This is a genomic window from Rhodococcus sp. NyZ502 (genome assembly GCF_041464245.1).
GTDB lineage: Bacteria > Actinomycetota > Actinomycetes > Mycobacteriales > Mycobacteriaceae > Rhodococcus_F > Rhodococcus_F qingshengii.
On record NZ_CP167155.1, the window covers coordinates 5,715,288 to 5,772,958 of the forward strand.

48 protein-coding genes (2 of these 48 cut by a window edge) are annotated in these 57,671 nt (G+C 61.9%); 19 read left to right on the top strand and 29 right to left on the bottom strand.

What is annotated here, in order from left to right:
• Window positions 1-14 carry the beginning of a cupredoxin domain-containing protein gene (locus ACBG85_RS26525; RefSeq protein WP_054187525.1) on the bottom strand. Its footprint begins 433 nt before the window's first position, so 14 of the gene's 447 nt are visible here — the first part of the coding sequence; it begins with the start codon at window positions 12-14; its stop codon lies beyond the left edge, outside the window.
• A 272-nt stretch (window positions 15-286) separates the two neighbouring features.
• Here ACBG85_RS26525 and ACBG85_RS26530 point away from each other — a divergent pair, with 272 nt between their 5' ends.
• On the top strand, window positions 287-649 hold the full coding sequence (locus ACBG85_RS26530; protein ID WP_029537164.1) for a hypothetical protein: 363 nt from the start codon (window positions 287-289) through the stop codon (window positions 647-649).
• 7 nt (window positions 650-656) lie between these two features.
• A complete protein-coding gene (locus tag ACBG85_RS26535) occupies window positions 657-1,796 on the top strand; it encodes a cation:proton antiporter (protein WP_372025440.1) in 1,140 nt (379 codons plus the stop codon).
• Here ACBG85_RS26535 and ACBG85_RS26540 read toward each other — a convergent pair.
• Entirely contained in the window at window positions 1,780-2,541 is a 762-nt protein-coding gene (locus ACBG85_RS26540; protein ID WP_003943067.1) for a DUF2127 domain-containing protein, read from the bottom strand. The two genes, ACBG85_RS26535 and ACBG85_RS26540, sit on opposite strands and share 17 nt — an antisense overlap.
• Before the next feature lie 75 nt (window positions 2,542-2,616).
• On the opposite strand from ACBG85_RS26540, the gene ACBG85_RS26545 reads away from it, so the two are divergent.
• From ACBG85_RS26545 to ACBG85_RS26555, 3 genes are all read left to right on the top strand, one after another.
• Window positions 2,617-3,423 (top strand): alpha/beta fold hydrolase, encoded by an 807-nt coding sequence (locus tag ACBG85_RS26545; RefSeq protein ID WP_003942939.1) that lies wholly within the window; start codon window positions 2,617-2,619, stop codon window positions 3,421-3,423.
• Between the two features lie 119 nt (window positions 3,424-3,542).
• Window positions 3,543-4,916 (top strand): 4-aminobutyrate--2-oxoglutarate transaminase, encoded by a 1,374-nt coding sequence (gene gabT, locus ACBG85_RS26550; protein ID WP_165638415.1) that lies wholly within the window; start codon window positions 3,543-3,545, stop codon window positions 4,914-4,916.
• Window positions 4,913-6,349 (top strand): aldehyde dehydrogenase family protein, encoded by a 1,437-nt coding sequence (locus ACBG85_RS26555; protein WP_372025442.1) that lies wholly within the window; start codon window positions 4,913-4,915, stop codon window positions 6,347-6,349. Before gabT ends, ACBG85_RS26555 begins: the two co-directional genes overlap by 4 nt.
• Here the strand turns inward: ACBG85_RS26555 and ACBG85_RS26560 are convergent.
• On the bottom strand, window positions 6,325-7,857 hold the full coding sequence (locus ACBG85_RS26560; protein ID WP_372025443.1) for a PucR family transcriptional regulator: 1,533 nt from the start codon (window positions 7,855-7,857) through the stop codon (window positions 6,325-6,327). The two genes, ACBG85_RS26555 and ACBG85_RS26560, sit on opposite strands and share 25 nt — an antisense overlap.
• Before the next feature lie 178 nt (window positions 7,858-8,035).
• Here ACBG85_RS26560 and ACBG85_RS26565 point away from each other — a divergent pair, with 178 nt between their 5' ends.
• Both ACBG85_RS26565 and ACBG85_RS26570 read left to right on the top strand, forming a co-directional pair.
• A complete protein-coding gene (locus tag ACBG85_RS26565) occupies window positions 8,036-9,475 on the top strand; it encodes an amino acid permease (protein WP_030536080.1) in 1,440 nt (479 codons plus the stop codon).
• A 121-nt stretch (window positions 9,476-9,596) separates the two neighbouring features.
• Window positions 9,597-10,721, top strand: a complete 1,125-nt coding sequence (locus ACBG85_RS26570) for a GGDEF domain-containing protein (protein ID WP_063836244.1) — start codon at window positions 9,597-9,599, stop codon at window positions 10,719-10,721.
• A 1-nt stretch (window position 10,722) separates the two neighbouring features.
• On the opposite strand, the gene ACBG85_RS26575 is transcribed toward ACBG85_RS26570, so the two are convergent.
• From ACBG85_RS26575 to ACBG85_RS26605, 7 genes are all read right to left on the bottom strand, one after another.
• A complete protein-coding gene (locus tag ACBG85_RS26575) occupies window positions 10,723-13,050 on the bottom strand; it encodes a putative bifunctional diguanylate cyclase/phosphodiesterase (protein ID WP_372025446.1) in 2,328 nt (775 codons plus the stop codon).
• Window positions 13,051-13,287: 237 nt separating this feature from the next.
• Window positions 13,288-14,910, bottom strand: a complete 1,623-nt coding sequence (locus ACBG85_RS26580; protein ID WP_007730570.1) for an MFS transporter — start codon at window positions 14,908-14,910, stop codon at window positions 13,288-13,290.
• A 42-nt stretch (window positions 14,911-14,952) separates the two neighbouring features.
• Window positions 14,953-16,116, bottom strand: a complete 1,164-nt coding sequence (locus ACBG85_RS26585) for a VWA domain-containing protein (RefSeq protein ID WP_372025448.1) — start codon at window positions 16,114-16,116, stop codon at window positions 14,953-14,955.
• A complete protein-coding gene (locus ACBG85_RS26590) occupies window positions 16,113-18,299 on the bottom strand; it encodes a DUF5682 family protein (protein ID WP_372025450.1) in 2,187 nt (728 codons plus the stop codon). Before ACBG85_RS26590 ends, ACBG85_RS26585 begins: the two co-directional genes overlap by 4 nt.
• Entirely contained in the window at window positions 18,296-19,366 is a 1,071-nt protein-coding gene (locus ACBG85_RS26595) for an AAA family ATPase (protein ID WP_372027917.1), read from the bottom strand. The genes ACBG85_RS26590 and ACBG85_RS26595 overlap by 4 nt, the downstream gene beginning before the upstream one ends.
• Before the next feature lie 59 nt (window positions 19,367-19,425).
• The gene (locus tag ACBG85_RS26600) at window positions 19,426-20,910 is read right to left on the bottom strand and encodes a DUF5691 domain-containing protein (RefSeq protein ID WP_372025452.1); all 1,485 of its coding nucleotides are present in this window, start codon (window positions 20,908-20,910) and stop codon (window positions 19,426-19,428) included.
• Complete coding sequence (locus ACBG85_RS26605; RefSeq protein WP_030536087.1) at window positions 20,907-22,214, bottom strand: SWIM zinc finger family protein; 1,308 nt, start codon at window positions 22,212-22,214, stop codon at window positions 20,907-20,909. The genes ACBG85_RS26600 and ACBG85_RS26605 overlap by 4 nt, the downstream gene beginning before the upstream one ends.
• Before the next feature lie 116 nt (window positions 22,215-22,330).
• Between ACBG85_RS26605 and ACBG85_RS26610 the strand changes: the two genes are divergently transcribed.
• Window positions 22,331-23,641 (top strand): DUF222 domain-containing protein, encoded by a 1,311-nt coding sequence (locus ACBG85_RS26610; protein ID WP_372025454.1) that lies wholly within the window; start codon window positions 22,331-22,333, stop codon window positions 23,639-23,641.
• 97 nt (window positions 23,642-23,738) lie between these two features.
• On the opposite strand, the gene ACBG85_RS26615 is transcribed toward ACBG85_RS26610, so the two are convergent.
• The 5 genes from ACBG85_RS26615 to ACBG85_RS26635 form a co-directional block, all read right to left on the bottom strand.
• Window positions 23,739-25,028 carry a PucR family transcriptional regulator gene (locus tag ACBG85_RS26615; protein ID WP_372027919.1) on the bottom strand — a complete coding sequence of 430 codons (1,290 nt, stop codon included), beginning with the start codon at window positions 25,026-25,028 and terminating at the stop codon, window positions 23,739-23,741.
• Window positions 25,029-25,063: 35 nt separating this feature from the next.
• Window positions 25,064-26,497 (bottom strand): phytoene desaturase family protein, encoded by a 1,434-nt coding sequence (locus tag ACBG85_RS26620; protein ID WP_372025456.1) that lies wholly within the window; start codon window positions 26,495-26,497, stop codon window positions 25,064-25,066.
• Complete coding sequence (locus ACBG85_RS26625; RefSeq protein ID WP_064075024.1) at window positions 26,494-28,341, bottom strand: DUF3556 domain-containing protein; 1,848 nt, start codon at window positions 28,339-28,341, stop codon at window positions 26,494-26,496. Before ACBG85_RS26625 ends, ACBG85_RS26620 begins: the two co-directional genes overlap by 4 nt.
• Window positions 28,342-28,426: 85 nt before the next feature.
• Window positions 28,427-29,899 carry a class I adenylate-forming enzyme family protein gene (locus ACBG85_RS26630; protein ID WP_054826947.1) on the bottom strand — a complete coding sequence of 491 codons (1,473 nt, stop codon included), beginning with the start codon at window positions 29,897-29,899 and terminating at the stop codon, window positions 28,427-28,429.
• Between the two features lie 148 nt (window positions 29,900-30,047).
• Window positions 30,048-30,941, bottom strand: coding sequence for a LysR family transcriptional regulator ArgP (locus ACBG85_RS26635; protein WP_116057735.1), 894 nt, complete (start codon window positions 30,939-30,941; stop codon window positions 30,048-30,050).
• Between the two features lie 75 nt (window positions 30,942-31,016).
• Here ACBG85_RS26635 and ACBG85_RS26640 point away from each other — a divergent pair, with 75 nt between their 5' ends.
• Together ACBG85_RS26640 and ACBG85_RS26645 are read left to right on the top strand one after the other, a co-directional pair.
• Window positions 31,017-31,637, top strand: coding sequence for a LysE/ArgO family amino acid transporter (locus ACBG85_RS26640; RefSeq protein WP_042451547.1), 621 nt, complete (start codon window positions 31,017-31,019; stop codon window positions 31,635-31,637).
• A 114-nt stretch (window positions 31,638-31,751) separates the two neighbouring features.
• Complete coding sequence (locus ACBG85_RS26645) at window positions 31,752-33,074, top strand: ClC family H(+)/Cl(-) exchange transporter (protein ID WP_030536107.1); 1,323 nt, start codon at window positions 31,752-31,754, stop codon at window positions 33,072-33,074.
• Between the two features lie 44 nt (window positions 33,075-33,118).
• Here the strand turns inward: ACBG85_RS26645 and ACBG85_RS26650 are convergent, their stop codons facing one another.
• The 4 genes from ACBG85_RS26650 to ACBG85_RS26665 all read right to left on the bottom strand — a co-directional run bounded on the left by ACBG85_RS26650 (window position 33,119) and on the right by ACBG85_RS26665 (window position 37,770).
• Window positions 33,119-33,988 carry a TIGR03619 family F420-dependent LLM class oxidoreductase gene (locus ACBG85_RS26650; RefSeq protein ID WP_042451679.1) on the bottom strand — a complete coding sequence of 290 codons (870 nt, stop codon included), beginning with the start codon at window positions 33,986-33,988 and terminating at the stop codon, window positions 33,119-33,121.
• Between the two features lie 323 nt (window positions 33,989-34,311).
• Entirely contained in the window at window positions 34,312-35,502 is a 1,191-nt protein-coding gene (locus tag ACBG85_RS26655) for a 4-hydroxybenzoate 3-monooxygenase (protein WP_007730544.1), read from the bottom strand.
• 98 nt (window positions 35,503-35,600) lie between these two features.
• A complete protein-coding gene (locus ACBG85_RS26660) occupies window positions 35,601-36,353 on the bottom strand; it encodes an IclR family transcriptional regulator (protein ID WP_003943227.1) in 753 nt (250 codons plus the stop codon).
• Window positions 36,354-36,402: 49 nt separating this feature from the next.
• The gene (locus ACBG85_RS26665) at window positions 36,403-37,770 is read right to left on the bottom strand and encodes an NAD(P)/FAD-dependent oxidoreductase (protein ID WP_003942969.1); all 1,368 of its coding nucleotides are present in this window, start codon (window positions 37,768-37,770) and stop codon (window positions 36,403-36,405) included.
• 124 nt (window positions 37,771-37,894) lie between these two features.
• Here ACBG85_RS26665 and ACBG85_RS26670 point away from each other — a divergent pair, with 124 nt between their 5' ends.
• The 3 genes from ACBG85_RS26670 (at window position 37,895) to ACBG85_RS26680 (ending at window position 41,993) form a co-directional block, all read left to right on the top strand.
• Entirely contained in the window at window positions 37,895-38,785 is an 891-nt protein-coding gene (locus tag ACBG85_RS26670; RefSeq protein WP_058038355.1) for a LysR family transcriptional regulator, read from the top strand.
• A 93-nt stretch (window positions 38,786-38,878) separates the two neighbouring features.
• A complete protein-coding gene (locus ACBG85_RS26675) occupies window positions 38,879-40,342 on the top strand; it encodes a benzaldehyde dehydrogenase (RefSeq protein ID WP_058226858.1) in 1,464 nt (487 codons plus the stop codon).
• A gap of 154 nt (window positions 40,343-40,496) precedes the next feature.
• Complete coding sequence (locus ACBG85_RS26680) at window positions 40,497-41,993, top strand: MFS transporter (RefSeq protein ID WP_372025461.1); 1,497 nt, start codon at window positions 40,497-40,499, stop codon at window positions 41,991-41,993.
• A gap of 26 nt (window positions 41,994-42,019) precedes the next feature.
• Here the strand turns inward: ACBG85_RS26680 and ACBG85_RS26685 are convergent, their stop codons facing one another.
• On the bottom strand, window positions 42,020-42,883 hold the full coding sequence (locus ACBG85_RS26685) for an SDR family NAD(P)-dependent oxidoreductase (RefSeq protein WP_007730535.1): 864 nt from the start codon (window positions 42,881-42,883) through the stop codon (window positions 42,020-42,022).
• A gap of 47 nt (window positions 42,884-42,930) precedes the next feature.
• A complete protein-coding gene (locus ACBG85_RS26690) occupies window positions 42,931-43,818 on the bottom strand; it encodes an SDR family NAD(P)-dependent oxidoreductase (protein ID WP_058038475.1) in 888 nt (295 codons plus the stop codon).
• A gap of 241 nt (window positions 43,819-44,059) precedes the next feature.
• On the opposite strand from ACBG85_RS26690, the gene ACBG85_RS26695 reads away from it, so the two are divergent.
• Complete coding sequence (locus ACBG85_RS26695; RefSeq protein ID WP_007730530.1) at window positions 44,060-44,407, top strand: hypothetical protein; 348 nt, start codon at window positions 44,060-44,062, stop codon at window positions 44,405-44,407.
• Window positions 44,400-45,050, top strand: coding sequence for a Dabb family protein (locus tag ACBG85_RS26700; protein WP_372025463.1), 651 nt, complete (start codon window positions 44,400-44,402; stop codon window positions 45,048-45,050). The genes ACBG85_RS26695 and ACBG85_RS26700 overlap by 8 nt, the downstream gene beginning before the upstream one ends.
• 5 nt (window positions 45,051-45,055) lie before the next feature.
• Here the strand turns inward: ACBG85_RS26700 and ACBG85_RS26705 are convergent, their stop codons facing one another.
• On the bottom strand, window positions 45,056-45,982 hold the full coding sequence (locus tag ACBG85_RS26705; RefSeq protein ID WP_372025464.1) for an alpha/beta hydrolase: 927 nt from the start codon (window positions 45,980-45,982) through the stop codon (window positions 45,056-45,058).
• 280 nt (window positions 45,983-46,262) lie between these two features.
• Here ACBG85_RS26705 and ACBG85_RS26710 point away from each other — a divergent pair, with 280 nt between their 5' ends.
• Window positions 46,263-46,985 carry an IclR family transcriptional regulator gene (locus ACBG85_RS26710; RefSeq protein WP_007730520.1) on the top strand — a complete coding sequence of 241 codons (723 nt, stop codon included), beginning with the start codon at window positions 46,263-46,265 and terminating at the stop codon, window positions 46,983-46,985.
• Window positions 46,986-47,119: 134 nt separating this feature from the next.
• Here ACBG85_RS26710 and ACBG85_RS26715 read toward each other — a convergent pair whose 3' ends face one another.
• On the bottom strand, window positions 47,120-47,701 hold the full coding sequence (locus tag ACBG85_RS26715) for a PadR family transcriptional regulator (RefSeq protein ID WP_372027920.1): 582 nt from the start codon (window positions 47,699-47,701) through the stop codon (window positions 47,120-47,122).
• 138 nt (window positions 47,702-47,839) lie between these two features.
• Entirely contained in the window at window positions 47,840-49,105 is a 1,266-nt protein-coding gene (locus ACBG85_RS26720; RefSeq protein WP_064687874.1) for a cytochrome P450, read from the bottom strand.
• A 378-nt stretch (window positions 49,106-49,483) separates the two neighbouring features.
• On the opposite strand from ACBG85_RS26720, the gene ACBG85_RS26725 reads away from it, so the two are divergent.
• On the top strand, window positions 49,484-50,530 hold the full coding sequence (locus ACBG85_RS26725) for an NADP-dependent oxidoreductase (RefSeq protein ID WP_030536117.1): 1,047 nt from the start codon (window positions 49,484-49,486) through the stop codon (window positions 50,528-50,530).
• A gap of 61 nt (window positions 50,531-50,591) precedes the next feature.
• Here the strand turns inward: ACBG85_RS26725 and ACBG85_RS26730 are convergent, their stop codons facing one another.
• Window positions 50,592-51,677, bottom strand: a complete 1,086-nt coding sequence (locus tag ACBG85_RS26730) for a TerC family protein (RefSeq protein WP_372025466.1) — start codon at window positions 51,675-51,677, stop codon at window positions 50,592-50,594.
• Between the two features lie 225 nt (window positions 51,678-51,902).
• Here ACBG85_RS26730 and ACBG85_RS26735 point away from each other — a divergent pair, with 225 nt between their 5' ends.
• Window positions 51,903-52,250 carry a hypothetical protein gene (locus tag ACBG85_RS26735; protein ID WP_030536118.1) on the top strand — a complete coding sequence of 116 codons (348 nt, stop codon included), beginning with the start codon at window positions 51,903-51,905 and terminating at the stop codon, window positions 52,248-52,250.
• Window positions 52,251-52,254: 4 nt separating this feature from the next.
• Here the strand turns inward: ACBG85_RS26735 and ACBG85_RS26740 are convergent, their stop codons facing one another.
• A complete protein-coding gene (locus ACBG85_RS26740; protein ID WP_042451555.1) occupies window positions 52,255-53,487 on the bottom strand; it encodes a CdaR family transcriptional regulator in 1,233 nt (410 codons plus the stop codon).
• Between the two features lie 164 nt (window positions 53,488-53,651).
• On the opposite strand from ACBG85_RS26740, the gene ACBG85_RS26745 reads away from it, so the two are divergent.
• A complete protein-coding gene (locus ACBG85_RS26745; RefSeq protein WP_003942902.1) occupies window positions 53,652-54,479 on the top strand; it encodes an SDR family oxidoreductase in 828 nt (275 codons plus the stop codon).
• Here ACBG85_RS26745 and ACBG85_RS26750 read toward each other — a convergent pair whose 3' ends face one another.
• From ACBG85_RS26750 to ACBG85_RS26760, 3 genes are all read right to left on the bottom strand, one after another.
• Window positions 54,480-55,691, bottom strand: a complete 1,212-nt coding sequence (locus tag ACBG85_RS26750) for a CdaR family transcriptional regulator (protein ID WP_007730515.1) — start codon at window positions 55,689-55,691, stop codon at window positions 54,480-54,482.
• Between the two features lie 37 nt (window positions 55,692-55,728).
• On the bottom strand, window positions 55,729-57,282 hold the full coding sequence (locus tag ACBG85_RS26755; protein ID WP_007730514.1) for an acetyl-CoA hydrolase/transferase family protein: 1,554 nt from the start codon (window positions 57,280-57,282) through the stop codon (window positions 55,729-55,731).
• Window positions 57,283-57,364: 82 nt separating this feature from the next.
• Window positions 57,365-57,671: the 3' portion of an AMP-binding protein gene (locus ACBG85_RS26760; RefSeq protein WP_372025469.1), read on the bottom strand. 1,337 nt of this gene lie beyond the right edge of the window; 307 of the gene's 1,644 nt are visible here — the last part of the coding sequence; its start codon lies beyond the right edge, outside the window; it ends in the stop codon at window positions 57,365-57,367.

Consider the following 57,671-nt stretch of genomic DNA (forward strand, 5'->3'; position numbering starts at 1 on the left):
AGAATCCGCTTCATTGCTTCGCCTCCTGCTCGTTCCCCCGCAGTCTGCTGATTACCCGCCGCCTAGGGGGCCAAACAGCTCCGATGTGGTGCCTGCGGCGCTGATAGTGCACGATTTCTGCACCAGCTCCACTCGCGGACCGACACTGAAGGAAACAGCACAGATGGCCAAGAGCAAAACGTCGAAGGCAGCCAAGACGAAGGCGTCGAAGGCAGCGCAGCCCAAGGCTCCCAAGACAGCAGAGCCGAAGGTAGCCGAGAAGGCTCCCGCCGTTCTCTGGAAGGACCTGCCGGACGAGCACGACTACCCGGCAGCCCGCGATTACCTCCAGTTGGGCGCGACGCCGGTTCAGGTCCAAGCTCTCGTGTACGCCCTCAAGACGGCGACGCTGGTCTCGAAGAAGGCCAAGGACATCCTGCGGGCTGCTGGGCTCCCTCTGCTTCCGGTCGACAACCCACACGTGGCTGCCGACCTGTTGAAGATCCGTAAGGGGATCGCGCTGTCGCCGATCCTGCTGGTGCAGGGAGACTTCCGCGCCGGAGTACCGGCGCAGATCGCCGACGGCTACCACCGTGTGTGTGCGAGCTACCACGTGGACGAGAACACCGGCATCCCTGCAAAGATCGCTCCCTCGACAGTGACGTCGTAGGTCGTCGATGACCTTCGGCATCCTTGCCCTCGTCGCGCTGGCCGGCATTCTCGGCCCGCTGCTCGGCGCTCGCGTCAGTTGGCATGTCCCCGTGGTGGTCGGCGAACTTGCCGCGGGCGTCGTCTTCGGTGTCACAGGTTTCGGGCTGCTGGACTCTTCCGACCGGACTTTCACCTTCCTGGCCGATATCGGGTTCGCGCTCACGATGATGGTGGCCGGCTCGCACGTCCCGGTTCGCGATCCGGCAGTCCGTGCGGCCATCGGCAAGGGTGCCGTTCGCTCGGTTGTCGTCGGACTTCTGTCGGTTGTTGCCGGCTACGGTGCGGCGACGGCATTCGGCACCGGTCACGCCGCGCTGTACGCGGTCCTGATCGCGTCGTCGTCCGCGGCGTTGATTCTCCCCATCGTCGATTCGCTGGGGCTCGGTGGAACCTCGGTTCTGCAGATGACTGCCCAGGTCGCGATCGCGGACACCGTCTGCATTGTTGCGCTGCCTTTGGTGATCGATCCGGACAATGCCCCTCGTGCCGGTGTCGGCGCACTGGCTGTGGCGGCGTGTGCGGTTGCCTTGTTCTTCGTACTGCGAGCCTTCCACCGGTCCGGCCATTGGCGAAGGCTCCACAAATTCTCGGAGAAACGAAAGTTTGCACTCGAACTCCGGATCAATCTGGTGATCCTCTTTTCTCTGGCAGCGCTGGCGTCGAGCACTCACGTGTCGATCATGCTCGCGGGCTTCGCCTTCGGGCTCGTTCTTGCCGCGATCGGTGAACCCCGCCGCCTCGCCAAACAGCTCTTCGCCATCACCGACGGCTTCTTCGCTCCCCTCTTCTTCGTCTGGTTGGGAGCGGCGATCAATCTGCGCGACCTCGTCACCCATCCGTCCGCCATCTGGCTCGGATTGGTCTTGGGCGGAGCAACTCTCGTGGTTCACGCCGCGATACGCGCCCTCGGTCTCCCGCTCCCTCTCGGCGTGCTGTCCGCCGCACAACTGGGAGTACCGGTTGCCGCAGTTACGGTGGGCACTCAATTGGGGGTGATGGGCGACGGTGAACCCGCAGCCATCCTCCTCTCCGCCATGATCACGATCGGTGCAGCAACGCTGGCGGGTGCTGCCGCGTCGAAAGCTGGTCTCACGAAGCCTGCTTGACCGCGGCCCTCTCCACCGTCAGCAAGCTCTCCTCCGAATGTTCGGCGTGATACGCCGCGCCGCCGCCGCGGACACCGAAGAGTCGCTTGCTCCAGATCAGCCATACGACGGCAGCGATGTTCACCAGCAGCAACCCGGCCCTCAACCACGTGATCTTCTCGGTCAATTCGTAGATTTCGAGGGGCAGGAACAAGCTGGTCGCCACCACCGCGAAGTACTCGCCCCAGCGTTCGACCATCCACAGGCCGACTGCCTCGATCACTTGAAGGCCGGCGTAGACCAACAGCCCGACTGCGATCCAGGTGAGCGTCGTAGCGGACAACGAAAACGCCTGCTCGATGTGATGGACCAGTTTGGAATCGTCGATGTTCCAGCCCAATTGACGGGCAAGTGGCCTGATCAACGGCAATTCGTTCTCGAAGGCGTCCTCGGCGCGACCCTTCGACGATCTCAGTTCGAACACACCGATCGCCAGAAGAACCAACCCCAGAGCGCGGAACATTCTCTCGGTGGCAAGAAGTCGCATGATCAACCGGTCGCGAAGCAGCCTCCCCCGCGGAACCTCGGGGGCGGCGTCCGCCGGTCCCGATGCTCGGGGCGCTCCCGGGACGAAGTTGCCGCAACGTAGGCACCGCCACGCCTGACCCACCGCAGTATCCACATGTAGTCGATCCCGCAGCTCAGGTTCGTCCGGAGCGTAGGTCTCGTGACCGTGCCAACTGCACGAGCGCAATGCGAAGTCCACGGGTGAACTCTATGCCGCATATGCCCGGTAGCGTGGATACCCGCTGACCGTGCACTTCGAACGATGAGGATTCCGATGACAACCACCAAGATCGAAACCCGGCATGGCGTCATGGCAGTCGACGACAGTGCCACCGACGGTTTTCCGGTTGTCTTCATCCACGGGAACTCGGCCAGCCGCTCCATCTTCCGTCATCAGGTCGACGCCGACTGGGCCGGCGACTACCGCATGATCACTCTGGACCTACTCGGCCACGGCGACTCCGAGGACGCGAGCGATCCCGAAGCCGCATACACGCAGAACGGTTACGCCGACGCCATCGTCGATGTTCTGACCGAACTCGGCGTCGAAAGAGCCGTTGTCGTCGGCTGGTCGCTCGGCGGACACATCGCTCTCGAGTTGATCGCGAAATTCCCCGGGCTCACCGGAATCGTCATCACCGGTACGCCGCCGGCAAATCCCGAGACGCTCGGCGACGCCTTCAATGCCGGCGACGGATTGTCCATCGGCGGCACCGAGGTCATCACCGCGCAAGAAGCCGAACTCTACGCACGAATGACCGCCGTTCCCTTCGAGCAGGCTGCCCTCGACGCCGCGATACGCACGGACGGACGCGCTCGCAAGATCATGTTCGACGCATTCGGCGCGGGCCGCGAATCGGATCAGAAGGCTCTGGTTGCAACGGCGTCTGTGCCTCTCGCGGTGATCGACGGCGCCGAGGACCCGTTCGTGAACACGTCGTATGTCGCGTCGTTGACCTTCGCGAATCTCTGGGAGGGCACGTATCACGTGATTCCCGGTGTGGGGCATGCAGCGTTCTGGGAAGCCCCTGAGGTGTACAACCCACTGTTGCAACGATTCCTCGGCAGTTTCGCACAGTAACCTGCTGGACAACCTGCTGGACGCGGCGTCCTACTGAGATAGAAGCCACTCGACAATCCGGCCATGTCCGGATCATTCATCGCCGTCCTACAGTTCGGAAAACGACTGGAGGCACTGCGATGACCATTCTCGAGCACGGCACGGAAACGTGCATCGGTGGACCGACCCTTCCCCAGATACGACGCCTCGTCACCGAAGTGCCCGGCCCCAACTCGCGCGCTTTGGCAAAGCGCCGGAGCGCCGCACTGCCGGCCGGGCTGACCAGCGGATCCAGCATTTACGTTGCCGCAGCGGGCGGAGGAGTTGTCGTCGACGTCGACGACAACTCGTTCATCGACTTCGGCAGCGGCATCGCCGTGACCACCGTCGGAAACAGTGCGCCGCGCGTGGTCGAACGCACCACGCGCCAGCTCGGTCAGTTCACCCATACGTGTTTCCTCGCAAACCCCTACGAGGGGTACCTCGAGGTCTGCGAAGCGCTCAACCGCCTGACCCCGGGAGATCACGAGAAGCGAACAGCGCTGTTCAACACCGGCAGCGAAGCGCTCGAGAACGCCGTGAAATACGCACGTGCCGCCACCGGTCGCCCGGCAGTTGTCGTCTTCGACCACGCATTCCACGGTCGCACGTTGATGACCATGACGATGACAGCCAAGAACCAGCCGTACAAGGCCACATTCGGCCCGTTCGCACCAGAGGTCTACCGGGTTCCGATGGCATACCCCTACCGTTGGCCGAGCGGCCCCGAAAACGCGGCCGACGAAGCATTCGCCCAGTTCCGTCTTGCGATCGACACTCAGATCGGCGCCGAATCGGTAGCCGCTGTGGTCGTGGAACCGATTCAGGGTGAGGGCGGTTTCATCGTTCCCGCTCCGGGATTCCTGAAGCGAATCTCGGAATTCTGCTGTGAGCGCGGCATTCTCGTCGTCGCGGACGAGGTCCAGACCGGTATCGCACGAACCGGATCCTGGTTCGCCAGCGAGAGTGAGGACTTCGTCCCCGACATCATCACAACCGCAAAAGGTCTCGCCGGCGGAATGCCACTCGCCGCCGTGACCGGCCGTGCCGACGTCATGGACGCCGCGCATCCCGGTGGTATCGGCGGTACGTACAGCGGCAATCCCGTTGCCTGCGAGGCCGCCCTGGCAGTTTTCGAGACGATCGAGATGGAAGGGCTCCTCGACCGCGCCAAGGACATCGGCGACATCCTGACCACAGGTTTGTCCGAAATCGCTTCGGACACAGACATAATCGGCGACATTCGCGGACGCGGCGCCATGATTGCAATCGAACTCGTCCACGACGAGGACAAGGCTCCGAATCGCGAGGCCGTCGCCCAGATCGTCAGCTACGCCCACACACACGGTCTCCTTCTGCTCACCGCCGGCGCCTATGGAAACGTCGTCCGTTTCCTCCCGCCGCTGAGCATCTCCGACGAGTTGCTGACCGAAGGACTCGGTATTCTTCGCGACGCTGTGGCCGCAGTCCGATGAGCGTCGCAGTGCGCAGCTTGATCGGCGGAGCTTGGGTCACGGGCAGCGACGGCACACTGACGGACACCAACCCGGCCCGTCCCGACGAGGTTGTCGCCACCGGAGGCCGCGCCGGTGCCTCCGAAATGGCGACCGGTGTTCGCGTCGCCCGCATCGCCGCGAACGACTGGGCCCGCCTGCCGATGTCCGCACGCGGCGCATACCTCACTCGCGCAGCGGAAATCATCGAATCCAACGCTGAGGCCTGGGGCGAAGAACTCACCCGCGAAGAAGGGAAAACGCTGGCCGAGGGTATCGGAGAGGTGCGCCGCGCAGCGCAGATTCTGCGTTACTACGGCAACGCCGCCGACCGCGAGACCGGAACGATGTATTCCTCCCCACGTAGCAGCGAGCAGATTCTCGTCACTCGCAAACCTCTCGGAGTGGTAGGCGTCGTCACGCCGTTCAACTTCCCGATCGCGATCCCGGCATGGAAGATTGCGCCTGCCTTGGTGTACGGAAACACCGTCGTCTGGAAACCGGCTGCCGCGGTGCCCCTTCTGGCCTTCCGTCTCGCGCAGGCACTGACCGAAGCGGGCCTACCCGACGGAGTCCTGAACATGATCCTCGCCGACAGCGCGGCCGGTGAAGCGCTGGTCGATCACCCGGACCTCGACGCCGTCACCTTCACCGGTTCCACCGGCGTCGGCCGAAAGATCGCGGGATCTGCTGCGGCGCGCGGAGTTCCGGTACAGGCGGAAATGGGTGGAAAGAACGCAGCCGTCGTACTTGCCGACGCAGATCTCGAGCTTGCGGTCGAGCAGGTCATGCTGGGTGCATTCCGGTCAACCGGCCAGAAATGCACGGCCACTTCACGTCTGGTACTCCATGAATCCATCGCCGAGGAATTCCTGGCCAGGCTGACCGTTGAAGTCAAGCAACTGAGAGTCGGAGATCCACTCGATCCCGACGTCACGACAGGTCCCGTGGTCAGCGCATACGCGCAGCAGTCGATCATCGGGGGGATCAATCGAGCCGTCGGCGGCGGCGCCAGGGTTGTGGCCACCGCCGAAGCGCCGCAGTCGGGCTACTACGTCCAACCGACAGTGCTGGAACTACCGTCGAGCACCGAACTGTGGTTCGAGGAACTCTTCGGCCCGGTACTGGCGGTGCAGCGGGCAGCAACAACTGCAGACGCATTCCGCTTGGCGAACGAGGGCGAATTCGGTTTGTCCGCAGCATTGTTCACGCAAGACCTGACCAGTGCACTTGCCGGTATCGACAATCTGGACGTGGGGATCCTGCACGTCAATTCGGAATCGGCGGGCGCTGATCCCCACGTACCTTTCGGCGGCGCGAAGAGGAGTGGATACGGGCCCAAGGAACAAGGCGACGCGGCGCGAGAGTTCTTCACTCACACCACCACCGTCTATCTCAGGGGCGGCCGAGCGTGATCTGAATTCGATTCCGCCTGCAGCAGTTCACGGGCTTTGAGTGCGATCCACAACTCGGACCGAGTGTGGGCGGAATCGAGATCTCGGCCGATCAACTCGGCAGCCTTGTCCATGCGGTTACGCAGCGTGTGCCGGTGAACACCCAATTGCACTGCAGCGGATTCCCATTGACCATTGTGGTGCAGGAACGCTTCGATCGAGTCCACCAGACGGGAACCGTTCTCGGCGTCGTAGCCTTCCAGCACACCGAGACCACCGGCCGCGATCGACTGCAGAACATCGCTCGACTGCACACTCAACAAGAGACTGAAAGTCCCGAGCTCCGAGAACGGAACAAGCGTGTGTCCTTCGACCTGCCCCACTTTGGCAGCAGAGACGGCCTCGCGCAGACTGGCCGCTACACCGGTCATCGGGCGGACGCCACCGATTCCACCGTTGATACTCCGGCGTGAATTCTCCCGCACTCTCGCGTACACACTGCGTGTGACCTTCTCCGCAACTTCACTTTTCACGACGAACCACACACCGGTTCCGTCAGTCAGCGGGGCCAACAGGTACGGCACCGACTCTTCTTCCAGGGCCGCTGAAGTGATGTCGGTGGCCGCAAGCAAAGGTCCGACATCGGTCAAGGCAGTTGCCACCACCGTGGTTTCGGATTCGAATCCGAAGTACCGCAACAGACTTTCGTCGACGTCACCGCCGGCCTGGCGCACCATCGTCGTAACGGCCAACCTCAGCCGCTGTTCGGCATCGACAACCCGCAACGGCTTGGCAAGCTCGATGGTCAACAGCGACACCGTGTGGCCCACCAACAATCGCTCGGACTGATCCAAGGCGGCGTCGGACGCCACGGCCAGCGTGCCGCTCACAGCAAGGCGGTGAATGGCCAGGTGACCGTCGTCGTCCACCACGATCCGGCTGCGCTCCTTACCTGATCGCTCCCTGATACGTTCGGGCAGAGACGAACTCGCACCTTCCGTCAGAGCCAGCACCGCGCCGTCCCGATCGAGAACACAGACTGCTGCGTGAACGGCTCGACCCAGGGCAGTGATCAGAGCCGGCACCCCGTCGAGCAGAGCACGCGCCAACTTCTCCTGCGCGTCGACCACCGCCTGCACCGTTCGTATCTGGTCGGCGGTCAGTTCGTCGATCACGGCCCGCGAAATGGCGATGAACGGCGTCTCCTTGGCGACGGAAAGCACGGCAAAACCCAGTTCGTCGCCGGCCCTGATGATCGCGTCCGGCACCCTTTCGTGCACGGTGCCGGTGTCGAACGCCAGCGCCACCGCACCGGTCTGCGCGATGCGCTCGACGTACTCGTATTGCTTTGTCGCCGAACGTGGTAGGTGCAGCCCCGTCGTCATGACAAGCTCTCCACCGGCGAGCCAACGAGTCGGATCCTGCAATTCGATTGCGTGCGCCCAGCTGATCGACAGATCCACGTCGTCGTGACCGGCAACGATCGCGAGGCCGAGCGAAGTGGTGGCCGCCAGGCGCCGGACAGTCATCGGCATTACCGGAACCTCCGAAGACATTGAACAGAAAGGCAGTGGATAAATGGGCAGTGGACAGAACTGACAGTTTCCAGTTCAGATTTGTACATCAAGTCCATGTTCTGGATCACACGATGAGCTTAGCGTCTCTCCGAAAGAACTGATCGCGTCATGCAATAGGAGCTGAGCCCAGATGCCCGACAGCAGCACCGAAACAGCCGAAGCCGCCAGCGTTCATTCGACACTCAAAACAGGCTTGAAGAAGCGCCACCTGACCATGCTTTCCATGGGCGGCGTCATCGGCGCCGGTTTCTTCGTCGGTCTGAGCGGAATCATCAACCAGGCCGGCCCCGGCGCAGTCATCACGTGCGCGATCTGCGGCATCATCGTGTTCCTGGTGATGCGCATGCTCGGCGAAATGGCCGTGGCCAAGCCGTGTACGGGATCGTTCACCGAATACGCCCGCATGGCGTTGGGCGACTGGGCGGGTTTCACCACTGGCTGGCTCTACTGGTATTTCTGGGTGATCGTCGTCGGCATCGAATCCGTCGTCGGAGCAACCTTGCTCTCCCGGTGGATCCATGGTGTCCCGCTCTGGCTCATGTCAGCGGTACTCCTGTTGGTGATGACCGGGGTCAATCTTCTCTCCGTCAGCAACTTCGGCGAGGCTGAATACTGGTTTGCGGGTATCAAGGTCGCCGTCATCATCGGCTTCATCGTGCTCGGCAGTCTGTTCGTCTTCGGCATCTGGCCCGGCAGTGAAGTCGATTTCAGCAATCTGACCGGCCACGGAGGATTTCTGCCGAACGGCTTCACCCCCGTACTGGTGGGCGTTGTCGCCGTGATCTTCTCCATGACCGGAGCCGAGCTTGTCACGATCGCCGCAGCGGAATCCGCCGAACCTGCCGGAGCGATCAGGCGGGCCACGAACACGGTCGTCTTCCGCATTCTCGCCTTCTTCGTTGTCGCCACCTTCCTCCTCGTGACGATGCTGCCGTGGGATTCGTTCGTCGTCGGCGATTCTCCGTTCATCTCCGCACTCGACCTGCTCGGAATTCCCGGCGCCGCCGACATTCTCAATCTCGTGGTTCTGGTCGCGGTGCTGTCCTGCCTCAATTCCGGCCTGTACACGGCGTCACGGATGCTCTTCGCACTCTCCGTCTACAACGACGCGCCGGCCTGGATGACACGGACCAACAGCCGCGGCGTGCCGGTGAAGGGCGTACTCGCCTGCACCGTGGCCGGGTACTTCTGTATCGCGGCCGGCTACATCTGGCCGGATACGATTTTCTTGTTCCTCGTGAATTCGTCGGGCGCAATCTGCTTGTTCGTTTACATCCTGATCTGTGTATCCGAACTACGCCTCCGACGCCGATGGGAACGCGAAAGCCCCGAGATTCTGAAATTCCGTGTCTGGTTGTATCCCGGCCTGCCGATAGTGGTCACTGGTCTGATTCTCGTGATCCTGGTGGGAATGGGGCTCAACGAACCCACGCGCGCGGAATTCGTCCAAAGCCTGGTCGCGCTGGGGGTCATCCTCGCCGCTTACGGCGTGAGAAAGTCTCGTACGCGAAAAGTCGGATCGTTCGCGACCGCCTCGAACAACGCACACAGCAGTTCGAAGAAAGCTTGAAACAAGCATCGAGTAAGCGCTCGACTCGATAATTGAACCTCTTCCCCGAAAAGAGCCGATCCGATGGAAGCGGTCGAACATAGATTTTCTCTTTACCTAAATTCAAGGCAAAATGGACAGCATGCCGAGCCCTGTCATCGCCTCCGAGGGGCACAGTTCTTGGCGAACACTTCACGAATGGTTCAACGAACCACACGACTACGAGTGGATAAAGCACCAGAGATCCGGCCGGGCAATCATTCCGATCTTCCGAACCTTGCTCGGAATGATGACGATCATCTTCGGACTGTCCGCTTTCTACAAATTGATCGGTCCGGATACGCCGCCGACCACCCCCGGCAAAGCTCTTTCGATTTTCATGATCTGTACGTGTGTGGGAATCGCCGCATGCTGGTTCACACAACCGTTTCCCGGACGCCGGGGGTTGCTTGCATTCGGAATATTCGCAGATCTCGGGATCGCGGCTGCCGTCCTCCTGGTGCCGGATCGCTCGTCCGGGACGTTCGGTTGCATCGTCTTCGCGGTCACCGGAACCTTTGCGACGCTTTTTGTCAGCGCAAAGTGGCTTGTCGCTCATGTCGTTTGGTCGACGACCGTCACGACTACCGTTTTCGTTCTTGCATATATGGAAGGCGACGTCGATATCACGACGCTTCTGGCCCGCGGCACCGTTCTTTTCGGAGCTGTCACACTCGTTCCCATTTTTGCGCACCTGACTTGGCGCACTCTCTACCGCGATGCCCAGTATTCGGACCGGGATCCCCTCACCGGACTGTTCAACCGTCGGGGGCTGGAAGGGGCAGTCGGCGATCTCTTCGAGAGCGCCCGAGACGATTCTTCATCTCTCGCCTTCATCGTCGTCGATATCGACAAATTCAAAACGGTGAATGATCTTCACGGTCATGCCGAAGGCGATCATGTCATCAGGAGAACCGCGAACCGATTGAGCACACATCTCGGCGAACGCGGAGTCATCGCTCGAACCGGCGGGGAAGAATACCTGGCCGTCATCGCCGGCGATCCCGAATCGACAACCCTGTTGATCGAAGGGATAAACGCGGCGCTGTCGGATTGTTCCGACGCGATCCCCACAACGGTGAGCGTCGGAGCGGTGATGATGACCGCCGAATCGAAGGCGTGGAGCGGCGGTGCTTCCGCAATCCTGGCGGCGACAAATGTCGCGGATTCGATGATGTATCAAGCGAAGGCGGCGGGCGGTAATACGATCCGCTCGGCTCAGATCTGATTCACAGCCACGTAAGTGGGTGGACGCTGCGCCCAGTTTCCGTGTCCGTCGCGGCAAGATACACATCGACGCGCTCAGCGGTCAGAGCCTTGCTGATGTGGTAACCCTGGACCAGGTCACACCCGACCCACTGGACGCGGCGGAACTGCTCGATGGTCTCCACGCCCTCGGCCAACGATTTCATACCGAGGGCCGCGGCCAATTCGACAATGGACTTCACCACGGACATCTTCGGATCGTCCGAGTCGGTGACCAGCATGCGATCGATCTTGAGAACGTCGATTGGAAGTCTCTGGAGCGTGGCGAAGGACGAATAGCCGGTGCCGAAATCGTCGAGTGCGACGGTGACCCCGAGCTCACGCAGCTTGTAGAGATCCCGGATCGCGCGATCGTCCACAACACCTGTCTCGGTGATTTCGAGCTGCAGCAGTTGCGGAGGCAAGCCCGAATCCGTCAGCGCTTTCTTCACCATCGCACCGAACTCTCGCGACACCAACTGCACTGGTGAAACGTTGACCGAGACGCCAATTCCGGTCGGCCACCCCGCAGCAGCGGCGGTCGCCATCGCCATTGCCTGCGCGCCGAGGGGAATGATCATTCCGGTTTCCTCCGCCACCGAGATGAACTGGCTGGGCCCGATGAGGCCGCGGCTGGGATGGTTCCACCGAAGAAGAGCCTCGAAGGCCACCACTTCACCGGTCTGAGTGTCGACCTGAGGCTGGTAATGGAGATCGAACTGCCCTTCCTCGATCCCTCTGTCCAGCTCGTGCAACGCCGTCGCCCGCGCCGATGCCCTCGCCCGCAGCAGCGGTGAGAACTTACCCACTCGATTGCGTCCCGTCGACTTCGCCTCGTACAGAGCGAGATCCGCCAGCATCACCAATCCGTCGGCGTCCGTCGAATCCTCGGGCGCGCTCGAGTAACCGATCGTGGCCCGCACTTCGATCCGATTGCCTTCGACAAAGAATGGTTCGTGCAGCACTTCCAGGTACCGATCGAAGATCACACCGGGATCGTCGCGCGAAGAGGTGCAGACGATCAGCCCGAATTCGTCACCGCCCATCCGCGAGCACATGTCCGAACCGATCACGTCGCGAAGGCGTTTCGTGACTTCGAGAAGTAATTGGTCCCCGATCGGATGGCCAAGGGTGTCGTTCACCGATTTGAAGTTGTCGAGGTCGAGAATCCCGACGAGAACCTGCTTCTCCGGCGCGCGGGAATCGATCGCTTCCTCGAGCGCCACTCCGAACGCACGACGGTTCGGTAACCCGGTCAACGAGTCGGTGGCCGCAAGGCGAAGGATCTCCTGCTCGTGGACATACCTCTCCGTGATGTCGGAACCGACACCGCGCCAACCCAGAATCACGCCGGATTCGAGGACCCGTGGATTGCCGGAAAGAGACCACCAGCGTCGCCTACCGTCGACATGCACCGGCACGACAGTGTCCCGGAAGGGAGCACTCGATTCGAGTTTGTCGATCATCTGGGCCGCGGCCGCACGCCCCTCCGGACTCGATGCGATCTGGAGTCTGGTGAGGAGTTGTCCGAAGGTGAGTTGCTGCAACTCCTCCACCGTCATACCTGCGACCTCGGCGAGACGTGCCGAGGTGTGGGAGAACCGGCCGTTGGTGTCGCACTCCCACAGCCAGTCGCGGGAACCGCCCTCGAAACCGTCGAGCAACAACGCCACAGTCTGACGCTCGGATTCCGCCTGAAACTCTGCGAGACAACGTCTCTGGAAAGAGGCCGACAGATAGACCGCCCCTACGGTGAGCGCAAACATGTAGATGCACAACTGAATCGCAAGTATGCGAAAGTGGGGTTCGGCGTGGACGACGAGAACAGTGAAGACGCCGAGGCCGTGAATGTAGATCCAGGTCAGGCTCACCGATCTCAGACTCGAGAACGTCACGGTCCCGGCGCCCATGATCCCGGCCATCGTCGCGATCAGAACCAAGTCGCGGAAGACGTCCATGTCGTGAAAGAGCAGAGCGAAAAGTGTGACGTCGAGGGTCGCGACCACGATCACTTCGACGAGCAGACCCACGTAGTCGTAGCGCGGGGTGTGCTTCGACGGCCGCCAGCGAAGGGGAATCCATACTCGGATCGAATTCGCGAGGACGAGAAAGATGAGGGCGCCACCCAACCACCTGAGCGTCTGACGTCCGGGCGGGACGGTGTAGGTCAGAATCACGACCAAACTCGCCATGTACGCAAGATTGGCGAACGGCGCGACGGCTGCAGCTTCGTCTATCTGACGGCGAAACAGGCTGTTGCAGTCGGCCTCCGAAGCAGGATCTTGCCTGCCCAATCGACTCGGACGGCTCATCAGCGAGGCATCCCGACATCTGCGCAGGCGCCATCAGCGGGCGTCGAATCCGCTCGCCTGGCCATCCGAACCTCCCCTGGCTCCCCACCGAACCCTTATCCGGTGAAACGTCAGTGTTTCAGACTCGCTGCTTGTTTCCTTCACAACGGTAGCCATCTGACGAATCGATTGTGCGCAGATCACTATATCCAGAGGTCGTTCCGTCGATCCTCCAGGTCGATCCGCGATTGCTGATTCTTAGCTCGAACCACGTTTGTCGCCGACCGCGACGCGGGGGATTCGAGCGGTCGGGAACAACGCGGCGATTGCGAGCAGCGCTGCCACGGCAAAAGCGACACGCAACGCGTCCAGCCTGGCTTCTTCGTTCACGTCCACGATCGCATCCGCCGTGGACTCGGCGACGCCGGCGTCATCGAGAGCGGATCGGAGTTGCGTCGTCGACAGGAACGGCACGCCCGAGGCCATGTCGGTGCTCGCTTGCTGCTGCACCGATGTCGGAACCGCCGGATTGTCTTCGATTCCGGCGATCGCCGACGTCGTGAGAGTGGCAATGAGAACCGATCCGATCAGGGCAGTTCCCAAGGAAGCGCCGAGGTTGGTGGCGGTGTTCTGCAACCCGCCGACCTCGGTGCTGCGCTCGTCCGGGACCGAGGACACCGTGACGGCTCCGAGCTGCGAAGACAGGCACCCCAAGCCGAAACCCATGAACAGCATGGGAATCATCACGATCGCCGCATTGGCGCCGGGGTCCATGCCTGCAACGAGCATCAGAATGCCGACGACCATGACCAACAATCCGACTCGGACCACGCGTCGCGGGTTCGCGGTAGGCCGCAGCTTAGGAATACCGATGGCAGCCAACACGAGCGCCGCCGACAACGGCAGGATGCGAACTCCCGTCTCCAGGGCACTGAGCTCCAGAACTACGGACAAGAACAACGGGACCGCGAAGAACACGCCCGCCTGGACCAGAAACTGCGCGAAGAACATCGACAGCCCGCCACTGAGCTCGCGGTTTCGCAGCATCGCCGGATCAAGCAACGGCTCCTTCCCCGCAGCGGCCAGGCGTCCCTCCCAGCGCAGGAATCCGTACACGACCAGGAGCCCGGCGATCAGCAGCCACACCACCGGGGAAAGCCCGACCAACTGCGGTCCGTCGGGTTTGGCCTGCACCCAACCCCACTCGCTCGAGCGCAGTACACCGAAGACGATCATGCCCAGTCCCACCACGGACAAGATCGATCCGACGTAGTCGAGGCGCGACTTCGACGGTGGGACGTCGACCACCTTGCTGAGCACCAGCAAGATCAGGACAACGATCACGACTTCGCCGACGAACACGTAACGCCATGACGCAAATGTCGTCGCGGCGCCGCCGATCAGCGGCCCGACCGCCACGGCCATCGCGCCGGCGGCAGCGACCAGACCGTAGGCAGCCGGGCGCTTCTGAGCCGGAAAGTTGGTGGCGACGAGCGCGACGATCGCGGGCATGATGAGTGCCGCACCGACGCCTTCGAGGAACGACCATCCGATCAGCAGGACCGCAAGATTGGGAGCGAGCGCCGTTGTCAGAGAACCTGCGCCGTAGATGATCAAGCCGAGCGCGAAGGCCCGGCGACGACCCATCATCGACCCCAGCTTGCTGCCCGTGATCATCAGCGTCGCCATGACCAGGGTGTACAGCGTGATCGCGGTTTGAATGCCGGTGATGCTCGTGCCGACGTCCTCGGCGACGGTTGCCATCGAAACGTTCATGACCGAACTGTCCAACGTCATCAGGAATTGGCTGGATGCCAACACCGTGAGAACCAGTCCTGAACCCGCCTGCGTCGTCGAACCAGCAACCTGTCCGTCACCCATCGTGCGGGTGTACCCGGTGTTCAGGTTCTCGAAGCAGACCGGTCAGTGCTGTTCGAGGCTGAGCTGATCCGCCCAAGCCGACACGTCCCCGCGTTCCAGAGCCACCGCCAGCAGTTCCGGAAACTTGTCCGGCGTGCACGCAAACGCGGGAATCCCGAGGGCACTCAGCGACGCTGCATTGTCGTGATCGAACGACGGTGCCCCGTCGTCCGAGAGTGCCAGTAGAACCACGACTTGAACGCCGGAGTTCTTCATGGCGGCCATCCGGCGCAACATCTCGTTGCGAATACCGCCCTCGTAGAGGTCCGAGATCAGAACGAACATCGACTCGGCAGGACGCGAGATCAGCGACTGGCTGTACGCGATTGCGCGGGTGATGTCCGTGCCCCCACCAAGTTGGGTCCCGAAAAGGACGTCGACTGGGTCGGACAGTTTGTCCGTCAGGTCGACGACGGCAGTGTCGAAAACCACGAGCGAAGTCTTCAGCGCCTGCATCGACGCCAACACCGCGCCGAACACGGATGCGTAGACGACGCTGGACGCCATCGAACCCGATTGGTCGATCGCCAGGACTACGTCGCGCTGCACGGATTTCGACTTGCGGCCGTATCCGACGAGCCGCTCGGGGACGACGGTTCGATACTCCGGAAGGTAGTGCGACAGATTTGCTCGGATGGTTCGGTCCCAGTCGATGTCACGCAACTTCGGATTCGACGTTCTGGCCGAACGATTGAGTGCCCCGGTCACTGCGGCCTTCGTTTTTTGCGCGATTCGCTCTTCGACTTCCCGAACCACCTTGCCGACGACCATTCGAGCAGTTGCCTTGCTGGCCTCCGGCATGACCTGGTTGAGGCTCAGCAGCGTCCCGACCAGATGCACATCGGGCTCGACGGCATCGAGCAGTTCCGGTTCGAGCAGCAACTGCGCCAAACCCAGTCGGTCGATCGCGTCCTTCTGCATCACCTGCACCACCGTGCCGGGAAAGTACGTCCGGATATCGCCGAGCCATCTGGCGACGGACGGAGCCGACGCCCCCAATCCGGCTGAGCGGCGTCGCCCCTTGGTCGGGCCGGACGAATCGTAGAGTGCGGCAAGAGCTGCATCCATTCGACGCTCGCCCGGTTGGCCCAGCCCACCCGTCGATTCTTCGGCGGATTCCCCGAGCATCAGTCTCCAGCGTCGAAGGCGCTGATCGTCGTCGCTCATGCGCCCACCCCCAAGATGTCCGCAACGACCGCCATTGCCGCTCTGCCGCGTCGAGCATCGGTCTCCACTGTCGTTTCGACGCGTCGGCCGCCTCTGACCGCCTGACCGATCGCTCGACGCTCCCCCGCCTCGAACGCTCCGAACGTACGTCGAAGCAGTGGAAGCGTGTCGATGAAGTCCTGCTCACGAAGTTGGCGAACCCACGTGTCGATCAGCGTGAGCAACGCTCGATCGTGAACGAGCACAAGCCCTCCTCCACCGAGAAACCCGTCGACCCACCCGGCTTTGGCGGTCGGCGTGCTTCCCACGGACAGGGCCCGAGACAAGCGCTGGGCTGCAGCGGTTTCCGTGATCGAACCGCTGTCGCGCAGTAGCCGCACCATCCGGCCGACGAGTAATCCGTTGACGTCGTCACGGTCGATCACGCCGGCCATGGCCTGCAGCCACCGTGCGCTCGCATCGCGATCGTCACGAACCATGACTGCCGAGTGAACCTTGTCGAGGTGTTCGCGAAACTCCTCGGCACTGGGATCGTCCAGGCCTGTGACGGCGACTGCGAGGCCGGTGCAAATGCGGATCAACAGGCTGTCGGCGACGTCGACCAATGCCGACACGTCGGTTCCGCGCACATCGCCGTACCGCAGCGTTCGCGTCAGCGTGGGCAGCGCCGCCATCAGGTGCGACACGTCATGATCCAGTGCCGCAACCGTTTTCACACTTTCCAGCACAGCGGACAACGCTGCCGGCAGGTTCGCCAGGAGCGAGTTCTCCAGTAGTCCGATCAGTGACGCGAGAGAGATGTCCGGCTCGTTGATCTTCGAGACGACACGTGATGTTGCCGCTGCAACCACCGTCGTGCCCCACAGCGACGCCTCGATCACCGAGACCGAGAATTCGGGCTTCCATTGCAGCGCCCAAGTCTCCCGGAACGTTCCGGTGGAACGGACCTCACTGTCGGCCGGGGTTCCCCAATCGATCTCGAGGATCCCCAGTCGGTGCAGAAACTGGGAACGCTCGACGTCGATGTCGCGTCGCAGGTCCAGATCGAGAGTCTTTGCTCCCGCTTGTTGTTTGAGCCGCAAAGTCTTTGAACGTGCTCGCAGGTCTGCTTCGAGCGGAACCGTCGGAGTTTCTTCGGGCACCGCGCCCAGCGCTTCGCCCACAACCAATCTTCGCGTGATCAGATCCAGAAGAACGTCGTTCCCGTCGCACATCACCGACCTCGTTGCCTCGGTGACCTCCGACAATCCCGCCAAGGGTCGAGAACGCAGTGCCGCCAACGTATCTGCCAACCGGACAGCTTCGATGACGTGAGCACTCGAGATCGGAAGGTCCTCGTCCCTGAGCACCCGCGCAACTTTGGTGAGCCACCGCGTGATCGTCTTGTCGTTCGCGGTGAACAGGTGGTGATACCAGCCCGGCGAGGTAATTCCGGCGCCGTAACCCGATGCCGATGCCAGACGTGAGTGAGTCCAGGGAACCCACGTCAGCGAGGTCTTGACCTTGGACATTCCTTTGAGGATGCGAGCATCGGGTGCCGCCGGCCCCAAGGCTCCGACCAACGCCGGCGCGTGCCAGGCTCCGCAGACGACCGCTACCCGCTCAGCGCCATCTTTCAATGTCTTTCGCAGCACCTGACGCATATACGCTTCGCGATGCGCTGTCTCCTCGTCGATCGGCACTGTCTCACGCAGCGCCTCCATCGCCTCGGTGATCGCATCGAAAGAATCTGCGCCCGAGCTCGATTCGATCACCGAATCCCACCAGCGTTCGGTGTCGTCGAAACCCGCGGCCGCGGCCAGTTCCGACAGAGGATCGCCCTCGCGGACAGTACGAATCCCCTGATCCGCCAACACGTTGAAGGCGGGCAGATCGCAGAACCGTGCCTGCACACCGTTCTTCGCAGCCCACTGCAGCGCTTGCCATTCGGGTGAGAACACCGCAAACGGCCAGAAGGCCGCCTTCGACGGCTCGCCAGTGGCGTACGCGAGCAACGCAATCGGCGGTTTAATCGATTCCGACGCCGCCAGCATCACCAACGGGTCTGCGTCCGAAGGCCCTTCGATCAGGACGACGTCAGGCGAGAACTCCTCCAGACCCTGCCGAACCGAACGAGCAGATCCCGGGCCGTGGTGACGGATACCGAAGACCCGGACACGCAGGTCCGGAATCACGATGGTCACCCGGTGACCTCGCGGCACGCCCGGTAGAAGTCGGACCACTCGCCGCGTTCACGCACTACTGCCTCGAGGTACTCGTTCCACACCACCTTGTCTGCGACCGGATCCTTGATCACCGAACCCAGGATTCCGGCAGCGACGTCGGATGCCCGCAGTACGCCGTCCCCGAAATGCGCAGACAACGCCAAACCGTTGGTGACCACCGAGATCGCCTCCGCCGTCGACAGAGTTCCGGACGGGGACTTCAACTTGGTGCGGCCGTCGGTGGTCGCGCCTGATCGCAGTTCCCGGAACACGGTGACGACCCGGCGAATTTCCTCGGCTGCAGCGGGGGTTGTCGGCAATTCCAGTGCTGCGCCCAGCTGTTCGACTCGACGTGCCACGATGGCCACCTCGTCTTCCTCGCTGGCCGGCAACGGGAGGACTACGGTATTGAACCGTCGACGCAGTGCGGACGACAGATCGTTGACACCGCGATCGCGATCGTTGGCGGTAGCGATCAGATTGAAGCCCTTGGCTGCCTGCACCTCGATGCCCAGTTCCGGCACCGGCAACGTCTTCTCGGAGAGAATGGTGATGAGAGCGTCCTGCACGTCGGCCGGGATACGCGTCAACTCTTCGACGCGGGCGATCTTCCCGGTTTCCATCGCCGTCATCACGGGAGAAGGCACAAGCGCACCGGCGGTCGGCCCCTCGGAGAGAAGACGTGCGTAGTTCCAGCCGTAGCGGATAGCTTCCTCGGGCGTGCCCGACGTGCCTTGAACCAGGAGCGTCGACGCACCCGAGATTGCGGCCGAAAGGTGTTCGGAGACCCAGGTCTTGGCCGTACCGGGAACCCCCAACAGCAGTAGCGCCCGGTCGGTGGCAAGAGTTGCGACGGCCACTTCCATCAACCGTCGTGGACCGACGTACTTCGGTGAAATGACTGTTCCGTCGTCGAGAGTGCCACCCAACAGATACGTCACCACGGCCCAGGGCGACAAGTTCCACGACGGTGGACGCGGACGGGTGTCCTGCGCGGCCAGTGCTTCGAGTTCGAGCGCGTACTCCTGCTCTGCGTGGGGCCGCATCAGCTTTGCCGGTTGCGCGAGCTTTTCCGGTTCCGTGGTGGGCACGGTTACGCTGTCAGTCACTTGAGCTCCTCGAGCAGAGTCTTGCGGTGGGTGATGGCACTGGCAGTTCTGGCGAAGGTCTGCCGCCAGTCCGGGTCACGTGCACGTTCCGCAGCACGCTCCAGCAAAGTTACTGCGCTGTAAGGAAATCGAGTCTCGGCCAGGCGCAGCGATGCGACGTACTTGTAGCGTGAGAATTCGCCGGCCTTGGCGCCTCCGTCGGCACGTCTGGCCGCAACTCGTTCCCACTGGGCCACCACTGCCCGGGTGATGTCCTCGGGCCATGGACCTCGCAGAGCGTCGTAGATCGCTGCCCGGCCGGGGTGCAGAACATTGGCGTCGCCGTTTCCGGACCTCAACAGATCAGCCAGCGCCTTGGCCGGCACCAACGGGAGCACGCGTCGATCGGTGGCGGTGCCGCGCATACGAAAGAGTTCCAGCGCCCATTCCGTATTGTTCTGCGCGACCGCGGCGGTGGACCACGCGTCGTGAAAGATCGGCTCCCAGCCTTCGTCAACGCTCATCCCCAAGGCCTTGCCTGGTCCACCGATCATGTTGTTCCACAGAGACAACGGCGCAGAACTGATCGCCTGACGCACATACTCGGCACGATAGTCGGTGTGTGGATTCGGCCGGTCTTCGATGCCGTCTCGCCTCGCCGCTGAATCGACTTCCTCAGGCGGGACGATGACGAGCGTGGACCGAACGAGTTTCCGTTCCACCCGCACCCATTTCCGAACCCGAGCAGCCATTCTCTCCCCGAACTCCGATTCGGGGAGTTGTCCGAGTACTTCCACTGCCGCGCGTCGCACGTCCTTGCGACGGTCGTCGAGGGCTTCCTCCAACAATGGTTGATCATCCGCACTCAGTCCGTTTGCCAGCGCCGCGACGAAGGCAGCCTTCTGTTCGCCCCGCTCGGTGCCCCAGGACTTTCGGAGTTCGGCCAGCGCCAGCGCGGGATCTGTTCGACGAGTGTCTATCAGCCACTGTGTGCGCTGCGACGAACTTCCGTGACGCCACACGTCCGGGTTGGCATCCCTGGTTCGGACGAGTTTGCTCCACTCGGGGTTTTGCGCGGCAAGCCATCGACCACGCTCGCCGACAATCTGCAGGATGCTCTCCCGGTGAGCTTCACTTGCACGTGCGAAAGAAAGCAACTCGGCGACCAGATGATCAGGCGCACGGTAATTGTGCTCCAACGCGACTGCGAACCATTCGTCGAGCAAGGTCGCCTTGGCCGCGAGCATCGACAGCAGATGCGCCGATGAGGATTCCGGCAGCGTGAATCGAACATCGTCTGGCGCAGGTGTCGGCACCGCCGCCGTGGTGGAGCCCGCACCACCACGGCGGTACGCCCTCTCCAACGCTACTCCTGCGAGAAGCATCTCGGCAGGATCGCCGTCGAGTTCGCGAGCGTAGCCACGCACTTCAGTCGGCAGCTCCTCGAATGTTGTTGCTGTTCTGGCTGTCCCAAGGAGCGCCGCTGAGATCAATGTACTCACAGCACGATCACCTGCCCTCCCGTGAAAACCGAGATCGGAGTAAGAGCCAGCGCGTTCCACGTTCCGCAGACTGTGACCGGGTAACCGCCGGAAATGCCGAGCAACTTCCACAGAAGATCCGAATCACCCTCTGCCCGAAGCGCTGTGCCCGATTCGTCGACGACAAACCATGATCCGTCGACGAACGACGGGACCACCGAACTGATCACTGCCGGCCACGAGCGCAACCATGGATCCGCGGCGAGGGCATCGGTAAACTGCTGCAACGCAGTGTCGATGCTTCCGAACGGCATGGTTGTGAAGGGCTCCGGTTCTCCGTGCGTGACCCCTATCCGCGCCCGCAATGCCGCGGCACCAGGATAGAAATGAACATCGGCGTTGAGCAGAAACCCGACTGGCGGCGTTTCGGTGGCAAAATTGGCCGACCCGTGGGAGAAGTCGAGCAGCATGGCCCACCGCTTCGAATTCCTGCCGAGCATCCACACCGTTCGGGTGAACAGTCGCTTCTCCTCGGTGATCCCGGAACCGAGAATCATCCAGTTCTCTTTCACCGGAATCGATTCCATCACACTCTCGGTTGAGACCGGATAGCCGACGTGTGCTTTCACCGAATAGGCAAGATCTTCCGGCAACTCGGACAGCTTCTGATGCGCAGCAACCAGCAGGTGCAACCGAGCCAACTCGTCGAGGACTTTCTCGGGCCAGTTCTCGGTAGACGCAACGGTGCCCGCCAAGGCTCGAAGTGTGCCTGCGACACCAGGCGCCTGAGCATCCACCATTCGAGCAGCTACTGCGTCGAAGCCCGCCCAGGATGTGTCCATCGCTGCCAGACCACTGCGAATCTGATCGGTGATCCACAGGTCCAATTCGACGAGACCGCTCGCAACGCGGTCGGCGCGCTTCTGCGCTGTCGCCGGGTCGGGAGCCCTCTTGGGAGCCTCGTCGCCGGTCTCAGCCCTTTCGCCGCGGGTCTCGGCCTTCTCCTCGCGGCGCAACAACCACTCTGCCGCGAAGTCGGCGGGCTCGTCCGCCGACGGCACACGCCCTTCCGACCATTCCACCAACAGCCCCAGAGCATGTTTGCACGGAAACTTTCGACTGGGGCACGAGCACTTGTATGCAGGGCCCCGCAGGTCGACCACTGCTTGATACGGCTTCGAGCCGCTGCCCTGACACAGCCCCCAGAGCGCGAGACCCCTGTTGCCGGCATGGCTCCACGAACCAGCCAACTTGCGCGCAGCGGCCAGCGATGCGGCGTCCGGAGCTACCGACGCCACCTGCCCAGCTGTCCACGGCGAAGTCACTCGACCACAGTATGACAACCCGCTGACATCACAGAGTCAGGCCGATTCGTTGGTGAATGACCCCTTGACTCGAACACATATTCGAATATGATTTGGGGAGGGGATCGGGGGATTCAATGAGTGTCTTGTTGTCGGATGTGGTGTCTGGTTCTGCGGTGGGGTTGCGCGGACGGTTGTGGCGGTTGACTGCTTCGGAGTTACGCGCTGCTGCTGTCGAAGCGAGTGCCGAGATTCTGCGCCTGGAAGCCGTTCGAGTGGCGGTGGTGGACGAGTTGTCGACGCGCCCGGATGATCAGGTGATTGCCAGCCGCGGGGTGGGTGCGTGGTTGGCGGCGAATACGATGCTGCAGGTTCGGGACGGGAAGAAGATCGCCGCCCTGGGTGCAGCTTTGCGGCCATTTCCGGCGGTGGCGGCAGGCTTCGATGGCGGGGACTGCTCGTTCGATCATGCCGTGTTGATCGTGGCGTTCTGCGAGTCACCGCCGAAAGGCATGCCGGAGGAGGCATTACCGAAGTGCATCGATTTGTTGTTGGCTGCTGCGTCGGGTGTGGAGGCGACGACGACGAAGGTGCGGAACGTGATCGCGACCTTGGAGCGAATCTTCGAATCCGATGAGATCCCGCCCGCCGAAGACGTCGACCGGAATGAGCTGCGGATCGCGTCGACATTGAACGGTCGAGTGGTGGTGCGCGGCGATTTCGACGCCCTCACCGGTGAAATGTTGCTGTCGGCGTTGTCGAGTCTGACGATGCCGACCCCAGCACCGGATGGGACGCCGGATGCCCGGTCGGCGGCGAAACGCACCGCGGACGGGTTCACCGAACTGATCCGCCGGTATCTGGACTGCGCGAAAACCGGTACCGATGGTGGTCAGCGTCCGCATGTGAACGTGCACATCAATGCTCGGGATCTGGCGGAGCATCGGGATTGTGCCGCACAGTCTTCGGATTCGGGTGATGACGACTCTCTGGACCTGGCCGATCTTGATGTCGGGCACATGCCCTGGCTCGGACCACTGTCCGTGTCACAGACCAGACTCCTCGGCTGCGACTGCTTCCTCTCCACCGTCCTGCTCGACGATCACGGCGCACCGCTCGATGCGAAACCCGGAAAACGATTGGTCACCCCCGAACAGCGAGTGGCGTTGATCGCCCGAGACAGGGGCTGCGCGTTCCCGGGCTGCACATGTGTACCGGCCTGGACGGATGCGCACCATATCCGGCACTGGGCGAACGGCGGCCCGACGGTGATGAACAACCTGGTCCTGCTGTGCCGTTCACATCACCGACTGATGCACCGGAAATCAGGGTTCGTCGGCAAATGGGAAATCCGAATCGGCGCCGACAACAAACCCTGGTTCGTCCCGCCGCCCTCGATCGACCCCGGACAGCAACCCAGGCCGGCGAACACCACCTTCAAAACCTGAGGGGTCAAACCTCTTTGGCGACAACAGAACACGGCCAGGCTCCGCATCGGACATCAAAACCCGATACGGAGCCCACAGGCCGTGGCGCGTCCACAACTCACGACGATTTGGCCGGGCGCAAGACCGATCTACTCAACAACTCACAAACCTGCAGGGCCAGAGCAAGATCCAACTTGTCTCGGCCGGCAGCAACTGGATCGCCGAGCGCCTTGTTGATGCGATACTTCACCGTATTCCGGTGCAGATTCATGTGATTGGCAGTGTGCAGATGACTTTCACCATGTGCAAAGTACACACTCAACGTCGTCCGCAAGGATGCAGCAGAGGGCGTATCTTCCGCCAACGGGCCAAGCACCTCCCAGACCCATGACTTCGTCGAATCGATGTTCTCGGACAGAAGTGAAACCACAGCGACGCCGCGGTCTCCGAAGCTCACCACAGGTCGCTGCGGTGTATCCGGGACGGCAGCAACCGAATAGGCGGCGGTTGCCTGTTCGTGGGACCGTTTGAAACCGTCGACCCCTGACCCCGGCAGTCCGATTGCCACCCGCGCCCCGCCGTCCAACGGCACTGCCGCCGCGAGAACCTCCGGATCCGGCGCAGGCACCCGGCGACCGAACGGCAGCCACGCCCACACCGTGCGCCGATCGATGGCGGTGATGATCGGCGGCTTGTCCGCTCCCGCCGCTGCGCCGAGATCACGTACGAGTCGGTCCAGCGTATTGATGCCCATGACGTCGGCATCCCACGTCGACCAGACCACCAGGGCGACGTGGTTCTGACCGAGGCGGTACCCGGTCTCCGCTTCGAAAGCAGCGGTATCTGCGTTGGCGCCCGACAGGAGGGCGTGGATTGCGGCCGAATGGAGGTTTCCCTGCGCTGCCATCCATCGACTGCGTTCCCGCTCGTACGCGTCGAAGACGTAGAGCGTGATCCAGTCGATGTAGCTGTAGACCACGTCCGAAGTGTGTTTCAGGACAGCCAAAGTGAGTCGCGCCGGAATATCCAGTGTGCTGATCTCGTCGTGACAGATCCGCATCAGATCGCCTTGGCCCATGTGATAGGCCCGGACAAGGGAGTTGGACGGGACATCCCGCTGCGCCAGACGCAGAGCGTATTCCACTGCAGCAGTGGTGGGTTGGAGATGATCGATCGGAATGTCGTTGGCCAATACGTGGATGATCGTCGTGATGTTTCCCTGCACGCTGGCCTCGAGCATTTCGAGCAATTTGGCGTCTGCATCCAATTGGTCGATTTCGTGAGCCATCATGAAGGCCATCTCACGCGCGATGTCGGCGCTGCGCTCGTCGAGTCGTCGCGCCAACTCGGCAACCACCGCAAGCACTTCCGGCTCCGCGGCTGCAGGCACTCGGGCGAGGCGCCGCATCGCACCGGCGCCTCGCTCCTTGTGCGATGGACTACTCACAGAACTTCCGCACCCTTTCGTCGCAGGTACTTCAGAGCCGATTCGGCTGCGTTGTACCCGCACATTCCATGTGCTCCGGCACCCGGCGGGGTCGAGGCCGAGCACAGGTAAGTGCCCGCGATCCCCGTGCTGTACGGATCGACTGCGACGCGAGGACGCAAGACAACCTGCAGTTCGGTGTTGGCACCTCCGATGATGTCGCCGCCTACCTGATTCGGATTGTCCTCTGCCAGGTCAGCTGTACCACTGCTCGACGTCGCGACGATCTGCTCCCGGAATCCTGGCGCAAACCTCTCGATCTGACGGATGATCGCCTCCGTAGCGTCGCCGGCGTAACCGTGAGGCACGTGCGCATAGGCATACAGCGGATGAATGTTCCCGGCAGATCGGGTGGGATCAGCCAGGTATTGCTGACCTAGCAGCACGAACGGTCGGTCCGGCATGCGGCCTGAATTCGTCTCACGCTCAGCGGCCACGATTTCGTCGAAACCACCTGCCAGATGGACAGTTCCGGCCCGAGCACAGTCCGGATTGGTCCACGGCACATGACCTTCGATCGCAAAATCGACCTTGAATGCTCCGGGAGCCTGCTTGAACTTTCGATAGGCCCTCGCCACTCGGCCAGGGAGTCGATCGCCCAGAATTTCGAGCGCACCCCCCGGATTGACATCCAGCAGAACAACATCGGCGTCCGGAATCTCGGAGGCCGTACGAACCCGAACGCCGGTGTCGATCTTGCCGCCGTGATCGAGGAGCATCGCAGCCATCGCGTCGGTGATCGACCGCGAACCTCCCTCGGCAACCGGCCAACCGTAGCGGTGACCAGCAGCAGTGATCATCAATCCCACCGCCGAGGTGGCCGGACGGTTGAGTGGATAGAAGGCGTGTGCGGCAACCCCGCCGAACAGCGCCTTCCCCTTGTCCGTCTTCCACAGTTTGGCGGTCACCGTTGCCGGAAGCAGCGCTCGCGGACCGAAAGCTGCGAGCCGCAGCGGATGGTGCGGAACATTGACGATCGGGCGCATCAGGTCGGACGCCAGCGCATCGAACCCGGTCGACAAGTCAGCGAACATGCGTTGCCATCGAGGCCCGTCAGCGCCGAGTCCCGCAGCCGTCTGCTCCAGAGAGCGGTACAGAACCCCGGCGTCCCCGTTGTCGAGCGGATGCGCGCAGTCCACCTCTGCCCATCTCCAGATCAGCCCGTATCGCTCGAGGTCCAGCTTGGACAGGTACGGCGAGCCGATACCCATCGGGTGAAACGCCGAGCAGTGATCATGGATCAACCCCGGCACGTCGATCGGACCGGAGCGGGTGCCTCCGCCGATCTGGTCGGCAGCCTCGAGCACCTGCACGTCCACACCGCTACGTGCGAGGTGTACCGCGGCAGCGAGCCCATTGGGCCCGCTGCCGACGACTACGGCCTTTGTCACTTACTCACCTCTTGCTCGCTACCGCTGACCCTCGTACGCATCTTCGGTTCGGAGACAACCTGCGGATCCGTTGCCGCGCGGTCGGCCCGTACGTCCAGTGTCCACTGAACGTCGAACGGAATGGGCCCGTTCGGCAACCACGGCTGTTCGGCGACTGCGTCGGCGACCTTGAAAGTACCTCGTTCGATGACACCGAGAGCGGCATCGATCACCTGGTACTCCTGCGTTCCCTTGTGGATGGGCTGCGATTCGATCCAGGTCACCAGGAACTCACCGGGTGCGAAATTGCAGCGACGCTGAATGGCTGCGATCAACTTCGCGTCGTGCAGGTGCCCGTCACCGAAGTTGAAGGCGACGATGGAGTTGCACATGAACTCTGCTTCCCGCAGTGAGTACGTGTTGATGTCGTCGCCGAGGTGCCTGATCATCAGAGAGAACAGCGCACGCCCCTGGCTGTGCATGGAACGCCAGCCCAACAGCTGATGCAGAACGACATCGGACACATCTTCGGGGTACATCGTCATCAACTGATTGCGCGTATCCGGCGACGGACGCTTGATGAACTGGTCGATCTTGGCTTCAGCGCCCGGCGCGAATGCCCACGTCGCGGATGCCCAGTTGCCGGCGTACTGACGCATCGACGGCAGGAAGGACACCAGATCGGGTCGAAGGTTTCCGAGAATGGGGAAGAAGGCAAGGGCTGCAACAATTCCCGCGGTAATCCACGGTGAGGACATGGCGCCGAGTCCGTAGCCGTCCCATGCCGGGAATCCCAGGAACAGGAAGACCGAGGCGTAGGCGAACAGAAGATTCCATTCGAGTGGGACGGCAAGCGGGAAGGTCGACGCGATGAACAGATGGAATCCGACCATGAGGATCACGGCGAGGATCGTGAGGGTCTTGTTCGTCGAGAACAGCAGTATCAACGGGGTGACGATTTCGACCATCGTTCCGGCCACGTGTGCGACGCCGCCGCCCAGGTGTGAAGGCCGCAGATCCTCCGGGAAATTCCGGTAGTGGGCGCGCTTGATCTTCTTCGACGGGATCCACGGGGTATTGCTGAGCATCGGAGGAACCACCAGCGAGAAATGGCGACCGAACTTCGAGACACCGGCACCGATCCACACCATGACGATCAGCAGTTTGAGCGCCAGGATCATGTCGACGAACGGCAGGAATGTGAAGAAGAAGATCGCCGGCAGGTACTGCTCACTACGGGCAGCGATGAAGGGCACCTTGTCCCGCAACCCGAGAATCACCATGAGTACCAGGAAGGAGTACAAGACCGTCGGGCGCACCAGTCCGGCATTGTCAGCGATTGCCGAATCGATTCCTGTGGTGTGAACACCGGGGAGAACAGCGGCAACAAGGAGATTGGCGACTGCGGCGGCATAGATGAAGACGTCGAACACCGTGCGGGTGTCACCCGAGGTGAGCGGCACTTTGCCCGGCCACGGTGGCAGACGAATCGTGCCGGGGCGGAGCCAGTAGAGAACTCCACCGGTCATCGGCTTGAAGTGGCCGGCGAGCGGTCCCCAGGATCCTGCCAAGCCCAGCATCTCGAGCATCATCGTCCAGATGATGAGTTTCTGGTAGACGATCGGCTGGTTCCACCACGATCCGATGTCGAACCACGAGAGGCCGGAAGTCAAAGTGGCAACGGCTGTTCCAGCTGCCAGGTAGAGGAACAACAGTTTCATGATGTAGACGGTGTGGACCATCTTCGGCGTACCGAAGCCGTAATCCACCCAGTGCGTGGACATGTCACGCAGACGCTCGAGAAACGGCTTGTCCATGAACGTTGCCGGATCGACGGGAGGGAAGTTTCCTTCTTTGAATCCCATGATGTGCTCCTGAAATACGGAATGTGGGCATGACGGATCGACTCGACGGACGTCGTCGAGCTGTGCTGGTATTACGGGGAAGTGACTAGTGAGCGGGAGTTGCGCTCAAAGCTCGTCTCATTCCAGGTTTGTCGATCTTGCCCACCGGGTTTCGGGGAAGCGCATCGACGACGTAGATCGCCACTGGCACCTTTACTCGGGTGAGCAAGGCCGTGACATGTTCGAGCAGTTCGTCTTCGGTGACGGGTGCATCGGGGTAGGCAACGACATAGGCAACTGGCACCTCTCCGTAGACCTGGTGCGGAGCGCCGATGACGGCTGCCTCGAGCACGGAAGGATGTGTAGCGAGCGAATTTTCGATCTCCTTGGGGTAGATGTTCTCTCCCCCACGGATGATCATGTCCTTGATGCGATCGACCAGGGTCAGGTAGCCGTCCTCGTCGAGGACTCCGACGTCACCGGTATGCAACCAACCATCCTTGACGGTCTTCGCAGTTTCCTCCGGCTTACCCAGATAGCCACGCATCACGTTGCCACCCTTGATGACCACCTCTCCGGCAGTCCCGGCGGGCGCAAAGGTTCCGTCCTCGGCAAGAATGGAAATCTGCTGGCCGGGCAACGCCGGGCCGACCGTACCGAGTTTGCGCACGCCGTCCACAGGATTGCAGGCCGACGCACAGGTCCCCTCGGTGAGTCCGTAACCTTCCACGATCACGAAACCGAAACGCTGCTCAGCGCGTTCGAGGAGTTCCTTGCTGATCGGCGCCGCACCGCACACGGCAAACCTCAAGGACGACGTGTCGATCGAAGGGTCTTCCGGCTGTGAGGTCAGCATCGCGTAGATTGCCGGCACCGCCGAGAAATACGTGGGGCGAAGCCGCGCGACGTCGTCGAAGAATCTCGAAACCGAGAACTTCCCGGTGACACTCACCTGTCCGCCGACAAGTAAGGGCGTCAAGACGCTGACGCAGATCGCGTTGACATGGAACAGCGGCAGAATCAGCAGGCAGTGATCCGCGCCGGTAACACCGATGTTCTTGCCCATCGACGAAGCCATGAACTGCAGGTTGGCATGAGTCAGCATCACTCCCTTGGGCCGTCCGGTGGAGCCGCTGGTGTAGATGAGCAACGCCAGATCGTCTGCTGCAACATCGATTCCGGGTCGGGGATCGGTCGGCGGCACTGTCGCCAGATCCTCGACAGCCAACACTGCGCGGCCGCCCGAGGGTGCGTCGGCAGTGGCGGTGATGACCAACTCGGCCCCGGAGTCCGCGATCTGGTAGTCCGCTTCGTTCGCGGTGAACATCGGATTGATGGGTGTAGCGGCAGCACCGATGCGCCAGGCAGCCATGATCGCGATCAGCAACTCGACGCGATTGGGCAGCATGATCGCCACCACGTCACCGAGGCCGATTCCGAGTCCGGCCAATTGCGCGGCAACAGCTTCCGTGCGATCTGCGAACTCTTCATACGTGAGTTCGACGTGGTCGTCCCGCAAGCACGGCTTCTGCCCGTACTTCTCTGCAAGATCCCAAGCCAGATATCCGATGTTCGCCACGAGAGTCAGCACCTTTCATTCGTGTGTGACTCAAAACACTATCGGCGTCCTGCGGCCGAAGAAACGGTCCCAGGGGATCAACTTGTCCAGGTTCTTTGTTCCCTGAGCACAACAGCGCCTGAGCACAACACCGCCCGTGCGGTGCACATCAGCTCGACGGCTGATGCAACACCTCGTGGGCGCGTCTGGTCACCACCTCGGAGATCCGGCGCAAGACAGGTGACGACAGTTTCCACTGCTGCCAGTACAGCGGAACGTCGTCCACGAAGTCCGGATCGAATCCGATCAGCACGCCGGAGCGATCGTCGTCGCCGCGCTGCAGGTCCGGTATCAATCCCCAGCCGTATCCCCGCCTGACGGCGTCCGCGAAGTCTGCCGATGAAGGAACAAGATGACGGGGCGGATCGGCGGGGTGGCCGACCTTTTGATCGAGGTAGCGATCCTGCAGTAGATCCTTGCGATTGAACACAACCAGCGGCGCCTCCGAAAGGGATTCGGCCGTGACACCGTCTGCGAACCAACGACGGCAGAACTCCGCACTCGCCATCGGCCGATACCGCATGATGCCCAAACGGCTGGAGGTACACCCTTGAATCGGTGACGCAACAGAGGTGACGGCAGCCATGACCGAACCGTCGCGCAGTAGTTCAGTGGTGTGGTCTTGATCGTCGAGATGAAAATCGAAACTGACTTCTTGCGTGAACTCCGCGAGGGCCCCGAGAACCCAGGTGGACAGCGAATCGGCATTGACCGCGATCGAGACGCGTGCAAACATCCCTGAACCATTTTCAAGGCCGAGTTCTCGCACGGTGTCACGCGACAGTGCGTCTATCTGACGGGCAAGACGCAGGACTTCTCTCCCCGAATCGGTGACCCGGATGGGTTTGGTGCGCTGCACCAGGATCCGGCCAACCGAGGTCTCGAGACCTTTGATTCGTTGGCTGACCGCCGAAGGCGTGATGTGTAACTTCCGCGCCGCCGCCTCGAAGGTTCCCTCGTCGACCGCGGCGTGCAATGCCCTCAGTTGCTCGAAATCCAACATAATCTGAAGCTACTCTGATGCATCCTAAGAATCATTAGCTGGACTGACTGAAATCCGAGCGGCAGGCTCGACGACATGCTCAGCACCAACGACCCTGCGTCGGCCCTCGTCGGTTTCGGGGTCGGACTGTCTTTGATCGTCGCAATCGGCGCCCAGAATGCGTTTGTTCTTCGTCAAGGCCTGACGCGATCACACGTACTCCCGATCGTCGCAGTGTGCGCGTTGTCAGACGCAATTCTGATCCTCGCGGGCGTCAGCGGAATCGGGACCCTCCTCGAACACGCACCGTCGATGATCACGTTCGTTCGTATCGCCGGCGCCGTTTTCCTCCTCAGCTATGCGCTCTTCGCCGCCAAGCGGGCACTTCACCCCCAGACGTTGGCGCCGGATCGACATGGCAACGGGTCGAGGCTTGCCGCCGTCACGATGGCATTGGCTCTCACCTGGCTCAATCCACACGTGTACCTCGACACCGTGGTGCTCATGGGTTCCATCGCCAACGGTCGCGGCGAGATCGGACGTTGGTGGTTTGCCGCCGGTGCCATCACGGCAAGTGTGGTCTGGTTCGGCGCCCTCGGTTACGGCGCACGTCTGCTGACGCCGCTTTTTGCGAAACCCAACGCCTGGCGGGTTCTCGATGCTCTGATCGCCGTGATGATGGCGGTTCTCGGAATCAGCCTGCTTGTCGAATTGTGACCAGGCTGCACAACCTCGATCCGACCCTGCGGGTAGCGCGATGGGTTACCGTCCAAGGTGAGGAAGCTCAATTCACCTGTCGCGAGTTGTGACCATCAGGTAGGGCTGATCACGATGACCGAGGACGATGGCGGCACCGAACCGCGTGACTCCAACCGCGGACTGGGTTTGCTGTGTCTACTCGCTGCGGTCGCCGGCGTCGGGGTCGGATTTGTCGGCGGCGCGTTCCGTTGGTGTCTGATCAGGGCCGACGAACTTCGTCAGGCGATCGTGAACTGGGCGCATCACGTTCCTTACGTCGGGTGGCTCGTGCCGGTCCTCCTGGTGGCCCTGTGCACCGTACTTGCCGTACTGATCGTCAGACGAGTGCCCCTCGCAAAGGGAAGCGGCATCCAGCACGTCGAGGCGGTGTCCCGCGGTGAAGCGAAACCGCCGGGAATCAATCTCGTGCCCGCCAGATTCATCGGCGGCCTCTTGGCGATCGGCTCCGGTCTGGTTCTCGGTCGTGAAGGCCCCACCGTACACATGGGTGCGGCGATCGGAGCAGAAGCGGGACGGCGAGCCCGCCTCACCGAACCCGACGTCGCCATGCTGCAAACATCCGCGGCCGGAGCAGGTCTCGCTGTCGCATTCAACGCGCCGATCGCGGGGGCACTGTTCGTCTGCGAGGAGGTGACGCACTCGTTCCGGCTGCGCACCGTGCTGCCAACGCTTTTCGGTGTTTCAGTGGCAGTGGGCTGTGCACGGATCGTCATCGGTGATCAACCCGATTTCGAGGTCGGCACCGTCCCGACACCGCAACTCGCATTCTTGCCACTGTTCGTCGTCTTCGGAATCCTCACGGGGCTACTGGGTATTGCGTACAACCGCCTGATTCTAGGACTACTCGACATCGTGGCACGGCTCGACAAGATCCCACCGACTGTCATCGGCGCAACGATCGGCGCCGTCATCGGCCTGACGCTGTTCCTCGACCCGTTGGCCAGTGGGGGCGGCGACGTTCTTGCACAGATGATCGTCGGCGGAAGGACCTTCGTACTGCCGATCCTGCTGCTGTACTTGGTGGTTCGGTTCTTCACCGGCCCGCTCTCGTATGCCGCTGGAACTCCCGGCGGACTGTTCGCTCCCTTACTCGCTCTCGGCGCGCTCTGGGGGTCGATCTTCACCGGACTGTCGAGCTTCGTGCCCGGAGTGGACGCCGGGCTCACGGTCACCATGGCCACCGTCGGTATGGCGGCCTTCTTCGGCGCCGTAGTACGCGCACCGTTCACCGGCATCGTGATCGTGGTCGAAATGACCGCGGTGACGTCGACGCTGGTCCCGATGCTCGCTGCCACTGCGGCAGCGGTATTCGTCACCACGTCGGCAGGGTCGGCACCTATCTACGACAGTCTGCGCGAACGGATGTTGGAGCCGCAACGCCCGCATACGGATTGATCCCCGCACACGGGTCATTGCAGCACGGGTGCGCTACGTGAATTTCAGAATTTGCAGATGACTTCCTCGGAGAACCTGCGTACCGCATCTTTCTTCGCTTCCAGGTCGCAGTCGAACCCGAGGCCGTACATGGCCCAAGGAATGACGATCGATTCCGTCACTCCGCTATCGGCCAGTTCCAGGGAGCCGTCGAGACCGAAGCGATCGGCGCAGACGGCCTGAATTTCGAACGGGGACTCGGCGCGCCCGTACTCGACCCGCAGGACGCCGATCCTCGCGATGAGAGCTTGCAGATCAGCGAAAGAGACTGTAGCCGAGGTCCAACCGTCACCCACTCGCGCTGCACGGCGCAATGCGGCCGCGGAATGTCCTCCGATGTAGATGGGGACGGGATCGACCGGCGCCGGGCTCATCTGCAGCCTGTCGAAGTCGAAGAACTTGCCGTGATGTTCGACCATGCCGCCGCCTAGAACCAGTCGCAGTACCTCGAGCATCTCGTCGACTCGCGGGCCTCGATCCTTGGGGGAAGCGCCGCACCACTCGAATTCCTCTGGCGCCCAGCCCACACCGACCCCGAGACCGAAGCGGCCTCCTGTCAGATTCGCGACCGACCCCACCTGGCTTGCCAGCAGCAGAGGATTGCGTGAGCTGAGCTCGAGCACCTGCGGATAAAAGCGAATCTTCGACGTTCCGGGCCCCATGAAGGCCGCGGCAATCATGGGGTCTACAAATGGTGTCTTCGCGTCCCACATCCGCACACCGTCAGCGGTATACGGATACCCGGTAGCGCCCCGCTCGGGAAAGAACAGTGAGTCGGGCATCGTGATCGAAGAAAAGCCGCATTCTTCGGCCACTTTCGCAAGTGCAACGAGTTGAGAGAGGGGAATCATCGCCACGGCGAGGCTGAACTTCATCGGAAGATCCCTCTGTTCAGTTGACCGGAGCGACTGAAGTGCCTCGATGAGCTCGAAGTCGGTTCGCACCGATCGGCTTGGGAGACAGTGGATCCTGAACAGTCACTTCTTGCAACGCCCAGTCATACGACAACTCCCCCCGCAGTGCGGTCGAAGCATCAGCCACCCTCGGTTGGACAAGGACGTGTTCGAGGTTACAAAGCTCCCGCTACTTCGGCTCGGCGGCTTCCCGCCAGGCGGACACATACCAAGAACTTCGGGGTCCTGGTGACACCTGGCACCCCACTCCCCCTGATTTCGCACCGTGCAACCTGCGAATCGGCCTACTGATGCAAGGGAGTTCCGACGTAGTTCTCGGCGATCAGCGTTCGTCCCGCCACGGAACGCGTGACCATGTCCAACTCGGCCAACTGTCGGCGATGCCCGAAACCGCTGTCGTCTGGCAAGCGATGGAGCATCGACGACATCCACCACGAGAAGTGCTGCGTCCGCCACACACGCGGCAACACCGTTTCGGTGTACCCGTCCAGCATCTTTCGGTCGGACGAGGTGAAGAAACCGTCCATTGCCTTCGCCAGTGCGTAGACGTCGGCGATCGCGAGATTCATTCCCTTCGCGCCGGTCGGCGGCACGGTGTGCGCCGCATCCCCGGCAAGAAACAGGTTGCCGTGCTGCATCGGCTCACACACGAAGCTGCGGAACTGGAGGATCGACTTCTGAAAGATCCTGCCGTCCTTGATCTCCGCCCCCTCACCGTCGACGCGCATGTGCAGCTCGTCCCAGATTCGATCGTCGGACCAGTTGTCCACGGAGTCGTCCGGATCGACCTGAAGGTAATGACGCTGTACCTCGGGCGTCCGTGTGCTGATCAGTGCAAACCCGCGCTCATGGTTGGCATAGATCAGTTCTTCGGACGACGGCGGCGCCTCGGCCAGGATGCCGAACCACGCGAAGGGATACTGGCGGAAATGATCTGTTCGGATCGACGGTTCGGGAATCAGCTTTCGCGTTCCGGTGCGTGAACCGTCGCAACCGGCCACCAGGGCGCACTCGAGCTTCTGATCATTTCCGTCCGAGTCGACAAAAGTGATACTCGGGCGATCCGATTCGTGATCGTGTACTTGCGCGTCGGACACTCCGAATCGAATGTCCCCGCCGTCAGCGAGACGCCGCGCGATCAGATCCTTGAGCACCTCGTGTTGCGGATAAACCGTCACTGCTCGCCCGTCGGTCAGTTCGTCGAACGCGATTCGGTGCCCTCGTCCACCGAATCGCAACTCGATTCCGTGATGTTCGAGGCCCTCCCGCTTCAGTCGATCACCGAGTCCGGTCTCGACCATGAGATCAACCGTGTTCTGTTCGAGCACGCCGGCACGAATGGTGCCTTCTACCTCTTCGCGGGTGCGGCATTCCAGGACAACCGAATCGATTCCCTTCAGATGCAACAGATGCGAGAGCATCAACCCGGCGGGACCACCACCGACGATTCCGACCTGGGTGCGTGAAGAAGACATACAGAGAGCTCCTGAGGTGAGTGACGATTGAGACCACCCTCGACCACGATCACTCCTCTGAACAGCTGCAATTTCACTCAGTGAAAGACCGAAACGAGCTATCGAAACCCACCGCTACCAAGCCCGCGTGATATTCCACGGGCGGCCGCGACCAACGCCGGCAGTAAAGGAGCCGGATCCTGCTCCACCGGAACAACTGTCGAGACCGCTGCCACGACACTGCCCCCGGCTTCGCGGACAGGAGCGGCGACGGCAAGGGTTCCGACGTTCAGATACTCACGACAGACCACGAATCCGGCGCGCCTGATCTCGTCGAGAGTTGCTCGCAAAATCCGCTCGGAAGTAATGGTTTTGGGAGTGAACGACTCGAGGCCGGCGCGAAGGACGTCGTCGAGAAGCTCGGTTCCGCCGTGCGCGAGGAGAATCAATCCACCGCTGGACGCGTGCAACGGCAATCTTCCGCCGGCACGGCCGACCACGGTGACGGCGCTACGCGAGGACAAGCGCTCGAGGTACAGAGCCTCGGTGCCCTCACGAACGACCAACTGCACGTTCTCTCGGGTGACCTCGTACAGGTCCTCGAGGAACGGCAACGCCACCTGCCGTAGGCCGTGAGCGCCGGGAGCAAGAGCGCCGATCTCCCACAACCGGACTCCGACCTGGTACTTGCCGTCACTCCGACGCTCGAGTGCGCCCTCAGCCACCAACTGCCCACACAGTCGGTGGACGGTGGGCAGAGGCAAGCCGCTGCGACGACTGATCTCCGACTGCGTCAACCGCGGCGATTTCGCGTCGAAGGCACCGAGCACGATAAATGCCCGGCCGATCAACGAACGCTCGCCTGATGCCATTCACACAGTGTGACTGACATCAGGCGAAACGTGTTCAGGCGGTGCGGAGCTACGCGGAGTGCGCCAACTCCGGTTCGCGTTCGGTCACCGGCGGCGTGGCCTCGATCTTCATCGGCTCCTGCGCGTAGTGGAAGTGCGGACGACGGTGACCGATAAACGAACCGAACCACGACATCACAGCGACATACCGGTTGCGGAAGCCCACCAGATACATCACGTGCACGGCCAGCCACATGAACCAGGCGATCGTGCCCTTGAACTCGACCTTGCGGACGCGACACACAGCGCTGAATCGGCTGATGATCGACATGCTGCCCTTGTCGAAGTACTTGAAAGGCGTTCCGGCCTTGACCTTTCCGTTCACAGTCTTCGCTGCGTGACGGCCACCCTGCATTGCAACGGGCGACTGACCCGGCAGACCGTTCAGCGAAGTCATGTCGCCGATGGCAAAGACGTTGGCAAACCCGCCGACGGTCAAGTCCGGATTGATGAGCAGACGACCTGCACGGTCACTCTCACAACCGGTCGCCTCGCCGAGCACTGCTGCGAAGTCGTTGGCGCGAACACCGGCCGACCAGATGACGGTCTCGGCGTCGATGCGCTTCTCTTCCTTGGTCTTTGCCGAAGAGACGGTGACACCGTGCTCGTCGATGGCGGTGACCATGGTGTTGAGAACAACCTCGACACCCGACTTCTCGAGCGAGGCCTGTGTGTACTCACTGAGCTTGCCGCCGAAGGCCGGAAGCGCAACGCCCGCGCCCTCGACCATGGTGACCGTGACCTCGTCGGCGCTGATGTTGTTAATGGACTTGGCGAAGTAGCGACGCGCCAGTTCCTTGATCTGTCCGGCGAGCTCGACGCCGGTCGCGCCTGCACCGACGACAACGAAGCTGAGCAGGTTGCGGCGAACCAGCGCGTCGTTGGTGGTGTGAGCCTCTTCGAAGCAACGCAGGATCTGCTTACGCAGGACCTCGGCATCCTCGACGGTCTTGAGCTTGTAGGTGACCTTTTCGAACTCGTCATGACCGAAGTACGCCTGGGTGGCACCGGTGGCTGCGATGAGCGAGCGGTATCCGAGAGTGTGGCGGGTGCCCGAAGCCTCGTAGACGACGGTGTTCTCTTCGGCGTTGACCTCGACGACGCGACCGAGACGCACGTCGGCGTTGGGGTACTTCTGCAGGATCGTGCGGATGGGCGGAGCAACTTCGCCTGCCGACAGAACACCAGTCGCCACCTGGTAGAGCAGCGGCTGGAAGAGGTGCTCGGTGGTGGCGGAGATGAGGACGAACGGCGTCTTGGACTTCGCGAGGGTCTTGGCCGCGGCGAGGGCTCCGAATCCCGAACCGACGATGACTACCTGAGTCTGCTCGTGTCCAGTCGCGTCGATGTCAGCGCGACCCGCAGCTGTTCTATCCACAACAAATCTCCTCAACCAAATTGAAAGTATGACTATTACGGTATGGACTGATCATGGGTCGGGTCCAGCTAGCTGGAGTATTCGCAAGACTGTTATCTCGATTGCTCATAAGTAAGCTGTCCTCATGGACTTCCGCCAACTCAAGTACTTCCTCGTCGTGAGCGAGGAACTGAGCTTCAGTCGCGCTGCCGAGCGCTGCTTCATCTCGCAGTCGGCGATCAGCCATCAGGTCGCCCGACTGGAGAAGGAGCTTGGCGCGACACTCTTCGAACGCTCGACCCGAGCCGTTCGCCTTGCCCCGGCAGGATCGCGACTCGTGCCCATCGCGCAGCAAGTCCTCAGCCTCGAAACGATGGCCTACTCCGTCGCACGGGACCCACGAGCCCGGATCCGGATCACCGGAAACATGAGCTTCGCCGCTCAGACGCTGGACGCCATCGCACACGTGCGCGAACTTCATCCGGACCTGGACGTCGAGTTCGTCATCAAGAGTTTTGCCCACCGCATGGACGCCGTGGCCTCCGGTGACGCCGACATCGCGCTGATTCGCGGCGGCGTCGACCGCCCCGGACTCGAACCCTTGGACCTCGGCGTCGAAGATCTCCTGGTCGTCATGTCGAGCCGGCACCCCCTGGCCGGCCAGCAAAGCGTCGACCTCAATGATCTGGCCGCATACCCCCTGCTCCTGCCGCCGCGCCAAAGCCAGGTGCTCATTCACAAGGTGGTCGAGGACGCGTTCCGCGAGATAGATCGACGCGTCCAACTGGGCCCTGCAATTCCGAGCGATCACACAGCCACGCTGGACGTGATCACCAACCCGCGCGCCTGGACCCTGCTGTATTCGATCACCGCAGGCGAATCTCCACGCGCCGGCATCAGCTTCATGCGAGAATCGAACGGCCGCTTGCGAATTCCCGTCTCGGGAGTGACCCGCAGCGGCGCCACCCACTCGACCGAGTTCGCCGATCTGATCCAAGCGCTCAAGGACGCCATGAATCCGTCTTTCACTGAGTGAAAGTGCGATGGCGATCAACTCCCCTCACGGAGCAACGTGGTCCACAACCATGTGATGCGGCGCGCGGTTGCATCCCTTTACCGAGGAGCGGCCATGACGCGTTTGCTGAGCGAACCTGTGTGGGAATCGAAGATCTTCGACGGCGAATGGGTTCGCGGTAGCGCCGACGATCGCATTGTCGTCGAGCCGGCCACCGGCAAGCAGTTGACGACGGTCGGCATGGCAACACCAGACGACGTGGCAGCCGCTGCAACAAAAGCTAGTGCCGCTCAGAAGGATTGGGCAGCAAGGCCGTACACCGAACGAGCCGCCGTTCTACGCCGCGCCGGTCAACTGTTCGAGCAGTACGCCGACGAAATCGGCGAATGGGTAATCCGCGAGGCCGGCAGCATTCCCGCCAAAGCCGGACTGGAAACCCACACCGCTGCCGAAGAGTGCTACAACGCAGCAGCTTTGGCCGCACACCCCATCGGCGAGGTGCTGCGCTCGGAGCAACCGCGGCTGAGCTTCTCTCGTCGCGTCCCCGTCGGCACCGTCGGCGTCATCGCACCGTTCAACTTCCCGATCATTCTGTCGATCCGTGCAGTCGCTCCCGCACTGGCACTGGGCAATTCGGTGATCCTCAAGCCTGATCCGCGCACGGCGATCTGTGGCGGTGTGGTTCTTGCCCGCATCTTCGAAGAAGCCGGTTTGCCTGCCGGAGTGTTCGGCATGCTGCCGGGTGGCGCTGACGCCGGTGAGGCAATCGTGGTTCATCCGAGCGTTCGCGTCATCGCATTCACCGGGTCGACCCGGGCAGGACGCGCTGTCGGTGAACTGGCGGGCCGCCATCTCAAACGAGCACACCTCGAACTCGGGGGAAACAACGCACTGATCGTCATGGACGACGTCGACCTCGAAAAGGCCGCATCTGTAGGCGCTTTCGGATCCTTCATGCACCAGGGGCAGATCTGCATGACCACCGGCCGCCAGCTCGTCCACGAAAGCATCGCCGCCGACTACACCGCACTCCTTGCCGAACACGCCGACAAGCTTCCGGTAGGCGACCCGTTCACCGGTCAGGTCGCACTCGGACCCATCATCGACGCCAAACAACGCGACCACATCCACTCCCTGGTCACCGGAAGTATCGCGGCCGGAGCAAAACTGGCGGCCGGCGGCACCTACGAGGATCTCTTCTACCGGCCCACCGTGCTGGCCGACACCCCACTGACCGCCCCGGCATTCGCCGACGAAGTCTTCGGGCCAGTCGCACCGGTAACCTCCTTCGCCACCGTCGAACAGGCCGTCGCCATGGCCAACGATTCCGAGTACGGACTGTCACTGGGCATTCTGACCTCCGACGCCATGCGCGGGCTCGAGGTCGCCCAACAAATCCCCACCGGCCTCGTACACATCAACGATCAGACCGTCGGCGACGAAGCAGTCATCCCGTTCGGCGGTATGGCGTCTTCGGGTAACGGTGGCCGCGTCGGCGGTATCGGCGCAAACCTCGACGCCTTCACCGAAACGCAGTGGGTGACTGCGCAGAGCGCACTCCCGGTCTACCCCTTCTAGTCCGGAACACGCCGAGTTGGTGCTGAATACACCGAACTGACCCCAGGGGCTCACTGACCAGCATTGACGGGATCGATCTCGCGGACTTACCATCCAGAGAAAATTACTTCGGCACATTAAGCAATTTCTCTTGTAATTCCCGAGAAGGACCCACTTGACGAATTCAGTGACGACCGACAGCGCTGCGCAGCCAACGGTCCACGACACCCCGGATGTATCCGTCGTAACATCGCCGCGCCGCGAGGCCGTCATCATCGGGGCGCTCAGCCTGGCCGCGATGATCGTCTCGATGATGCAGACACTGCCCGTCCCGATTTTGGGGCGTATTCAGTCCGATCTGGACGCATCCGCGGCCGGCATCAGTTGGGTGACGACGGCGACGTTGCTGTCGGCCGCCGTTTTCACTCCCCTGTTGGGCCGCTACGGCGATCAGCACGGCAAGAAGCGCACGCTGGTCGGCGTTCTGGTCGTCATGGTCATCGGTTCGATCGTCGCCGCACTGGCACACAATCTGCCACTTCTCATCCTCGGACGTGTCCTCCAGGGGACCGCCACCGCCATCTTCCCGCTGGCTCTGTCGGTCCTGCGCGAGGAGGTCCGCCCACACAAGCTTCCCGGCGCGATGGCATTGGTCAGCGGAACTCTCGCATTCGGCAGCGGGCTCGCCCTCGTAGCCACCGGACTTCTCACATCGGCTCCGGATGCCGACTACCGCAACGCCTTCTGGATGGCCACCGGGTTCGCGTTGCTTGCCCTCGTCGCCGTCGTCACGCTGGTTCCGGCAACCAAGCACAAGAGCGGCGGGCGCGTCGACGTCATCGGCGCGCTGAGCCTGGGCGCTGCACTCCTTCTGCTCCTGTTGTCGATTTCGCAAGGCCACCAATGGGGTTGGTTCTCACCCGTGACCATCGGTGTTTTCCTGGGCTCGATCGTGATGTTCGCAGTCTGGGTCTGGATCGAGAAGATCGTCGACGAACCACTGGTCGACATGCGAATGTTCGTCCACCGGCCCGTGATGATGGCGAATCTGGCGGGGGTCATGCTGGGCTTCGGAATGTTCGCCAACTTCCTGGGCATCTCCTATCTCGTGCAGCTTCCCCACGCCCTCACGGGATACGGATTCGACGCCAGCATTCTGCGTGCGTCGGTGGAATTCCTGCTGCCGGGTGCGATTGCCTCGCTGATCGCAGCACCGATCGGTGGGCGGCTCATCAGAGTGCGTGGGCCACGCTTCGTCCTGGGACTCACCGCCATCTGTGGTGCGGTGCCGTTCGCCTGGCTCGCGTACGACCACACGCACACCGCGTCGGTCATCGGTGCCGGCATCGTGATCGGCGCCGCCGTGAGCCTGGGCTACGCGGCCATGCCCGCGATCATCATGTCGAGCGTTCCGCGACACCAGAGTGGAATAGCCAACGGCATCAACTCGATCTCCCGTTCCACCGGCAGCGCCATGGGCAGTGCAGTGGTGACTACGATTCTCGCCTCGATGACCATCGCGAACCTGCCAGAGGGCGTATCCGCTCTGCCCAGCGAATCCGCCTTCACCGTCACCTTCGTCACTGCCGCCGTAGCTTTCGCTCTGGTCGGCCTGGTGGGTTGGTCAGGCCTCCCCAAGAGTGCGTCGACGTCTGTCAACGGCAGCGCGTGAACAGGCCTGCTCCGAACAGCTCCGCATCACGAGATGCCCATGCGTGTGAGCATTGTGCGAGGATCGGCGGGAGGTAGCAGGTCTCGAAGCTGAGCGGCTCGGCGGTCGGTGAACTGCCGACACGCGTCGTCGTCGGAGAACACCCAGAAGTCCCCACGCGCTATTGCTTCGGTCATGTGCTCGGCGGCATCGAGCGGGTCGAGTCCGGATTCGACGTTCGCCTGTTGCATTGCATCGAAGACAGCGTTTGCCGTGACGTTCGTAGTCGGCGCGTCACGCTGGGCCGCACGAAAGATCTCACTCCGGATCGAGTGTGGAACAACAGCACTGACCTGAATCGGAGAGTCGACCAACGACAGATCTTGGTGCAAGCTCTCGGTCATCGCCAGCACCGCGAACTTACTGACGATGTACGGTCCTTGCACCGCGGCGCTGTTGATCCCGCCGACAGAAGACAGATTGGCCACACACGCCGGCTTACCCACCTTCAACATCAATGGCACGAAAGCACGAAGGCAATAGAAGACGCCGTCGACGTTGATCTCCATCAACCGTCTCCACCGCGCACCACTGACTTCCCACAGCAACCCGGCCGTCTCCACTCCGGCATTGTTGACCAGCAACTCGACGCTGCCGTGACGATCGAACACATTGTCCGCCATCCTCTTCACGGCATCGGCATCCGCTACGTCCACCCCATGGACGTCAGCTCTCCCACCGGCCGCGCGAATGTCCTCGGCGACGAGCGACGCACGCTCCTCGTCGATGTCGGCAACGACCACCGTCATTCCCAGCCGCGCAAGGTGACGGGCGAACCCTGCACCGATACCGGCCCCCGCACCGGTCACGACGGCCGTGCCGGTACCGAACCGGCGTTCAGCGTGGGACATCTCCACTCCTCGGGTTGTGTCGCCGAAACTATTGCTCGACAAAGACTTCAGATTCCTTCGGGCAGAATGTTGGGATTGCACCACGTCGGTGGCTCACGTCTGGGCATCAGCCCTTGCCCGTCGAGCGCCTTCACGACCAGATCCTGATACCAGGGAAAATGAAGACTGAAGGCTACAAGGCCGGTCCGCTCGGCCGCGGGAAGAGAACACATGGCCAGTACCGTCTCGGCAAGATACTCGACGGGCTCGGTTTCGTATCCATCCGGAATGAGTGCGTCGGCGCCGGGAGTCGAGATCGCAGTGGAAGGCCCCACCGAGTTGACCGCGATATTGTCGTCCAGCACCTCCGCGGCGAGGCCCTGTGTGAACCTGTGCAGTGCTGCCTTCATCGACGCGTAAATCACGTCACCCGACGTCTTGTTGTAGTCGCGGAAGGGCCTGATCGGATTCAGTCCCGTCGAGGAACCGATGTTCACGATCCAGCCTGCGCCGCGCTCTCGCATGTAGGGGATGGCTGCCTTCGACAGGGCGAACGGCGCGCGAATGTAGTGGTCGAGGGTCCGATCGAACGTCGCCAGCGACATCTTCTCGATCGGCGCGTAGTCGGCAAACCCGGCATTGTTCACGAGGATGTCGATACCTCCGGTCCGCGAGACGACCTTCTCGATCAATCCGTCGCGAGCCTCGGAATCCTCGAGATCGGCCGGAATGGCAAGTGCACGACCGTGTTGCGACTCGATCATCTCGACGGTCTCGGACAACGTACCGCCGATGACGACATTACTGTCGGCACGGACTGCCGCGGTAGGCCGAGCCGACCGTGCGGTGACGACCACGGTTGCCCCCTCTGCCGCCAGTCGCCTGGCGATCGCCCTGCCGATGCCTCGACTGCTCCCGGTCACCAGCGCGGTCTTCCCTACCAGCGAGTGATTCAACTGCTCCTCCAAGGCTCTTCCACTTCACGACATCGAACACATGACGTATGTGTTCGACCTGAGTTCGACTGCATTTCACGCAATCGTTGTCCGCCATGTTGCATCATCCGATTCTGTTGCACAGCAACGATTCCCGCCTGACGGGAGGTGTCGAAATGCCGGGCACATGACCAAATCCGCTATCTCCCGCTGTGTGAGATCGAAAGCATCACAACGGGTTAGGGGAAAGTAATCTTCACCAATGGCAGATGAAACGCTCTACGTGATCGATCGGATAGTCACGAAACCGGGATGCGGTCGACAGTTCGTCGACGCGCTACTCGACCAGTATTTGCCGAGTGCACAGCGTCGCGGCATGACACTCGCCGACGTACTCGTCAGCCCTCCGTTGTGGTGCGATCAAGACCCGAACACCTTGACCGTCACCTGGACGGTCGACGGCACGGCCGGCTGGTGGTCGATGACGCGCCAGGGCCGCAGAGACTCCACCCTCAGGCAGTGGTGGGATGCAATGGCTCCGCTCATAATCGAACGGAGTCGCTCCATGGCCGCCGCAGCAAAGGACATCGAAGGACTGAGCAATGTATAACGTGACAAGAGTCGTGCACGCCGCCAACGGGGCGGGCGCCGACGAGTGGGCCGCTGCAGTGAAGAACATTGCCGCAGTTGCCGAATCGTCGAACGCGCTGCGTCGTCTCGTCTGTACGACACTTCCCGGCGTCATCAACGGCGGAGATCTGATCGTCCATCTTCAGTTCGAAGACGAGATGGCTTGGCAGACAGCCCGAGATGCGGTCGACGACAGCCTGCGCTGCGCCGCCGTCGACCACTTCCACGGTGCCGAGTACTCGTCCGGGACCACGGGACGTTCCGACGCCGAAGCCGCCGGTCAGGTGTACCGAGCGCTGTTCATCCGGGTATCCCCCAGCACACCCCAGGACGTACTCGAGGAATTCGAACGGGATCTGCTCAGGATGCCTACCCATATCTCGTCGATCTGCGCCTGGCGTCTCAGCCGAGTCGACGCAGCCATCGGGCACACACCATGGACTCATGTCTGGGAGCAGGAGTTCACCGACCTCGGCTCACTGCAGACCCAGTACCTCGATCATCCGATTCACTGGGCAGTGGTGGACCGGTGGTTCGACCCCGAATGTCCCGAGGCCGTGGTCCACGACAGAATCTGTCACACGTTCGGCAATCTCACCGAGAGACTCCTGACAGTGAAGTGATCTGCCTACTCGCTACCGAGCGCCTCGCGCGTCATCGCCCAAAGCTTCTGTCGCGCAGGCTCGGTCAGTGACAAAGACGGGATAGTGAGGAAGCCGTGGAACAATCCTTCGAAGCGATGATGGCGCACCGAAACGCCAGCCGTCGCGAGCATCTGCGCATACGCGTCACCTGACGAACACGGCGGATCGAGTTCGGCTGTCACGACGACAGCAGACGGAAGACCGGCGAGCGTCTCCGCACGCGTAGGAATCACACGGGCGTCGTCGCGACCTTCAGGCGCGTACTGCTGCCAGTACCATTCCATCGCTGCGGTGGTGTTGTAGTGACCCGTGCCGTAGAGCCGATACGACTCGGTTTCGAAGTCGTCGTCGATCACGGGGTAGATGAGAACCTGAAGGGCGATTTCCGGACCACCCCGATCCCGAGCGGCAATAGCCACAGTCGCCGCGAGGTTCCCTCCCGCACTGTCGCCCACAAGTGCGATTTTACCTGCGTCGGAACCGTATTCGGCAGCATGCTCGCTGGTCCACGCCACCGCGGCGTAGACGTCTTCGTGGGCTGCCGGTGCCGGATGCTCCGGCGCCAACCGATAGTCGACGGCAACCACTACTGCGCCGACTCCCTGCGCCATCGATCGACAGAATTCGTCGTGACTGTCCAGATCGCAGAACACGAAACCGCCCCCGTGAGCGAAGACCACGAGAGGAACGTCGTTCGAGGTTCCATGCGGACGAAAGACGCGAATTGCCAGATCTCCACCGGGACCGTCGATTACGTGATTCTCGACTGAAAGCATGTCGGGAAGACCCGTCAGCGGCGCACGTCGGTTCCGAATCAGAGTTCGTAGCTCCGACGGCGGGACACTGGTGACATCCGGGAATCCAGCGTTGAGGGTTGCAAGCATCGTGGTGACTTCCGCTTGAATCGTCATATCGTCTCCTGGTCTCTCAGCCCGGCGGGTGGCGCTACGTCTGCGCCGGCATCCGCGTTTGTCCACTTGGCGTGTGATCACGTCAACGTAGATCGCCCACCACCAAGCAAGGAACCCGCTCTCCCGATCAGTGGTCCGTTTCCGCCGACGAGCACCGGAGGCGTCCGATCCACAGGGTGGCCTTCTTCACAAAGCAGAAAAAACATGTCATCATTCCTAATCGAAATAGCCTTGTCCAGGGCAGTTGTCCAACTTGACTACGGGATAGCAGAGGGAACACATGTCGCTCCAGCTCGAGGTCGATCCCGCAACGCCGAACGCCTTCCTCGACCGAGTCTCTCTGCTACTGGATGCGTTCGGCGGTCGAGATCGTCTCACCCTCGCCGAGATTGTCCGACGAACCGGGCTTCCAAGGTCTTCAGCCCACCGCATACTCGACCATCTGGTCCAACTTCGGTGGCTGCACCGCAGCGGCCGCGATTACACGCTCGGGTTGCGGCTCGTGGAACTCGGCTCGTTGGCCGTGTACCAGGACAGACTTCACTCAGCTGCGCATCCGCACCTGTACGAATTGCACCGGCGTACCGGACTGATCGTCGAGATGACGATTCTCGACGGCTCAAATGTGGTGTGCCGCGCCCACATGGCAGGTCGTTTCGCCAGCATGATTCCGAATCGGATCGGTTTCAGCACGCGCGCAGACGGAACTCTCGTCGGCAGGGTCCTCCACACCTTCAACAACGAGCGAGGAGAGGCGGCCGACGAGGTCCGAAAAACCGGCGTGGGATACGGCCGTGACACGCCGATCGACGGATTCGGCACGATCGCCACTCCGATCGGCCCGATCGGCGTCGCGACCTCCGCGCTGTCGATCTGCGGACCGCTCCGACAAATGCCGCTCGACGAGCGGAACTCGCCTCTCACCGGGCTTCTTCGGGAAACAGCCGCTTCCCTGTGGCGAAATGCGGGCGTCCGGACCACCGAAAGCATGCGAGCTCAGTAGGCACGAAGACTAGGCACGAAGACTAGGCACGAAGACTAGGCACGAAGACCGGGCACGAAGACTGGGCACGAAAACCTCGACAGCACAATTCTATTGGCGTGGGGCAGAATCTGGAGAGTTGTACCTCCGCACGCTCAGATCAACTTCCAACTACCGGCATTGACGGGCTGCGGCAAGCCGAGAGCGTTGGCGTCGCCTTGCGCGAATCGAGCGGCGGCCTCATCGATGTCATCGAGCAACTGAGCGGCGAGGTCGATCTCCATCTGAAAATGGCGGCCTATCCATCGCAGACTCATCTCGGTAAATGCCCAGGCGGGTTCATTCTCCGAGTTATCGGCGTGTTCGATTGCCTTGAGCTTCTTTGCCTCGAGGTTGTCGATGTGATCGAGCACTATCGACTTGAGCTGATCGGGGTCGTTGAGGTGGCCGACCCACAGTCTCAACATCACTCCATGTTTGAGAACGGGGGTTTCGATCTCCGATCGGCGTGACCATGATCTGAGAGCCTCGATACCGGATTCGGTTATCGTGAACACTCGTCGACGACGCCCACCCGATTCCGAAACCTCCCGCGAACTGACGAATCCCAGCGTTTCCAGCTCTTTGAGCTCGGTATAGACCTGGCTCACCGACGGGCTCCAGTAATAGAACCCGATGCTCCAGTCGGCCCAGCTTTTCAGATCGCTGCCACTGAGTTCTTCTCCGAATGTGAGCATTCCCAGCACTGCCCAACTTGTCGCGGGCAATGCCGGGTAACACGCAGTTGCGGGATCAGGCACCGGCCCAGACTAGCAAGACGTCGACCATCTGACACCGACTTGCCCACCGAGTGGTCTGTTCACGAATTCGTGCAATCAGAAAAGGTTCAATCGCAGTTCGGAGACACCGCGGATAAAGGCCGTGCCACCCCACGTCACTCCACCGTCGACGAGCTCGGTCTTCGGCGCTTTGTCGATCAACGCATTCAGGATGGTCTTGATCTCCAGCCGGGCCAACCACGCACCGAGGCAAGCGTGCGCACCGTGACCGAACGTGATGTGGTCCCGGACATTTGACCTCGACCAGTCCAATCTGTCCGCGTTCGGACCGAATCGAGTTTCATCGCGGTTTGCCGACGCCAGCCACGTCACAATGTGATTTCCGGCCGGAATCTCCGCATCTCCCACCGCGTAATCCTCGGGAGCAATGCGAATCATCAACTGCGCCGTCGGCTCATAGCGCAGGACTTCTTCTACCGCGTGATCGAGCAGTGCCCTGTCGTCGACGAGTCGTTCCCACTGATCACGATGGCCCATAAGTGCATTCATGGTGAGACCGACCTGATTGACTGTGGTGTCCAGTCCGGCGATGACCAAAGTCTGCACGGTAGCGGCAACTTGATCCGGCCCGATTATCTCGCCTTCGTCGCCGGCGGAGATGAAGTCCGACAGGATGTCGTCGCCAAGATTGTTGCGCTTCCAAGCGATAACGTCCTGAAGGTGTGCCGAGAAATCACGCTGAGCGGAAATGTAGTCGCTGGTCTGCTCGGCAGTCAGAAACGGATCGAGTAGGTTGAGTCCCTTACGGGTCCACTCGAACATCGTATCGGTGTCGGCAGGTACGGGGATACCGAAAATTTCGCAGACAAGGCGAATCGGTAGCGGATGAGCAACTTCCGTCACCAGCTCGATCTCGGAGCCCCGTCCATGATCGGCAAGCAACTCGTCGACGATTTCCTTCGCCCGCGCGTCGTAACGCTTGATTGCCCTGGGCGTGAACGGGCGCGCCAGTAGCTTGCGCAATGCCAGATGGTCCGGCGGATCCAGCTTCGACAACGATGGGCGCAACAAGTAGGCGTCGCTACCACCGGCCGCCTTGATCCGCATATTGCGCGGTGCCTCGAGTGCATACTGTTCCGACGAACTCAGCGACTTGTCCGCCAGTGCGCGTTTCACGTCGTCGTAGGCGAAAAGCATGTATACGCCATTCGAATGCTGTTGTACCGGAGCAACTTCTCGCGCAATCGCGTACCGCGCGTACGGATCGGACAGGAAGCCTGGCTCCGTTGGATCGACCAATCCCGTTCTGAGCCAATCCGTTGTGTCATGAACCGCACGCTCCGAACCCACCGGCGAAGTCATAGTCAACCTCTCGTCCTCGACAAAATCACTCACACAAGATCTGGCAGATCATTGACGCCCTCGTAAAAATCCACAGCCGAATACCACTGGTGACGAGCGTCAGCGCTGCGCTGAACTGAACTGAACTGAACTGCGCAGAGCTTCACAGTCGGACTACGAGGCAACCAACAAACCGCCCGCTGTATGGGAAATGAAGTCGCGCTCCGGACGTCGGGTTGCCACATTCTCACTGAGCGGGCGGGAAGGTGCGCTCCTTGCTGCTCGAGGACAGAATTCCCAGACGTCTTCGCCGTGAATCAGTAAGGCGGCGAGATCAATTCCGGGCAATCGTCCCGAGAAGTGATGCGAACCGGTGTCGAAGCAGATTGGAAATTGCGCATGACCGAATATGTGAACCGCGCTGTGCGAGTCGTTCGAGCTCCCCGCGGCTTGCCTGTCGTAGAAGATTTTCGGATCGACGAGGTTCCGATCCGGCCGCCCGCGGACGGCGAAGTTCTGTTCCGCGCCCACTATCTTTCGATCGATCCGGCGATACGAAGACGCCTACCGTCCACCAGCTCTGCTCCCGGGCCGTTGGGAGCTGTTGCCGGTATCGGCGACGTCGTCTTGGCTGGAGTAGTGCCTGCGCACTCCGGTTTGGACGGCATCGCAGTCGGCGAAGTGATTTCTTCGCGGCATCCTGACTTTGCGGCAGGTGATTTGGTTCGAGGCGGCACGCACTGGCAGGTTTATCACACAATCAAAGGCGCTGCCCTGGACCGCATACCGAGGGAGAATCGAGCTTCCCTAGGAGATGAACTCGGAATTCTAGGACAGCCAGGATTTGTCGCACACTGCGGAATGCGGTTGGTCGCCGACGTCCGAGAGCGAGACACAGTCGTGGTTTCGGCGGCCGGCGGAGCAGTCGGCATGGTTGCAGGCCAAATCGCGAAGCTGGCGGGCGCCCGGGTGATCGGAATCGCCGGGGGTGAGAAGACCGAATACGTTGTGGAGGAATTGGGGTTCGACGCCTGCATAGATAGGAAGACGGCGAACATCGGCGAGCAGTTGGACGAATTGTGTCCGAAGGGCGTCGACGTCTATTTCGACAACGTCGGAGGCTCGATCACGCGAGCGGTTTTCGATCGCATGGCCGATTTCGGAAGGGTCGTCGTGTGCGGAATGATCAGCGAATACAACCAGGATGAAAGCGAAGTCGGGCCTCCCCTACGCCCTGTACTACGCAAACGTCTCCGCATCGAAGGGTTCGTCTGCTACGACCACTACGACCGGTACCCGGAGTACCGGGCGTGGGCGTCCGCTCGAATCGCCGAAGGTGGACTGCGCTACCGCAACGATGTCACCGAGGGCATCGAAAATGCCCCAGCGGCCTTGATCGGGCAGCTTTCGGGCCACAACCGGGGGAAGCAGTTGGTGATGATTTGACAAAGGGAGACCACACGTCGTTGTGTGGTCTCCCTTTTCGATTCGTTCAGCCGATCAGGCGTCAGCCTCTGGGCCGAGCATCTACCTTGTCGTCATCGTCGTCGAGCTCGCCGGTTGCGAGCTGGACGCCGGATTTCTCGATGCTGCCGTCAGCACCTGACTTCTCGAGGTCGATCGGTGCATCACCGGTCGCAACCTCTTCGGCCTCAGGCTCTTCCGGTAGCGGCTTCTTGAGACTCAGGATGATCGAGCCTGCCAACACCACGATGATCACCGCGAGGCTGACCAGTGAGGGAATCTCGGGGATCGACGTGCTGATCACCTTGTGGCTGGCCTGCATGATCAGCTTCACGCCGATGAAGGCGAGGATGATCGACAGACCCTTGGACAGGTAGTGGAACTTCTCGAGCAGGCCCGAGAGCAGGAAGTACAGGGCACGCAGACCCAAGATCGCAAACGCGTTGCTGGAGTAGACGATGAATGGATCGTCACTCACTGCCAGCACTGCCGGGACGCTGTCGACTGCGAACACGAGGTCGGCAGCTTCGATGGCGACGACGACGGCGAACAGTGGTGTTGCGACGCGCTTTCCGGCTTCCTTGACGAAGAACTTGGTTCCTGCGTATTCCTCACGGACCGGCATGATCTTGCGCAGCAAGCGAACCGCCAGCGAGGTTCCCGGATCGAAGTTCTCGTCGTCGTCCTTGAGCAGCTTGTAGGCGCTGTAGAGCAGGATGGCGGCGAAGACGAACAGAACGGCCGTGAACTTGCTGACCACGGCAACGCCAGCGGCGAGGAAGATACCGCGGAAGATCAGGGCGCCGATGACACCGAAGAACAACACGCGGTGCTGGTATTCACGGGGCACCTTGAAGTAACCGAAGATCAGGGCGAACACGAAGAGGTTGTCGACGGAGAGGCTCTTCTCCAACAGCCAGGCCGTGGTGAATTCGACGCCCGAGTTCACCCCCAAGGTCAGGGTGACGACCACCGCGAATACGAGAGACAAACCGACCCAGAGTGCACTCCACCAGGCCGCTTCCTTGAAGCCGATGACGTGCGCGCCGCGGTGGGCGAGCAGGTCGATGAGCAACATGACGACGATGACTGCGGCGAACGCGGCCCACGCCCACATGGGAACGTTCATCGCTGACCACCTACCCGAATGGCACTGATGACTGCGGTCACGGGGAGCTCCTTCACTGGGTTCGGACGGCCGTCTCGCCGTCTTCTCCAGTGTTCCTTGCCGACTTCTATCCATCCCGGTCGAAATATCGACGACTTTCACACCTGAAGTTGCCGAAACCATGCAATCTGAGGGTGTTGCGTCCGAAACCGCCGCTGGACGGCATCTTGTTCTAGCCTGGCAAGCATGAGCACCTCGTTGTACTACTCCGCCGTCCGCACCACACCGCTGACCGACGACGAGAAGGCCGAAGTCGACCGACTCATCGCCGTCCACAACGACGAATTTCCGTTCGACTACGAGGTCCTGGACCTCTATCCGTCGGATATCCCCGACACTCTGCTCAACGGTTCGACAAAGATCTCGAGCGACCCGACCGAGGTAATCCCTTCGCTCGTCTACTGGTTCAACGCTCTGACCGAACTCCGGCGAGCGGTGCCCGACGCAGACTGGGACGTTTCACTCGACGACACCCCCGCCGATTGGGATGACAGCTCCGGCTATTCGCTCCCCGGGCTCGACGACATGCAGTAGCGAGTCACGGGTTCGCCAGGAGGGCGGCTCCGTAGCTCTCCAGCGCGATGAGCGCCAACTCTGTTGGCAGCCGACGCTGGTCCACGCTGCGGTCTAACAGCTTTTCGGCCTGATCGAGTCGATACCGCACGGTGTTCTTGTGCAGACCGAGCGCCACGGCGGTAGCGGCTGCAGTGCAATTGTTCTCGTAATAGACCCGAACGGTGTCTCGGATACGCGTCGTGACGCCGTCCGCGCCGGCGAGGCCTTTCAATTCCCGAGCCACCAACGCACGCAGTTCGTCCAGATCTTCGGTGAGCAGACAGGGAACCTGAACATCTTCGTAGACGGTGACCCCCGGCGAACCCGTCGAACGGACCGCGATGCGCTGCGCGGCGAGAGCCTCGCGGTGACTGCGCGCGAATCCTTCCATTCCGTAACCGCTGGCCCCCACCGCGACACGGAGGTCCGAATTCCGAGCACGATCGAGCGCCGCCCACTCATGGTCGTCGAAATGCGCGACCCACGACCACACCTCGCGCGCCCCCGAAGGCAGCGTCAGCACGCGCTCGGCATTCGACTCGTCCACAAAGGAACGCGCATACGAGTCCAATCGGGCCAATACGTCGGCGGCCGGATCGGTGTCGTCCGTCCAGAGAACAAACGCAGTGTGGTGGCGCCGCATCGGGTAGTCGAGAATCTGCGACACCTCATCGGAGTGAAGTGCTTCGCCTGCGACAATCGCGTGCACCGTCTCGGACCGACGCGCAAAAGCGCCGCGCGCCAAGCTCTCACGCTCCTTCGCATACGTTGCCACCAACAATTCGGTGGTCACTTCCAGCCATCTCATCGCCGAACCCCACACTCGGACCAGAAGTGCGCGCTTGAGTTCCGGACCGATCGGAAGTGCTTCTATCGACTCGTCGACGAAGCCCAGCATCGCGAGGCGTCCGGCACCGTAGATCTTGAGCAGGACTCGAAGATCCATACCGCGCCTGGCAACGGTGAGTGCAAGCGCAACCGACTCCGGCGGCGGCGTGACCTCCTGGGAACCGCCCGCGATCGCGGCCACGATGACGCGAAGCTGCGCCGCAGTGCTCGCATCCACATCGCGTCGTAGCTCCCGATCACCCGCCACTTCAGGATTGGCCACCGCAATGGCGTCGTCGATGCGTTGAACGAAACCGTCGATCACCTCCGGCTGGAGATAGATGGGCGCGAGATTTGCAATCCAGCCGTCCAACTCCGATGTGTCCATGGCGCCTCCCCGACTTGTCATCCTGATTGTGACTTAGTCACAAATCTATCGTCTCACTTCGGCCAAGAAGCCCTAGCAACCCGGTTTCGACTGGTCCACAATCACATCTCACTGCAGATTCATCTCACTGCAACCAACCCCTATCTTTGGAGACGCTGGAGTAAATGAACAAACCTTTCGACGGTCAGGTAGTGGTCATCACCGGCGGCGCCCGGGGCATCGGATACGCCACCGCGAAGCGGCTGATCAGCCTGGGTGCGACGGTCGCGATCGGCGACATCGACGAAGCCACTCTCGCGCGAGCAGCCAAGGATTTGGGCATCCGCACGTTCGGGCGCCTCGACGTCACCGACCCCGCCTCGTTCTTCGACTTCCTCGACACCGTCGAAGGTGAACTCGGCCCGATCGACGTGCTGGTCAACAATGCGGGCATCATGCCGGTCGGACGGATCGTCGACGAGGACGACTCCGTGACCAGACGCATCATCGAGATCGACGTCCTCGGCGTGATCACGGGAACCAAGCTCGCATTGCGACGGATGCTTCCGCGCGGACGTGGACACGTCATCAACATCGCTTCGCTTGCAGGCGAACTCCCGTGCCCCGGTTTGTCGACGTACTGCGGCGCCAAGCATGCGGTGTTGGGCTTCACCGATTCTGTCCGCAAGGAAGTTCGTGGCACCGGAGTTCACATCTCGTCCGTGCTGCCGACGCTCACCAACACCCAACTCACCTCGGGCACTTCGGGAATGAAGGGATTCCGAGAGGTTCAGCCGGAGGAAATCGCCGAAGCCGTCGTCGGCTTGATCACCAAACCGCGTCCACGCGTACGTATTACGCGGGTGTCCGGGCTGCTCGTGCAGGCACAGGGCTTCTTCCCCCGGCGGCCGTACGAGGCATTGAGCCGACTGTTCGGCGTCGAGACGCAGTTTCTCGGCGACGTCGACACCGCGGCACGTGCTGCCTACGAAGAACGCGCCCGCGCAAGCTGATCAGGTCAGCTCGGTGGCCGGCCAGTCGAGCAGCTTCGCACCCAGTACGGCAGCGTGGAGCGCGAAGCTGTCGTTGGGATCGTTGACGTTCTGACCGGTGAGTTCACGGATGCGGTCCAACCGGTACGTCACGGCGCGGACGGACAAATGCAGGTCTCGGGCGGTCTTAGCCGTATTGCCGCCGGCGGAAAAGTACGCGAGCAGTGTGTCGATCATCGGTCCAGCGCCACCACGCGCCTCGAGCAGCGGTGTGAGAAGGGTGTGGATCAGGTCGGTGACCGCCGGTCTGTCGTTGACCAGAACCCGGTAGACCAGCAGGTCACGAGCATCGATGATCGGTGCGGTCAACGACAGGCGCTGCGCCAGGTCCAGTGCGTCCAGCGCCTCCCGGTACGACGCCACCACGCCCGAAGCGGTGGTTCGAGGGCGCCCGACAGCGATCTGCCACGTGCCGTCCAAAGGACGCCGCTGCAACTGCACTCGCCCGTCGTCATCGGTCCCCGGCCCGAGAGCCGACCGAATCCCTGCCAGCACGTGGTCGACGGCATCGCGATCCGGCGCCGCGAAAACGACCACCAGTTTGCCGCTCTTGCTGGCGACCAACGCATCGGCGTCACCCTTGCTACCCAGAACGGCACGTTCGACGGCGCGCACCAAAGGGTTGTCGTCGGTGAACTCACGGGCGGCGGTCACTACCGCCACGGCATGCGGACCACTGAGGTGGAGACCGAATCCTGAAGCGCGATCCAACAATCCGACGACGTCAGCGCCGCCGGTCAACAAGTCGTCGACGAACTCGCGGCGTGCCGATACCTGCGAGCGGACCAGAGAACGCCTGGCCAACTGAAAACCTTCGGCCAGTTCGGCGACTGCATCGTCGACGGCACGCAGCATCACTTCGCCGGCCGCGACGACGGCATTCGGATCCGATTGTGCCGCAATAACAGCAGGCAGTTCACGCCACAGACGCCAGGCCGAGGAGAGATACAGATCGAGCAGGGCTCGCAGGGCGACACCCTGCTGCGCTGCTTCTTCCCCGCGAGCGCGGAAGCGGTGCAGCTGGCGACGCTGCAGCGGTTTCCCTTCACAGACAGCGTCGCTGAGCACGTCGAGGAAATCACCCAGCAGTTCGACGGGCAGGCCACCGGCGTCATCGGCCCCCGCCGCGGCAACCCGGCGTATGGCGTCGTCAGGTACCCCGGTTCGGCTCACCCTCGCATTCTCTCACTGCCGGCAGCATTGCCTGGCTTCACGAAAGGCGCATCGAACCCGTGTCGATGTACCGCTGATGGAACGAGAATGCCTCGCCCAGGATGTGCGGCGTCTGCCCCGCACCCGGTTGAGCGTCGGCGCGAGCGATGTAATCGTGGAGCAGTGGCCGGAATTCCGGGTGAGCACACTTGTCGACGATCAGGCGCGCGCGTCGCCGCGGCGACAGACCGCGCAGATCCGCCAACCCCTGCTCGGTCACCAACACCTGAGTGTCGTGCTCGGTGTGGTCGACGTGCGGAACCATCGGCACGATCGCCGAGATCTCACCGCCGCGGGCCGTCGACGGGCTCAGGAACATGGACACGTAGCCGTTGCGGGCGAAGTCCCCCGAGCCGCCGATTCCGTTCATGATCTTCGTCCCCATGACGTGCGTCGAGTTCACGTTGCCGTAGATGTCGGCCTCGAGCATGCCGTTCATGGCGATGATTCCGAGCCTGCGCACCACCTCCGGGTGGTTGCTGATCTCCTGCGGACGGAGAGTGATGTGGTGGCGGTAGAAGTCGATGTTCGCGGTCAGTTCTTCGATGCCCTCTTCGGTGAGCGCCAAAGCCGTCGAAGACGCATGCGCGACCGTTCCGTCCTTGATCAGCTTCAGCATCCCGTCCTGGATGACCTCGGAGTAGCAGGTCAGGCCGCGATACGGCCCCCGATCGAGCCCTCCGAGCACCGCGTTGGCGACATTGCCGATGCCCGCCTGCAGCGGAAGCAACGTATCGGCCGGCATCCGTCCGGCGCGCACCTCGAAGTCGAAGAATTCCAGGACGTGGCCGGCGATCGCCTCACTGACGGCGTCGGGTGCAGTGAGAGGGCTCGCGCTGTCACGGCAGTTGGTCTCGACAACGGCCACAACCTTCGTGGGATCCACTCGGAACGTGGTCTGGCCGATCCGGTCCTCGACACGAATGATCTCGAGCGGCTTGCGATGCGGCGGCAGCGCGGTGCCGTAATAGACGTCGTGAATACCTTCCATCGCCTCGGGCACCCACGAGTTGACTTCGAGGATGACCCTGTCGGCGACGTCCAGCCAGGTCTTGTTGTTGCCAATCGACGCGGAGGGAATCAATTCCCCTGATTCGGTGATACCGGCGACCTCGACCACCGCGACGTCTACGTTGCCGTAGTAGCCCTCCCACACCTGCTGAGCCACGTGGGAGAGATGGATGTCCACGTAGTCCATACGACCGTCGTTGATCCGGCGACGTGCGGTGGCCTCGGACTGATACGGCATGCGCAGCGCGATTCCGTCGACCTCCGCGAGCAGCCTTTCGGTCTCGGTGGACACAGAAGCGCCGGTCAGGAGATTGATCGTGAAGTTCGATCCGTTGCCGCGGGTCCGGTGAATGCGCTCGGCCAGGGCCGGAATGACAACCTTTGGTGTACCGGCGCTTGCGAAACCGCTGATCGCGACGGTGTCGCCCGGGTTGATGAACTTCACGGCGTCGGACGCGGACATCACCTTCGACGCAAACGCTGTGGCGCGAATGCGGTTGGAGGTGGCGTTGTGTCCGGTCTCACCGAAGGTTGAACTCACGGCACCAGGATAAACAGGGCACGTCGAAGCGATTTACGGGGATAACCCAGACAGAATCGCTCCGACGTGCTATGAGCACCGATCAGTTGACGACGCCGTACACGCCTTCGCCGACCAGGCTCGCAATTCGATATTTCTGGATCTTGCCCGACCCTGTCAGTGGGAACGCCTCCGCGCTGAACCACTCCTTGGGCGCCTTGTGGCGCGCCAGTCGCTCGGTGCAGAACTCGACCAGTTCAGCGGCGGTCGGTTGGTCGGACTCGTCCTTCCAGCGGATGACGGCGACAACTCGCTCACCCCACACCTCGTCGGGCACACCCACGACCGCCACGTCGAGAATCTTCGGATGTGTGAAGATCACGGACTCGACCTCACGCGGATAGATGTTC

Coding starts and splice junctions, on each gene's coding strand:
- ACBG85_RS26535 (WP_372025440.1), top strand. CDS start 657: ATGACCTTCGGCATCCTTGCCCTCGTCGCGCTGGCCGGCATTCTCGGC.
- ACBG85_RS26545 (WP_003942939.1), top strand. CDS start 2,617: ATGACAACCACCAAGATCGAAACCCGGCATGGCGTCATGGCAGTCGAC.
- gabT (WP_165638415.1), top strand. CDS start 3,543: ATGACCATTCTCGAGCACGGCACGGAAACGTGCATCGGTGGACCGACC.
- ACBG85_RS26555 (WP_372025442.1), top strand. CDS start 4,913: ATGAGCGTCGCAGTGCGCAGCTTGATCGGCGGAGCTTGGGTCACGGGC.
- ACBG85_RS26560 (WP_372025443.1), bottom strand. CDS start 7,857: ATGACTGTCCGGCGCCTGGCGGCCACCACTTCGCTCGGCCTCGCGATC.
- ACBG85_RS26565 (WP_030536080.1), top strand. CDS start 8,036: ATGCCCGACAGCAGCACCGAAACAGCCGAAGCCGCCAGCGTTCATTCG.
- ACBG85_RS26570 (WP_063836244.1), top strand. CDS start 9,597: ATGCCGAGCCCTGTCATCGCCTCCGAGGGGCACAGTTCTTGGCGAACA.
- ACBG85_RS26575 (WP_372025446.1), bottom strand. CDS start 13,050: ATGAGCCGTCCGAGTCGATTGGGCAGGCAAGATCCTGCTTCGGAGGCC.
- ACBG85_RS26580 (WP_007730570.1), bottom strand. CDS start 14,910: ATGGGTGACGGACAGGTTGCTGGTTCGACGACGCAGGCGGGTTCAGGA.
- ACBG85_RS26585 (WP_372025448.1), bottom strand. CDS start 16,116: ATGAGCGACGACGATCAGCGCCTTCGACGCTGGAGACTGATGCTCGGG.
- ACBG85_RS26595 (WP_372027917.1), bottom strand. CDS start 19,366: ATGCGGCCCCACGCAGAGCAGGAGTACGCGCTCGAACTCGAAGCACTG.
- ACBG85_RS26610 (WP_372025454.1), top strand. CDS start 22,331: ATGAGTGTCTTGTTGTCGGATGTGGTGTCTGGTTCTGCGGTGGGGTTG.
- ACBG85_RS26615 (WP_372027919.1), bottom strand. CDS start 25,028: ATGCGGCGCCTCGCCCGAGTGCCTGCAGCCGCGGAGCCGGAAGTGCTT.
- ACBG85_RS26625 (WP_064075024.1), bottom strand. CDS start 28,341: ATGGGATTCAAAGAAGGAAACTTCCCTCCCGTCGATCCGGCAACGTTC.
- ACBG85_RS26635 (WP_116057735.1), bottom strand. CDS start 30,941: ATGTTGGATTTCGAGCAACTGAGGGCATTGCACGCCGCGGTCGACGAG.
- ACBG85_RS26640 (WP_042451547.1), top strand. CDS start 31,017: ATGCTCAGCACCAACGACCCTGCGTCGGCCCTCGTCGGTTTCGGGGTC.
- ACBG85_RS26645 (WP_030536107.1), top strand. CDS start 31,752: ATGACCGAGGACGATGGCGGCACCGAACCGCGTGACTCCAACCGCGGA.
- ACBG85_RS26650 (WP_042451679.1), bottom strand. CDS start 33,988: ATGAAGTTCAGCCTCGCCGTGGCGATGATTCCCCTCTCTCAACTCGTT.
- ACBG85_RS26655 (WP_007730544.1), bottom strand. CDS start 35,502: ATGTCTTCTTCACGCACCCAGGTCGGAATCGTCGGTGGTGGTCCCGCC.
- ACBG85_RS26660 (WP_003943227.1), bottom strand. CDS start 36,353: ATGGCATCAGGCGAGCGTTCGTTGATCGGCCGGGCATTTATCGTGCTC.
- ACBG85_RS26670 (WP_058038355.1), top strand. CDS start 37,895: ATGGACTTCCGCCAACTCAAGTACTTCCTCGTCGTGAGCGAGGAACTG.
- ACBG85_RS26675 (WP_058226858.1), top strand. CDS start 38,879: ATGACGCGTTTGCTGAGCGAACCTGTGTGGGAATCGAAGATCTTCGAC.
- ACBG85_RS26685 (WP_007730535.1), bottom strand. CDS start 42,883: ATGTCCCACGCTGAACGCCGGTTCGGTACCGGCACGGCCGTCGTGACC.
- ACBG85_RS26695 (WP_007730530.1), top strand. CDS start 44,060: ATGGCAGATGAAACGCTCTACGTGATCGATCGGATAGTCACGAAACCG.
- ACBG85_RS26700 (WP_372025463.1), top strand. CDS start 44,400: ATGTATAACGTGACAAGAGTCGTGCACGCCGCCAACGGGGCGGGCGCC.
- ACBG85_RS26705 (WP_372025464.1), bottom strand. CDS start 45,982: ATGACGATTCAAGCGGAAGTCACCACGATGCTTGCAACCCTCAACGCT.
- ACBG85_RS26710 (WP_007730520.1), top strand. CDS start 46,263: ATGTCGCTCCAGCTCGAGGTCGATCCCGCAACGCCGAACGCCTTCCTC.
- ACBG85_RS26715 (WP_372027920.1), bottom strand. CDS start 47,701: ATGCTCACATTCGGAGAAGAACTCAGTGGCAGCGATCTGAAAAGCTGG.
- ACBG85_RS26720 (WP_064687874.1), bottom strand. CDS start 49,105: ATGACTTCGCCGGTGGGTTCGGAGCGTGCGGTTCATGACACAACGGAT.
- ACBG85_RS26725 (WP_030536117.1), top strand. CDS start 49,484: ATGACCGAATATGTGAACCGCGCTGTGCGAGTCGTTCGAGCTCCCCGC.
- ACBG85_RS26730 (WP_372025466.1), bottom strand. CDS start 51,677: ATGAACGTTCCCATGTGGGCGTGGGCCGCGTTCGCCGCAGTCATCGTC.
- ACBG85_RS26735 (WP_030536118.1), top strand. CDS start 51,903: ATGAGCACCTCGTTGTACTACTCCGCCGTCCGCACCACACCGCTGACC.
- ACBG85_RS26740 (WP_042451555.1), bottom strand. CDS start 53,487: ATGGACACATCGGAGTTGGACGGCTGGATTGCAAATCTCGCGCCCATC.
- ACBG85_RS26745 (WP_003942902.1), top strand. CDS start 53,652: ATGAACAAACCTTTCGACGGTCAGGTAGTGGTCATCACCGGCGGCGCC.